Raw genomic sequence first — 57,671 nt, 5'->3', positions numbered from 1 at the left:
TATTTCTGGCGAAGCTGTGGATAAAATTAGACAAACTGTGGATAACTTAGGTGGAACTTATGAAGATTTAGGCTATAACTTCGGTTTAGTAAAAATACATGTGGATAAGATTGTGGATTTAACTCTTAGTCCTGTAATTCAATATATAGAGCTACCAAAGAGTTTATATTTAACAGATGCACAAGCAAATAGGGCTTCATGTGTTCAAACAGCTCAAGGAGATTATGGTTTGTTAGGAGAAGGCACATTAGTTGGATTCATAGATACTGGAATAGATTATACTCATCCAGCATTTAGAAATGATGATGGAACAACTAGAATTGAATATATATATGACCTGGATGGTGACGGTAAAGTATATGATAAAGAAATGATAAATCAAGCATTAAATTCTAACGATCCATTATCAGTAGTTAACTTAACAGATGTAGTAGGACATGGAACTCATGTAGCTGGAATAGCTTGTGCTGGAGGTAAAATAGATAAAAACTATTATGGTGTTGCACCAAAAAGTTCTATTGCAATGGTAAAGGTAACAAGGACTAGGTTTTCATTAAGTACATTAATAATGAGAGGTTTGAAATTTCTTGTTGATAGGTCAAAAGAATTACAAATGCCACTGGTAGTTAATATTAGCTTAAGCACTAATGATGGAGCTCATAATGGAAGTAGTCTTTTAGAACAATATATTCAAACTGTATCCTCTTTAGAGAAAATAACTATAGTAATTGCTGCAGGAAATGAGGGGGAAGCAGCTCACCATATAGGTGGAGACATAAATAATGAAAATAGAATAAATTTTAACGTTGCTAGCGATGAAACTATGGTTTCTATAAATTTATATAAATCAGTTTTACCACAATTGAGCCTAGAGCTTATATCTCCCGAAGGGAAAAGTAGTGGCATAATAAATTTAATTGAAGGCTTTAATAGTGGAGTTGTTGGTTCAAGTAGGTATGATATATATGATACAGGACCTAAGCCATTTGATATTAGCGGTGAAATAGGAATTGTATTATTTGGAGTAAATACTTTTATTTCTAGTGGACAATGGACAATAGTTCTAAGAAGAATAAATGATTATGAGGGAAATTTTGATATGTGGCTCCCTATATCTGAGGGGCTAAATGTAAGTACAAAATTCTTAAATCCTACTGTATATAATACATTAGGTATTCCTGCAACTGTTAGAAATGTAATATCTGTTGGAAGCTATAACTTTTTAACAAATACTATTTCGCCTTTTAGCGGAAGAGGAAGATTATATAACGGAGGAGAAATAAAGCCAGATGTTGTTGCACCAGGTGAAAACATAGAATCAGCTATACCTAATAGAAGCTTTGCAGCTAAATCAGGAACATCAATGGCAACTCCTAGTGTAACAGGAATATGTGCATTAATGATGGAATGGGGGACTGTAAAGTTTAATGATCCATATTTATATGGAGAGAGATTAAGATATTATATATTATTAGGAGCTAAGAGGGATAGAAGAGATGTTATTTACCCAGATCCATCTTGGGGATATGGAGAAGTTTGTGCTTATGATAGTTTAAGTTTAATAACTGAGGTTATTAATAGTTTACTTAGAGACAAAAATGAAAAAGAAAAAGGTAATAGACAAGAAAATATTGTACCAAGCACAAATGGTACAAATACAGTAACAAATAATAATCAGCCAAGTAGCAATACAAACATAAATACAGGTAATAATGCTACAAATACTGTAACACCTACTACTTCAAGTAATACCGATAAGAATGATGTATTTTTATTAGTTGAGATTCCGACGAGAGAAGCTTTTTTACAAGCTTTAAAATTGCCAGATACTAAAGGTGTTATTATATCTGAGACATTTGCTATATTAATTACTCCTGAAAATAACATTCCTGATATAGAAAAATTAGGTATAAAAATAATTGATATAGAAATATCTACAATATTAACTTTAAATCAAATTACACCATTAGAAGCTAGTGGGATAGAGAGTATAAGGCAGAATCCTTATTTAAGATTAAATGGAAGAGGAGTACTTGTAGGAATAGTAGATACTGGAATTGACTACCTAAACCAAGAATTTATGAGGGAAGATGATACATCAAGGATATTCAGAATATGGGACCAAACTATACAAGGAAATAAAGAAATTTATAATTTAAATTATGGAATAGAATATACTGAGGAACAAATAACAGAAGCTATAAAGTTACAAAAAAGTGGAGGAGATCCTTATACATTAGTAGCAACTAAAGATACTATAGGCCATGGAACGGCTATGGCTAGTATTATTGGAGGTCGGGGAATAAATCCAGATTTAAAAGGAGCAGCACCAGATTGTGAGTTTGTAATAGTTAAGCTAACTCAAGCTAGTAAAACTGAATTAGAGAGAGCATTCATAGATTCAAATGTTCCAAGCTATACTCCATGGAGTGTATTACTAGGTATTAGATATATAACAGCTGTTGCGAAGGAAGTCAATAGACCAGTAGTTGTATATATTCCTCTTGGTAGCAATATGGGCTCACATACAGGAAACGGTATTGTAGAAGGGAGTATTAATAATAATAGTGGAAGAATTGGTACAGTTTTAGTAACTCCTACTGGAAATCAAGGTAATACTGAGACGCATACACAAGGTGTAATCGAAAAAACTGGTGATTATAAGGATATACAAATAAGAATGGGCTCTAAACAAAAAGTGTTGCCTATTGAAATATGGATGAACAAACCTAATAGAGTAGTTCTTTCAATCATATCTCCTTCAGGTGAAATTATTCCTAATCTAACATCGAAAAACACCAATAAGGAAAGAATAAAGTTTACTTATGAAGGAACTGAAATGATTGTTAATTTTACAAGTCCAGAGCAAACTACAGGAGATGGATTGATATCTATACAAGCATCAAACATAAGAGAAGGTATTTGGAAGTTTAGATTGACAGGTGAATATATAGTAAATGGAAATTACTATGCATGGATACCTCAAAGAGAATTAATAGATGCAGATACAAAGTTTTTAAGTCCGGTTGAGGATACTACATTAACACTTCCGAGCACAGCATCTGGAGCTATATCAGTAGCATATTATAATCAAAATAATAACTCAGTAGTTGGAGAGTCAGGAAGAGGATATACAAGAGATGGAAGAATAAAACCAGAGATTGCAGCAGGAGGAGTAAATGCTTTAGTTGCGAGACCAGGTGGAGGAACTACTACAATTACAGGAGCATCTGTGGGAGGAGCTGTTGTTGCGGGAGGATGTGCATTAATATTACAGTGGGCAATAGTAGATGGTAATGACCCAACTTTATATTCTAATCAGATAAAATCATACATTATAAGTGGAGCAAATGGAAGGCAGGGAGATATATATCCTAATAGAGATTGGGGTTATGGAATGTTTGATTTAGAAAAAGTTTTTGATGTAATAAGGGATGTATATTCACCGAAATTTGATAATCAGAGTAGGTATGATGAATATAACGTTGGAAGTTTATTTGTACGAAAGCCTAAAGAAGATTAATGTAGTAACTAATTAAGATTAGAAATCATATTTATATTAGTGGAGAAATATATTAAGGAGAAATTATGGCTGAAAAGGGAAGATTAAAGATACAATGTTACGTAAATGATACCTATATCCCAGTAGATGGGAGTAAAGCTATATTGAAGCCATCAGCAGGTCAAGAAGGGGAAAGTAAAGAAGTAAATCTTGTCACAAATTCATCAGGAGAAACTGAAATAATAGAATTAGATGCTCCTCCATTTGCATATTCTCAGGAGCCATCAAGACCAACACCATACAGTTTATATGATTTAAGAATTGAGAGAGCTGGATTTCAAGATTTAACAGTAAATGGAATTCAAATCTTTTCTCAATCTCTTGCAATTCAACCTTGTTATTTAATTTCGGCTAGCGATATTATCAGTAGAAAGACAAGAGCTGATATTATAAATATAGCCCCAAATACCTTAAACGGTAATTATCCATCAAAGATACCAGAAGAAGTAGATAAACCATTACCACCACCAACAAGTGGGGTTGTACTTCCAAAACCAGTAGTACCTGAATATATAACAGTTCATGATGGAAGCCCAAATAATGATTCTGCACCTAATTACAAAGTTCCTTATAAAGATTACATTAAAAATGTAGCTTCTTGTGAAATTTATTCTACTTGGCCTGAAAGTACAATAAGAGCTAATGTATATGCAATAATATCTTTTACTCTTAATAGAATATATACAGAATGGTATAGGGGAAAAGGAAAAAATTATGACATAACTAATTCTACTGCATATGACCATGCATTTAATTATGGTAGAAATTTATATGACAGCATAAGTGTTATAGTCGATGATATATTTTCAAGTTATATTAGGAGATATGGAAGAAAGCAACCTTTATTAACTCAATATTGTGATGGTAAAAACGTTCAATGTCCTGGATGGATGACTCAATGGGGAAGTAAATATCTTGGTGATCAAGGAAAGACACCATATGATATACTAACTCATTTTTATGGAGATGATATAGAACTTGTAACAGCTGAAGTTGTTGAAGGTTCACCTAAATCTTATCCTGGTTATGATTTAACTGTAGGATCAAGTGGACCAGAGGTTCAAACTATACAAGAGCAGTTAAATAGAATAGCACAGAATTATCCGCTTATACCTAAGGTCGCTGTTGATGGAGTCTATGGAGATTCAACCAAAGAATCAGTAAAGGTATTTCAAAGCATATTTAATCTACCACAGACAGGGATAGTCGATTATGCAACATGGTATAAGATATCAGACGTATATGTTGGAGTAACAAGAATAGCAGAATTAAGAGGATCAGTTAAGAGAACATTTATACCACCAGTATCATTTGATATAATGAATAACAAGAATATACCTAGCTTAACTTATTTTGAAGACTAATTTAGTTACTAAGTGAAGATAAGAGTGGCTTGTACAGAGAAGTGTTTATCTTATATGAAAAGAAATATGCCCACGGCAGAGAAATTGTGCCGTAGGCATATTTTTTATAAGTGTATTCAAATAAATATTTAACTGTTAACATGATTAACAGTTAAGTTCTTTTTTATGTTTAATGTAAAAGTAAATGCATTGAGAGATAAATATTAAGCTTAATATCCCAAATAGAGGGTAAAGTATAGATATTAAATTACTAAATCCTATTTGTGATATAGGTAGTGCTACTGCAAGTACTAAGAAAATACCATGTTTAAATTTTATATTAAAAGTTTGTTCTAAACTTTTACTTATAGAGTAAACATCAGAAACTTCTGTAGAGAACATTTCTAACCAGATTATTATTAGCAATATAGCTTGAATTATATTACCAAATCTTTGAGCTACTAATAATAGAGGTATTTCGTATTGATATATATATGGTTGATTTATAAATAATAATAAGTTAATTATACAAGAAAGAACTGTTAAACCTAATGCACCGAAAATAACTCCATAAGTCATAATCTTAGGTTTTTTTACTTCATTACTTAAAGGAACTAGAACTCCAGAGCAACATAGAACATTGTATCCAGCATAAAGGATAGTAGATAAAACAATTCCGCTTTTTTGAGGTTCAAAACTATTAATAAATTCAAAACTAAGTGTATCATTAGAGAATAGGCAATAAAGTATGAAGATTACAGAAATAGTTGTTATAAGTGATGGAACAATAAAAGAATTTACTTCAATTAAACCGTTTGTATCTCTTAACAAAAATATAGATGCTACTCCAAGCATAATTAAAGTTCCGACAATTTTAGGTATACCAAAAAATTGATTAATTAAAGCCCCACTTCCAGCTAAAATTATAGATGCGCTAGAAAGCAAGTAAACAGTAGTTATTATTCCAGTTATCTTTCCTAATAAATTTGGACTAATTACTTTTAATACGTCAGTATAAGAATTAAGTTTATAAGCTATTCCTATTTTACAAATAATAGAGCCCATTATGATATAAAAAATACCACAACATATTATGCCAATAAAGCTACTTAATCCATATGATGTAAAGAACTGAGTTATTTCTTTACCAGAAGCAAGCCCAGCTCCAACAATAGTCCCTATAAATACTACAGCTATCTGAAAAATTTTAGTTAAATCTTTTTTCAATTACATCCCTCCAATATATTCCTAATATAAAATATATAAGTTTTACATTAGTTTTATTCTTTATTTATGAATAAGAGAGAATTTTATAGAAAAAATAAAATTATATAACTAGTTTTAGAAAGAATAATATTAAAGGTGGTTATCAAATTGAAAATAAATAAATCACTAATTGTAATTATAATGCTAACAATATCAATTTTAACTGGATGTTCTAAAGTAGAAGATAAAGATGATGTAGCTATTAACTTATTTGATATGCAAAAAGCAAATAATATAGTAAAAGATTATTTGAATAATGTTATTTCAGGAAATTTTGATGCTGCAAATAATTTGCTTTCAGAAGAGTTAGTAAGTTCTAATAAAAACACAGGAGAAGGCATTTCAAAAATTATTTCTTTTAAATCTGATGAATCTATAGAAGGTAGTAATTATGCGTATTTTATTTATAATATAGTAAGAAGTTCAGATGTTGAACCTAAAAGCGATTTAGAGAATATTACTTTTAAAATAAAAAAACAACATAACGAATATAAGATTGATGAAATAAAATCTAAATCAGAAAAAGAAATTTATACAAAGGGTAATGGGTTACGTGTAATAGGAGAAGAAGGTGGCAAGAGTAGTTTAATTATTAGTTTAAGCAATTTACCTAAAGATACATACTTAAAAGATAATAAGATAATGCTTTACAAAGATATAGTTCCTAAGCAGTCATTTGGAAAGGTTTGTTTAAGTTTTACAGGAAAAAGAATTGCAATAACAACAACCGATAATAAAGATTCATATATATGTATAGCGTACATAGATGAAGCATTAATGACTAGTGCTCAACCAGGAAATGAAGGTGGTAATTCAGGAGCAAGTTTAGGTACTGAAAATATTGATGTATTAGAGGACGCTTTAGAAAAACCTATTGCACAAAAGTTAGTTACTATAGATTTATTGAAGGATAGCGAAGTAACAAAATTTGTTTTTTCAGAAGAAGAGGATATCTTACAAGTAAACTATAACAATAAGTATAATAAAGAAAGAGTTAGACTATATAAAAGCGATAATGGAGAATTAATTCAAACTGAGTTAGATACTATGTTCCCAGAAGAAAAATATAATATTTCTAATGGAAAGTTTGAAGAAGATGTTTTTAAATTTAAAGTAACGACTTCTGAAGGACAACAAGAAGCTCTAAGTGGGGAATATATTTTAGATTTAGAAAACTTGGAAATTAATAAGTTGTAATTAATAGATGAGTGTTTTAAAATAGTTAATAATAAAATTAATTAAAAGGGAATCAGTATTTAGCTGATTTCCTTTTAATATCATTAAAATAGGAGTTATATATGAGAAAAGAATGGAATGGTAAGAGATATCATAGCTTAAATTATTTCCTAAGAAATAAATTTAATGAGAAAATATATAAAATATCATTAGACGGTGGATTTACTTGTCCTAATAGAGATGGGAAAGTAGCTAAGGGAGGATGTACATTCTGTAGTGCTAGAGGTTCAGGTGACTATGCTGGTAGTAGAATATTATCTATTAATGAACAGTTTGCTGATAGAAAAAAGATGATGGAGAAAAAGTGGAAAGATGGAAAGTATATTGCTTACTTTCAAGCCTATACTAATACTTATGCTCCAGTAGAAGAGTTACGTCAAAAGTATGAAGAAGCAATAAGCCAAGAAAATGTAGTAGCATTATCTATAGCAACAAGACCTGACTGTTTAGATGATGATGTAGTAGATTTACTTGAAGAGATAAGTAAGAAAACATATCTTTGGGTAGAGCTTGGGCTTCAAACTGTTAATGATGAAAGTGCAAGAAACTTTAATAGAGGATATGATTTTGAAGTTTTTAAAGAAGGAATAAAGAAACTTCAGGATAGAAATATCGAAGTTGTAGTACATACTATTTTTGGATTACCAGGTGAGACTAAAGAAGACATGCTAAAGACTGTTGATTATGTAGCTCATTCAGGAGCTCAAGGAATAAAGTTCCATTTACTTCATTTAATGAAAGGAACACAAATGGTTAAACAATATGAGAGCGGAGAATTACAATTATTAAGTCAAGAAGACTATATTGATTTAATATGTAAAGGAATAGCTATGTTACCACAAGAAATGGTCGTACATAGACTAACAGGAGATGCTCCAAGAGAAAGTTTAATTGGACCAATGTGGAGTTTAAAGAAGTGGGAAGTTTTAAATTCTATAGATAAAGCATTAGAAGATAATGATATTTATCAAGGGAAAAATTATATAGAAAAGTAAGAATGTTTTATTTTTACAAATAAAGAGTGCATAGCACTCTTTTTTAATTTAAAATAACATTTAAGGGAACAAATTAAAGATGTTAAAAGTCTAATTTTTGAAGGGAGCGGATTATGTGGAAGCTTCAATGGAGACTCAGAATAATAAAGTTGTGAGCATAGAAGTAAGAAGAGCAAAAAATGGTGATAAAGATGCTTTTTGTAATCTAATCAGAATAAATAAAATGTCAATGTATAGAGTAGCAAAATCTATATTAAGTAAAGAAGAAGATGTGGAAGATGCTGTTTCTGAAGCAATACTAAAAGCATATAAAAATATAAAATCCTTAAAAGATGAGAGTTTATTTAAGACTTGGCTTATAAGAATAGTAATAAATGAAAGCAATACTATTTATAAAAAGAGAAGTAAAGAGATAAGTGTTGAAAATGAACATTTTATTAATGTACAAGTTAATGATAAATATAAGGATTTAACATTGTATAATGCTATAAATTCATTGGATGAGGACTTGAGAACTACAACTATATTATTTTATTTTGAAGATATGAAATATAAAGATATAGCAAATGCTTTAGGGATAAAAGAAGGTACAGTAAAGTCGAGATTATCGAGAGCGAAAGAGAAGTTATATAATATTTTAAGGGAGGATCTTCATGGATAAGTTTGATGAGTTTTTAAAGAAAAAAACTGAAGATGAAAATAATGAATTCACTTTACCAGAATCTTTTAATCTCAAAATAGAAGAAACTTTAAAGTGTTTAGAAGATAATAAAAAAGAAAAGTGGTATAAGAATAGAAAAATAATATCTATGGTAGCTTGTTTTGCGTTAGTATTTTTTGTTGGATTAAGATATACAGTATTTAATGGTAGTTTAACAATAAATGAGAGTACTACTATGGATATGCAATCAGATAGTGTTCAAAGGAGTAGTATACCTGAACCAGAAATATCAAATTATAGTTTAGAAAATAGTGAAGATTTTATTATTAATCAAAATGAGGTAAAAGAATTAACTATTAAGTCACTATCTGGGGAGGCAAAATTTAAATTTGTTAATAAAGAAGAAGATATTAATAATATTATAGAGTCAATTAATAAATTATATAAATTTGAAGTAATTGACCAAGGAATATCAGAGTGGGATTTTTTAATACAAACAACTGGAGAGGTTAATCATACTATAGAAGTTAAAGGAAATTTAATAAATATAGATAATAGATGTTACGAGTCAAATGAAGATATTTCAGAAATTATAAGAAATATTTATGATAATTTAAATTACGAAGAAAAAAATATAAAATATTGAAATGTTACTTATTAACATAGATAACTTTAATTAATAAGTAAGAATTAAAAATTAATGATTAATGATGAAATTAGTTTATAAAAAAATGAAGCCAGCTTTGCTGGCTTTATTTTTTAATTATTTATGCTTAATTGATTAAACTACTTGGAAGATGAAGAATTTTAAGTAGTATGATTCATCTGAATTCCAAAGGATTGGATGATCTGAACTTTGAGTTCTTACCTCTATTTGTCTTAAAGTTCTTCTAGCATCGTGAGCAGCTTCTAGAACTGTCTTTTTAAGTTGTTCTTCACTCATATAGTGAGAGCAAGAGCATGTAGCGAAGTATCCACCTGGTTTAACCATTTTTAGTCCTCTAAGGTTAATCTCCTTATAACCTCTTATTGCAGCATTAACTGTATTTCTAGATTTAGTGAAGGCTGGGGGATCTAAGATAACAACATCAAATTGTCTTCCTTCTCTTGACCAATCACCAAGAACATCAAAAGCATTATGACATTCAAATTTAACTGTATCTTGAAGATTATTAAGTTCAGCATTTCTTCTTGCACAATCTATAGCATGTTGAGATACGTCGATTCCTAAAACTGATTTTGCTCCTGCGATACCTGCGTTTAATGCAAATGAACCAGTATGAGTGAAGCAGTCTAAAACATCTCTGCCTTTACAAATTCTATGCATAGCAGCTCTGTTCTCTTTCTGATCAAGGAAGAAACCAGTTTTTTGACCATTTTCTAAATCAACTATGTACTTAACTCCATTTTCAATTATTTCAACATTAGTATCAAAAGGTTCAGTTAAGAAGCCTTTTGTTTGCTCTAAACCTTCTATCTCTCTAGTTTTAATGTCACTTCTTTCGTATACGCCTTTAGCGCCATACTCTTCAACTAAAATCTTAACTATAATATCTCTATATTTATCCATACCTAAAGTTGAGATTTGAATTACATAATAATCTCCAAATTTATCAACTGTTAATCCTGGTAAGAAATCAGCTTCTCCGAAAATAAATCTACAAGAAGATGTATCTATTACAGTTTTTCTATAATCCCAAGCAGCTGCAAATCTTCTCTTAAAGAACTCTTCGTCGATTTCTTCATTTATATCTCTTGTCATTATTCTTATAGTTATTTTACTCTTATCATTTATGTAGCCTTTTCCAATGAAATAATTTTTGTGGTTATAAACTTCAACTATATCACCATTTTCGTAATCACCATCATATTCATTTATCTCATCTATATATATCCAAGGACGGCCTTGTTCAGCCTTTTTATTTTTACCTTGATGTAAATAGAACTTACTATTCATTTGTAAACATCTCCTTTAAGAAATAAGTCTTATAAGATTATAACATAACTGTTAATAAATAAATAATTAAAAGTAATGTAAATTAATATAAAGTTACAAAAAACATCATAATAAATCAAAATGCAATTAAAACATAGAAATTAATAATAAATTAGAAAAAAACAATCTATTTAATTATTAGAAAAATATTAAAATCACGATTGACTTAATAAAATGATTATGGTAGAATTTTACCAATACATCAATATGTAATAAATTGTAATGTTAGTAAAAATGTTATAAAATTATTATATAATACTATAAAAGATTATAATTGCTATAATATAGAAAATATGTTATGGAAAATTATATAAAATATATAAATTGTAAGAATTAAAAAGGGGGTAAAACAATATGAAAAGAAGATTACTTGCAGCATTATTATCAGCTACTATGCTTTTATCAGTAGCAGGCTGTGGTAATAAAGCAACAGACAATAATGGGGACAGCAGCAACGGTGGCAATAGCAGTAACAATACATTAGTTATTGGTACTCAATCATTTAATGGGGTATTTAATCCATTCTTCTATAATACAGCTTATGATGCTCAAGCGTTTGAAACAATTTTCACTAGTGTTTGTGAAACTAATGAAAACAACGAATTAGTAGAAAAAGGTGGAAGCATTACAAGTGAAGAAGTTAAAGCTGAAGATGGAAGCGTTCAAACACTTTACACTATCAAATTAAAAGAAGGAATGACATTCCATGATGGTGAACCGGTAACTATTGATGACTTAATATTCGCTTACTATGTATATGCAGATCCAACATATGATGGTATGGCTTCATTCGTTAACTCATTAGATATAGTTGGTATGAAAGAGTACTACTATGATGATGCTAACTATTCATCAAAAGTAGCAGAAATAGAAGCGAAGGCTGAAGAAACAGCTGGAACTGAAGATGGATTTATTCAATACTTAGTTGAATCAAACTGTGAAGGATGGTACGCAGGAGATCCAAATGGAGATGTAGGAGATGGAAGAACTTTCGTTCAATACTTAACTGATGAAGGATATGATGCTGCAAGCGTTGCATCAAACAGCGATGAGTTCTTAAAGTTATTAGCTAAATGTGAATATGAAAAATATGCAGATGGATACGATGCAGTTACTTGGTGGACAAGCAAGTTATCTGAAGATTATATAAATGAAGGACTTGCAGATGGTATTGATGTAGAAACAATAACAGGTATAGAAAAAGTTGATGATTTAACTTGTACTGTATTAGTTAACGGAATCAATATAAGTGGGGACCGTCAATTAGCTTTACAACCTTTAACTCCAGAACATTACTATGGGGAAGGATTTACTAAAGGTGATTTATCAGGAGTAAAATCTAAGAATGATGCTCCAATGGGTTCAGGTCCATTCAAATGGGTAGGATATAATAACAACGTTGTATCTGTTACAAGATTTGATGATTACTTCTTAGGTACTCCTAAGATAGAAAATATAAAGTATCAAGTAGTTGATGAGGAACAAAAAGTAAATGCTGTTATATCTGGAGATATCGATATAACTGATCCAAGTGCTTCTTTAGAAATAATGGAAGAATTAGAAGCTAACGAAATAGCATACTCTTTAATTGGTTACCCTGGATACGGATATATAGCTATATCTGCAAAGAGAGTTCCAGACTTAAAGGTTCGTGAAGGATTAATGCATTTAATGACAAGAGAACAAGCTATTGCTACTTACTACGGTGAATTAGCAGAAGTTATTGAAAGACCAATGACTCCAACACTAGCTGAATATCCAACAGATGCAAAAGAATACTGGGGATATGATAAAGAAAAAGCTTTAGAGTGCTTTAAAGAAGCTGGATATGAACAAGTAAATGGAAAACTAGTTAAGGATGGAAAACAACTTTCTGTTGAAGTTGGTATCGGTAGTGCTTCATCACATCCATCTACACCAATCTTAACTCAAATGAAAGCTGATATGGAAGAATTAGGAGCAGAACTTATTATTAGTGACCTTGACTTCTCAATATTAACTAATCGTCAACAAAATGATGATATAGATATGTGGGTTATGGCTTGGGGTAATTCAACTGACTGTGACTTAACTCAAATATTCGGAAGTGAATTCACAAAAGCTGGTGGTTCTAATAGAACTTGGGTACAAGATCCAGAAATAGATGCTTTATTAAAGCAAGTAATGCAAACACTTGACCTTGAAGAAAGAAAAGAATTAGTTGCAAAAGAGTTAGATAAGATCATGAGCTGGGCTACTTATATGCCAGTTTATCAACGTAAAAACTTATGGATCTACAACCCTGACACAGTTAATGTGGATACAATTCCAGAAAATACTTCAACTTACTATAACTATGTAAATGAAATTCACTTATTAGAATTAAATTAGTTTTATAGTATTTAGTCATGAGGATGTTTTAAGTAAGCATCCTCATATTTTACTACATATGGCTTACAATAAATAAATTAAATTTAAGTTATCTAGTGTATAAATGATGAGATATAAATTTAATTAATGTATGTAATAGGTATTAAATACTATATATAAATTAACTACATTAAATACTTTAAATGTAATTTATTTATTACCAAATAATATAATTGTAAAATTTGTTAATGTGTAGTTAATATTTTGTATTTGTAATAATTTTAGTATTAACGAAAGAGGTGTATTATGAAGCAATATATTATACGTCGTGTATTAATTAGTATTGGGGTTCTTTTTGGTGTATCCTTTTTAATTTATGGGATATTACGTTTAATGCCAGGAGACTTTGTTGAGCAGATGACTTCAGGTAACCCAACTATAACTGCTGAACAAAAAGAATTATTAAGAGAATCATATGGTTTAAATGGAACAGTTGTTGAAGGATATGTAAGCTGGATTAAAAATGCTTTAAAAGGTGATTTTGGTACATCATTCCTTTTCCAAAAACCTGTTACTGAAGTAATTTCAAGCAGAATGTGGACATCATTTTCATTAGCAGCTATTGCTTTTGTCCTGCAGCTCTGTATAGCAATTCCCCTGGGAATATTTGCATCAACAAGACAATATACAAAAACAGATTACCTTATAGTTTTCCTTGCTTTAGCAGGTATATCATTACCAAGTTTCTTCTTGGCTGCTGTACTTCAAAGAACTTTTTCAATGGGGTTAGGATGGCTTCCATTATCAGGTATGGTTACCGCTAGAGAAAACTTTACAGGATTTAGATTAACTTTAGATATAGGATATCATTTTATTCTGCCTATTACAGTATTCGTTATAACTGGTGTAGGTAGTTGGTTAAGATACGTTAGAACTAATATGTTAGAAGTTTTAAATGCAGATTATATAAGAACTGCACGTGCTAAGGGATTATCAGAAAGAAAAGTAATTGGTAAACATGGATTTAGAAATACCTTAATTCCGATAGTTACATTCATTGGAGGAACAATACCTAGTCTTTTTGCTGGTGCTATTATATCAGAAGGAATATTCTCTATTCCTGGATTAGGAAAAGCAGCCCTTGATGCAGTAAATAATAAGGATTTACCTTTCTTAATGGGATATTTAATGTTTATGGCTGTACTTACATTACTTGGAACACTTATTTCTGATATTTTATATGCAGTAGTTGATCCGAGAATTAGATATAATTAGGAGGGATTTTGATGTTAACTTCAGAAGAAATTAAGAACACGACACAAGCTAATCAAGAAGAGCAAGATAATTTCGAACAAAATCAAATAATTCTAACTCCAGGTCAATTAATAATGAAAAGATTTTTTAGAAATAAGCTAGCTATTTTAGGATTATGTATTATTTTAGCAATATCACTTTTCTCATTTATAGGACCTATATTCTCACCTTATGGAGAGTATGAAATATTTTATATAAACCAAACAACTGGTGAAGAAATAAGAATGACAGAAACAGAGAAGATTAAAGAAAAGAACGTAGGGGTTAATGTTAAGGCTCCTATGTCAGCAGCACATCCATTAGGTACTGATGCTGATGGACGTGACGTATTAACAAGACTTATGTATGGTGGAAGAATATCGTTAATATTCAGTATTGTCGTAACAATAATTGAAATGGCGTTAGGAGTAACATTAGGAGGAATAGCTGGATATTATGGTGGAAAAATAGATATGATAATCATGAGATTAGTAGATATATTCTATTGTATACCATTTTTCCCACTTATGCTTGTTACAGCATCGCTAATGTCTGCCTTCGGAGTTAAACCACAAATGAAGATTTATTTCTTAATGCTGATAATGGGTGTGTTTAACTGGTCAGGTGTTGCGAGAATGGTTCGTGGACAAATATTATCTATTCGTGAGATGGATTATATGCAGGCAGCAGAAGCTTGTGGGCTTAGTGCAACACGTAAAATATTTAAGCATTTAATACCAAATGTAACTCCAGTAATCATTGTAATGGCTACCATGGATCTTGGAGGATTCATTTTATCAGAATCTGCATTAAGTTTCTTAGGAGTAGGACTAGCCTTCCCATATGCTTCATTAGGTAACATGGTTAACGCAGTTAACAGTTCTATAATAATGAAGAATTACTTAAATATTTGGTTACCACCAGGATTATTAATTCTATTCATTGTTATGGCATTCAATTTTATCGGGGATGGTCTACGTGATGCATTCGATCCAAAGATGAAGAGGTAGGTGACAAGAAGTGGAAATGAAAAGCAAGGCTTATAAAAAAGAGCAAAAAGCAAGACTAAAAGAAATAAAGAAATTTAATTCAAAAATGTATAAGAAGTATAATAAAGAGAAGAAACTAAAAAACGTTCCTGAATCTCATTATACAACTAATATGAGTAATGAAAATAATATATTAGAGTTTCATAATTTACAAACTCACTTCTTCACTGATTCTGGAACTGTAAAAGCTGTTGATGGAGTATCTTTTAGTATTCCTAAAGGAGCAACAGTAGGGATTGTAGGAGAATCAGGCTGTGGTAAATCAGTAACAAGTCTTTCTATAATGAGATTATTACAAGGACCACAAGGACAAATCGTTGGTGGAGAAATAAGATTTAATAATAAAAATACAGGAAAAGCTGTAGATATTACTAAGCTTCCTTTGAGTGAAATGCAAAAGCTTCGTGGAAATGAAATATCAATGATTTTCCAAGAGCCTATGACAAGCTTAAACCCAGTGTTTACAATAGGAGATCAATTAGCAGAACCTCTTATATTACATGAACCAAAACTTAAAAAGGATGATGTAGAAAAGAAGGTAATAGATTTATTAAAATTAGTAGGAATAGCTAACCCAGAAGGTATAGTTAAGAGATATCCTCACGAATTAAGTGGTGGTATGAAGCAAAGAATTGTAATTGCAATGGCATTATCTTGTAACCCACAATTAATTATTGCTGATGAACCTACTACAGCACTTGATGTTACAATTCAAGCACAAATATTAGATTTACTTAGAGATTTAAAAGATAAAATAAATGCATCTATAATGCTTATTACTCATGACCTTGGTGTTGTAGCAAGTATGTGTGATTACGTTGTTGTTATGTATGCAGGTAGAGTAATAGAACAAGGAACAGTGCATGAAATATTTAAAGACCCTAAGCATCCATATACAATTGGATTAATAAAATCTTTACCAAGTATGAATACAGGAAGTGATAAATTATATTCTATTCCAGGTAATGTTCCAAATCCAATTAATATGCCAAATCACTGCTATTTTAAGAATCGTTGTGATCAATGTATGGATAAATGTTTTGGAGATTATCCTCCTATTAAAGACGTAACAAAAACACATAAAGTAAGCTGTCATCTTTATAAGTAACAAAGGAGGTAATTATGAGTAGCGAAAATATTTTAGAGGTTAAAAATTTAAAGAAGCATTTTCCTATAAAAGCTGGTGTATTCCAACATGTTGTTGGACATGTTAAATCAGTTGATGGAGTGTCTTTTGAAATAAAAAGAGGACAAACTTTTGGACTAGTTGGTGAATCAGGTTGTGGTAAGACTACAATAGGTCGTACAATTTTAAGATTAACTGAGCCTACAGAGGGAGAAGCAATATTAAATGGAAAAGATATATTTAAGATGTCTAAGAGAGATCTTCAAAAAATAAGACCAGAGCTTCAAATTATATTCCAAGACCCATACTCATCATTAGATCCTCGTATGCCTGTTGGAGAAATTATAGGTGAGGCAGTTAGAGCTCATGGGATAGTTCCAAAAGAAAAATATAGAGAATATATATTACAAATCATGGATGATTGTGGTTTAAGACCGTATCATATAGACCGTTATCCTCATGAATTCTCAGGTGGACAACGTCAACGTATTTGTATTGCTCGTGCTTTAGCTCTTAATCCAAGTTTAATTATTGCTGACGAACCAGTAAGTGCACTAGATGTATCTATCCAAGCACAAATAATAAATTTAATGAAAGAGCTTCAAGCTAAGAGAGGAATCTCTTACCTGTTTATATCACATGATTTATCAGTAATAAAATATATTTCTGATGTAATAGGTGTAATGTACTTAGGAAATTTAGTTGAAATGGCATCTAAGGATGAATTATTTGATAATCCAATGCATCCATATACTAAAGCATTACTAAGTGCTGTTCCAGTACCAGATCCAGATGTTAAAATGGATAGAACGATATTAGAAGGGGATCTTCCATCTCCAGCCAATCCACCAGTTGGATGTAAGTTTAATACACGTTGTCCAGAATGTATGGAGATATGTACTAAGGAAGCACCAGAATTAAAAATTATGAAAAACGGACATAAAATAGCTTGCCATTTGTATAATAAATAATAGTAATAAAATATACTATTAGAAAAAGCCACAGAGAAAATCTGTGGCTTTTTTCTTTATTTTAAATAGAAATGAGAAAAGCTATAATATATTTATAGAAAGAATTATGGATAGGTAAGTTAATATGAATTATGTTTATATATTAAGATGTAATGATGACAGTTTATATACGGGATGGACAAACAATCTAGAAAAAAGGTTAAAAGCACATTCAAGTGGAAAAGGGGCAAAGTATACAAAAGCAAGACTTCCTGTAGATATTGTTTATTATGAAGAGTTTGAAGATAAGATAGATGCAATGAAAAGAGAATATGAGATAAAGCAGTTAAAGAGAAAAGAGAAGTTAGAATTAATTAATAGAAAAATTGATGTGTGAATGTCAGCGATTAGAAATTAAATCTTAGAATAAAGAGAAGTGAATATTAAAAATAGTAGTATTAATAAATAAGTTATAGAAATAGTAGAATCTTTTTATATGAAAAGACTACTATTTTTTTTGAAATTTTTAATAAATATAATGGAGAAACTTAAAATTTGAGTTTTGTTAGTTGAATTTATATTTTTATTACTAGAAAAAGAAATTACACTTAATATTAATAATTACAGTTGGTGTATATTTTGTGTAAAAAGATTAAAAAATTTTAATTTTACTCTAATTTTGTCTTCATGAAAGATATTAGCTTGTATTATATAATTCAATTACAGATTAGCAAGAAGGAGAAGATAATATGAATAAATATTTAGAAACAATAAGAGATAAAATAAAAACAAATAAAAGAAAATTAATAAAAAGAGCATCAATAGTAGTAGCCATAATAGCTGGATTAGGTATTGCAGCATTTGCAACTGTTTATAGTATAGCAAAATCTAATATTAATTATACAGTTGAAGAAGCAAAAGCAATAGTACTTCAATCAGTTCAAGGAGAAATAGTAAGAGTTAATAAAAGATTAGATTTAGATACTTTTAGTTTTGAATATGAATTTAAAATAAAAGATAAAAATAATATGCTGATAAAGGCTGATGTAAATTCTAGCCTAGGTGTTATTACAGATTTAGATAGCTATTATGATTAAAATTCAAATATGAATTAAATAAGGAGCAATCACTGTGAAAAACATATTAATTGTTGAAGATGAAGCAAATATTTCTGACTTTGTAAAAGGAGAATTAGAATATGAAGGATATAATGTTTGCATTAAAGAAGATGGTAGAGAAGGTTTGGAAGAAGCTTTAAAAAACGAATATGATCTTATAATATTAGACGTTATGTTACCTTCTATGAATGGTTTTGAAATATGTAGAAGATTAAAGAGAGAAAAACAGTCCACGGTAATAATGCTCAGTGCAAAGGATAGTGTAATGGATAAGGTTAATGGTCTTCAAATAGGAGCGGATGATTACATAGCAAAACCATTTGCAATAGAAGAATTACTTGCACGTATTGAAGTAGTATTTAGAAGGCAAGATAATTCAAATAATTACATAATAAAATTTAAGGACATCACAATTAATAAAAGTTCAAGAATTGTTAAAAAAGATGGTAATGAGATAAATTTAACTAATAAAGAGTATGAATTATTAATGATATTGCTAGATAACAAGGATAAGGTGGTTACTAGAGAAGAACTATTAGAAAAAATATGGGGATATGGATATGAACCAGAAACTAATGTTATAGATGTATATATCAGATATTTAAGGTCAAAGTTAAATAATGAGAATAAGGAACAATATATACAAACAGTTAGATCAGTTGGTTATATTATGAGGAGCTAATAATGAAAACTAAAAAGGTACCTATATTTTTAGAATTTATGAAAAAATCATTTTTTATAATTGGTTTAATTTTATTTATATATACAATTGGTCAACTAATTGCATTTGGTATGTTTACAGATGAATATGAAAGAGATTTATTAAAAGATAGGTATAAAGAGATAGTTAGTTTATCTCAAGATATAAACGTACAAATATCAGAAAATAGTTTTTATCAATACTTACAACATTTAGCAAATGATGATGAATATATTAGGATTTATTCATCAAACAAAATATACTATGAATCTCTATCTGAAGTATGGGAAAATATTAAATTTGATTATTTAAATAAAGATATTTCAATTAAACCTAGATTTTTTGATTCTGATATATATATGGTACTAACAGCCCCAATAAATATAGCAGGGTCCGAATATACATTACAGATAGCTAGAGAAAATGAGATGTTGAAGGATTTTACTGAAAACTCTTTTCCAATTTTAATTTTTACATTAATTTTAGGATTGATTTTAAGTGGTATAGGAGCTATTTACGTTTCAAAGAATTTTATAAATAGACTTAGAAGGCTTACAACAACTATGAATGAAATAAAGGAAAATGGTATCAATAAAAGAGCTGAGATTTCAGGACTAAATGATGAGATTGATAAAGTAAATATTGTTTTTAACTCAATGATGGATGAATTAGAAGAAGCATTTCATGAGCAAAGTAGATTTGTGTCAGATGCATCACATGAATTAAAAACACCGCTGACAGCACTTCATGGACACTTAAGTATGCTTAAAAGATGGGGAAAGAATGATAAAGATCGTTTAGAGAAATCATTGGATATATGTTTAAAAGAAGTTGAAAGATTAAAAAAATTAGTAAATGATATGTTATTACTATCTAAAGCAGAAAAATCAGAAATAAACTTAGATAAATTAGAAGAAATTAATCCGATAATAGTAGTTGATGAGGTTATAGAAGAATATAGAGTTTTAAAGCCAAATGTAAAATATATCGTTAATACTGATGAAGATATAAATATGAAAATTGACCCAAATGATTTAAAACAATTATTAATTATATTTATTGATAATTCTATAAAATATAACAATAAGGATAATATAGAAATTGAAATAACATTAAAAAAAGAAGCTAGTAAATTAAAATTAGAAGTTAAGGATAATGGGATTGGAATTCCAGAGAATGAAATTAATAATGTAATGAAGAGATTCTACAAGATTGATAAATCTAGAGTAAATAATAATTCTTTTGGAATTGGATTATCCATTGCAAATAGAATAGCAAATAATTATAATGCTAAAATTCAAATAGATAGTGAATTAGATAAATATACAAGAATAAGTGTATATTTCAAGTGATATAAATTATATTTAACAAAAGGAGAAAAAATGAAAAAATTAAGTTTAGCAGCGATTATAGTAACAGTTAGTATTAGCTTAATAGGATGTACAAATTCAGGTGTAGCAAATAACGGTAATGGGAATAACACTGAATCTAGTATACAAGATAGCAGTGAAAGTAGTAAACAAAATAATAATGTAAATAATACAGGTGATATTTCATTAGATAAAGCAAAAGAAATAGCGTTATCACATGCAGGATTAAGTAGTGATCAAGTAACATTTGTTCAAGCAAACAAGGATTTTGATGATGGAATTCAAAAATACGACATAGAGTTTTATTGTAATGGTAAAGAATATGATTATGAAATTAACGCATATAATGGACAAATTATACAATATGATTATGATATGGAGTATGATTATATTCAAAACAATAATAATCAAAGCAATGTAAATAACATAGCTAAGATTTCAGTAGAAGAAGCAAAACAAATTGTATTATCACATGCAGGTTTAACAAGTAATCAAGTTACTTTCAAAAGGACAGAATTAGATTTTGATTATGGGATTCAAAAATATGAAGTAGAATTTTATTATAATAATAGAGAATATAGTTATGAAGTAGATGCTAATACTGGAGATATATTGGCTTATGAGCAGGATTAGCGTATACTAAGAAAGAAGTGCTACTCTTAAATAGGGGAGCACTTTTTTGCCACAACATATTTTTATAAAGATATTATTATTAAATATATTTAAGTTTATTTTTTATAAAAATTTGATATAATATAAATAAGAAGTTCAGAAAATAAAAAAGTAGAGTGCGTCAACACTCTACTAAATATACAATTCTAGTTGCTTAGGCAACTGGTATCACTATGTTTTTATTAGATAAAAAATAGTAGCTTTCCAATTGCGAGATGGGGCTACTATTTTTTTGAGATTTTTTCTATAAGTAACACTATAAATGTTAATAATGCTATTAAGAATATACCTGCTGTAAATAGTAACATTAAATCATCGTTACTCATTAGTATCACCTCCTTTCACAAGAAAGGTGAGTGATACCAGTAGCCCACATTCAACTTTTAAATTGTACTTTAGAATTATACCATAATTATGTAGAAAACAAACAGAAGAATAAAATGGTAAAACTATTAGTACTTGCAATAGTTACTGAGAACCGTATCCAAAGAATATGAAAATTTAAAAGTAATAAATTGTTATTGACTGATACCTAGGGCATTAGATTAACATCTAAATTAGAGGTGGTTATATGTTAATAAATGAAGTATGTAAATTAACAGGCTTAACAAAGAAAGCAATTGAATATTATGAAAAACAAGGATTAATAAAGCCTATAAAGAGCGATAATGGATATAGAAATTATTCACAAGAGGATATAGCTTTATTAAATGAAATATCCTTGTATAGAAAATTAGATATAAGCATTAAAGATATTAAGGTAATAATAAAGAGTAGAGATAAGAAAGATATAATTAATAACATTATTAAAGATAAACAAAATAAAGAAATTCAAATAAAAATGCAAAAGAGATATTTAGAAGAAATAATAGAAAATAACTTCGATAGAATTTCAATAAAACAATTAAATGATGAGATTATTGAAAGTGAAAAAAATAATGGAGAATTTATTAAGAGAGAGTTGATTAGAGCTTTTCCTGATGGAATGGGAAAATATTTAGCATATCATTTTGCACCATACTTAAATGAACCTATAGATACTCCTGATAAATATGAAGCATGGATTAATATTGTTGAATTTTTAGATAATGTTCCTGAAATAAAAATACCTAGATTTATTCAAATTGGATATGAGAATATAAGTGATGAAATAGCAAAGAAAATAAATGATGATACAAGAAATGAAATAAACAATATGCTAAATGCAGAAGGCGAAGAATTAGAAAAGTATAAGCAAAAATTATTGGATAATATAGAAAAACAAAATGATAAATCATTATTAAAAGTTATGAATCCTTTTTATAAGTTTAAAAAGCAACTTAATGAATTTTTTAATAGCAGTGGATACTATGATATATTTTTACCTAACATGAAAATATTAAGTAGTGAGTATAAAGAGTATCATGATAAACTTACAAAGTTAAATGATAAGCTATCTAAGGAATTAGGGATTAAATATGATGAAAATATGAGAGTAATAATATCTAAAGATAATGATTAATAGTGTAAGAATAATATATAATTAAAATAGATGTGAAAAGTAGCTTTAGTTATTTATAGCGATTAACTAAGGCTACTTTTAATGTTTTTTATATAAGTTTTAATAGTAATTTGCTATTATGAATATTATTAACTATAATAACTGCACCAATTATTGCCTAATATTATTTCCCAGGAAAATTCCACTCAGAATAAAACTCATCTAAAAAGCTTTCCATAAATTCATGTCTTTTTTTAGCTATTTCTTTAGCTGTTTTTGTATTCATTAGGTCTTTTAGCTTTAATAGTTTTTCGTAAAAATGATTTACAGTATGATTTTCTAGGTTTTTAACTTGTTCTAAACTTTCAAAGTTGATTGGAGCTACAGATGGGTCATAAATAGGTCTTCTTTTACTACCACCATAAGCAAAAGTTCTAGCTATTCCAATAGCACCAATGGCATCTAGTCTATCAGCATCTTGAACGACCTTACCTTCAATAGAAATTTGAGTAGAATCTACTACACCACCTTTAAAGGACATAGTTTTAATAATAGATATAATTTTATTTATATCATCTTTAGATACATCTATAGAATTTAAAAAGTTTTCTGTAACAGTAGTATTAGTTTCAGTACCATCTGAAAATTTCCAATCATCAATATCATGTAATAATGCAGTCATTTCGACTATAAAAAGGTCAGCATTTTCCTTTTCACCAATAAATTTAGCTAAATTATAAACTCTTTCTATATGAAACCAATCATGGCCACTACATTTACCGTATAGCTTTTCTTTTACGAAGTCTTTAGTATTCTTTATCATTTTATTTTTATCCATAAATGACTCCTTTGATTTTTATTTAGTATTATTTTATTATACATAACATTTAATAAAGCTAGTAGTTATATTATAATAAGAACATAAGATTCGAAAATGAAGAGGATGATTTTATGAATTTAATTACATTAGAAAATATAAGTAAAAGTTATTCGGAAAAAATATTAGTAGATAATATATCATTAGGAATAAATGAAGGCGAAAAAATAGGTATCATAGGAGTGAATGGTACTGGGAAATCAACATTTTTAAAAATAATTGCAGGTGTTGAAGAGCCAGATTCAGGAACTGTAACTAAAGGAAATAGAGTAAGAATAGAATATCTTTCACAAAGTCCTAACTATGATGAAAATGCAACAGTTATAGAGCAAGTATTTAGAGGAAACTCTGAAGAAATGAGTTTATTAAGAGATTATGAAGAAGTATTAGAAGAAATAAGTAAAAATCCTTCTAATGAAGATTTAAATAATAAGTTAATAAAGCTTCAAGGAAAAATAGATGCTTTAAATCTTTGGGGACTAGAAAGTGAAGCAAAGGTAGTATTAACTAAGCTTGGAATAAATGATTTTGAAGCAAAGGTAAGTACTCTTTCTGGGGGACAAAAGAAGAGAGTAATGCTTGCTTCTGCATTAATAACTCCATGTGAATTATTAATACTAGATGAGCCTACTAACCATCTAGATAATGAAACTATAAACTGGTTAGAAGAATATTTAAATAGCAGAAAAGGTGCTTTATTAATGATAACTCACGATAGATATTTCTTAGATAGAGTTACAAACAGAATTTTAGAATTGGACCAAGGAAGACTGTTTAGCTATGAAGGTAATTACTCTGTTTTCTTGGAAAAGAAGATGGAGAGAATGGAAATTGAGCAAGCATCAGAAGAAAAGAGACAAAACCTTATAAGAAAAGAGCTTGCGTGGGTTAGAAGAGGTGCAAAGGCTAGAACAACTAAACAAAAAGCAAGATTAGATAGATTTGATGAACTTGTTAATCGAAAGGTATATGAACAATCTGAAAATGTTGAAATATCAGTTATGGGAAGTAGACTTGGTAAGAAGATAATTGAAATTGAAAATATATCTAAGAGCTTTGGCGATAAGCAGTTAATAAAAGATTTTAGCTATATTGTGACTAGACAAGATAGAATAGGTATAGTTGGTGAAAATGGTGTAGGTAAATCTACATTAATTAAAATGTTAGAAGAGAAATTAAAACCTGATAGTGGAGAAATCGTAAAAGGGGAAACAGTTAGAATAGCTTGCTTCTCTCAAGATGATGAGCACATGAATCCAGATATGAGAGCTATTGAGTATATAAAAGAAGTAGCAGAGTATTTACAAACAGCTACAGGAGAAAGAATAACTGCATCTCAAATGTGTGAAAAGTTCTTATTTGATGGAACTTTACAATGGACTCCAATTGGAAAGTTATCAGGTGGAGAAAGAAGAAGACTTCATCTTTTAAGAGTTCTTATGGATTCCCCTAATGTACTTTTATTAGATGAGCCTACTAACGATTTAGATATAGAAACTCTTAAGAGATTAGAAGATTATCTTGATGACTTCGGTGGAGTAGTTATAACTGTATCCCATGATAGATATTTCTTAGATAGAATATGTAATAAAATTTTTGCTTATGAAGGTAATGGTAATATAAGAATATACACAGGAAACTATAGCGATTACCTATTAACTAAAGAATATGAGGAAGCTATAAATAAACAAGAAAAAGCTTCAGAGAAGCCTAAAGATTTATCTGAGAAAAAAGAAAGAGTAAAAGAGAAAAAGTTAAAATTTACTTATAAAGAAGAAAGAGAATTTGAAACTATTGATGAAGATATAGAAAACTTAGAAAATAAAATATCTGAAATAGATATATTAATGGAAAAAAACTCTAGAGATTTTGGAAAACTTCAAGAATTGATGAAGGAAAAAGAAGAGGTTGAAGCTGAATTAGAACATAAATATGAAAGATGGGAATATTTAAATGATTTAGCTCAAAAAATAGAAGAACAGAAAAATAATAAGTAGTGAAAAATACTACCAATATATATTTAGTAGATGTACACTTACAGTGTAACTTCAAGTAACCAAATTAAAATTTGGACTTTTAGTCAAGTTTGTATGAGTGAATCGAAAACTTAGACTTCACTTATGTATAATTAAAAGAAAAAATCACATACTATTAATGTAGCAAGGATGGGTAAAGATAACTCAATACCTATGCTACTGTAGATGAACTAGTAATATTTTATATTGCTAGTTCATTTTAGTTGCAAAAAAATATCCTACAATATAAATTATAGGATATTCTACATATTTGGGGATATGTATATTAAAGTTAATGTTAATTACTATTTAAATGATCGTTTATTAAAGTTTGAATTTTATCTTTGCATCTAAAGCCTTTGCAGCCACCAGTACAAGCACCAGTTACTTTTACAACATCATCAACAGTATGAGCTCCTTTAGCTATTACGTCTTTAATTGTTGCTCTAGAAATAGCTTTACATACACAAACCTTAGTTATCTTATCAAGAATCTCTTGATTTAAATTATTGTTTTCCATAGTGTATCCACTCCTAAATATTAAGAACCATCTTATTAGAGAACTAATATAATAATCTATGATTTAATTATAATAATAGAAAAAACAAAAGTCAATATTAATTAATAATGATTATTAATGCAAACTTTATACTAAGTATGCTATTATTATTCGTCTTTTGATAGTAAAGTATTTTATTAAAACTAATATTATAAAATAAAACAGTTTTTGGATGTAATTGACAATGAACTTTTCATAATATATAATAGAACCGTTAAAAACTATGATTAGGAAAAGTATTTAAGTTTTTTCTTTAAGAGAGTGATTGGTTGGTGTGAAATCATAGAAATGCTTTAAGAAAATCACCTATGAGTTGGAGGCTGAAAGTTTGACAATTAAGCTATCCCGTAATCCTGCGTTAAAGGATAGGATATGATAGTATCTGAAGATATGGCTCGTTTTATATATAATGTGAGCTTAATAACCATAGGTGGTATAGCGAATAACACTTCGTCCTTTTGGATGGAGTTTTTTTATTATATAAAAATTATATATATTTAATTTAAGTAATTTTTCTTATTTAAAGGTTGATACTAAAGATGTTGATACTAAGGATAATGTAAAAATATTTATTATTTCAATTTAAAGCAAAATAAGTAATTACATTAAGAGAAGGGAGAAGCAATATGTACAAAAAAGTAGAACTTCCAAATGGTTTTGTTGGCTTAGAAAAAGAAGTTGCAAATCTTTGGACTGCAAGAAATGTCATAAAAAAGAATTTTGATATGAACCAAGATGGTGAATATTTCACTTTCTATGATGGACCTCCAACAGCAAACGGTAGACCTCACGTAGGACACGTTTTAACAAGAGTTATGAAGGATATAATCCCAAGATACAAGGTTATGAAGGGATATAAGGTTATAAGAAAAGCTGGTTGGGATACTCACGGACTTCCAGTTGAACTTGAAATCGAAAAGAAGCTTGGAATTTCAGGTAAAGAACAAATAGAAGAGTACGGAGTTGAAAAATTCGTTAAAGAATGTAAAGAAAGCGTATTTACTTACGTAAGTATGTGGGAAAAGATGACTAACCAAATCGGTTATTGGGTTGATATGGAAAATCCATATGTAACTTATCATAACCCATACATCGAATCAGTTTGGTGGGCATTAAAACAAATGTGGGATAAAGGTCTTTTATATGAAGGACACAAAGTAATGCCATACTGCCCAAGATGTGGAACTGCATTATCATCTCACGAAGTTGCTCAAGGATATAAAGACGTTAAGGACTTAACTTGTATAGCTAAATTTAAAGTTGAAGGAGAAGAGAATAAGTATATCTTAGCTTGGACAACAACTCCTTGGACATTACCTTCAAACTTAGCTTTATGTATAAACAAAGCATACACTTATGTAGAAGCAAAAGTTGGAGAAGAAACATTAATATTAGCTAAAGATTTAGCAGCGAAAGTTTTAGGCGAAGATTATGAAATAGTTAGAGAATTCCCTGGAACTGAACTTTTAGGAACTAAGTATGAACAATTAATGCCTTTCGGTAAAGTTGAAGGTAAAGCATTTGAAGTAATTCACGGTGATTACGTTACTTTATCAGATGGTACTGGTATAGTTCATATAGCTCCAGCTTACGGTGAAGATGACAGCTTAGTAGCTAAAGCTAATGGAATCACTTTCATTAACTTAGTTGACAGAGAAGGTAGATTCGTAGAAGAAGTTACTCCATGGGCAGGAAAATTCGTTAAGAAATGTGATGAAAGCATCTGTAAATGGCTTGAAGAAAACAACAAGTTATTTAAATCAGAAAGACACCTTCACTCATATCCACATTGTTGGAGATGTGACACACCACTTCTTTACTATCCAAAGGAAAGCTGGTTTGTTGCAATGACAACTCTAAGAGATAAGCTTTTAGAAAACAATAATAAGATTAACTGGTACCCAGATAACATAAGAACAGGTAGATTTGGTAAGTTCTTAGAAAATGTTATCGACTGGGGTATTTCAAGAGATAGATATTGGGGAACTCCACTTCCAATTTGGGGATGTGAATGCGGACATAAAGAATGTATCGGAAGCATCGAAGAATTAAGAGAAAAGGGAATAAATGTTCCAGAAGATATCGAATTACACAAACCTTATATAGACAATGTTCACTTAAAGTGTGAAAAGTGTGGAAAAGAAATGACAAGAACTAACGAAGTTATTGACTGTTGGTTTGACTCAGGTTCAATGCCATTTGCACAATTACACTACCCATTTGAAAATAAGGAATTATTCGAGGAAAACTTCCCAGCTCAATTTATATCAGAAGCTGTTGACCAAACAAGAGGATGGTTCTACACATTATTAGCAATTTCAACTGCTATATTTGATAGAAATCCATTTGAAAACTGTATAGTCTTAGGTCACGTTCTAGATAAGAAGGGCTTAAAGATGTCAAAATCTAAGGGTAATGTTGTAGATCCATTCACAGTATTAGATTCTCAAGGTGCTGATGCTACAAGATGGCATTTCTACACTGCAAGTGCTCCATGGTTACCAACAAGATTCTCAGTTGATGATGTTGGTGAAGCAGGAAGAAAGTTCATGGGAACATTATGGAATGTTTACTCATTCTACGTTCTATATGCTGAATTAGACCAATTCAATCCGCTTAACTATGCTGATTTCGTATCAGAAAATGTTATGGATAAATGGATTATGTCTAAGCTTAACACATTAGTTAAGGACGTTGACTCTATGTTAGATTCATACCAAATAACTCAAGCTGCTTTAGCTATTGAAGATTTCACAGATGAGTTATCAAACTGGTATGTAAGAAGAAATAGAGGAAGATACTGGTCTCAAGAATTAACTGATGATAAGATTGGTGCTTATGTAACTTTATACAGAGTATTAACTACTTTAATAAAGGTTGCAGCTCCATTCGTACCATTTATAACAGAAGAAATTTATCAAAACTTAGTAACTGGATTAGACAATAATGCTCCAGAAAGCATTCACTTATGTTCATGGCCACAAGTTGATGAAAGTGCTATAAATAAAGATTTAGAAAAGGAAATGGATTTAGCTTACACAATCGTTAAGCTTGGAAGAAGTGCAAGAAATGGTGCTAACATTAAGAATAGACAGCCACTTTCTAAGATGCTTATTTCAACAGATTCACTTCCAGAATACTACGGAGATATCATAACTGATGAGTTAAATATCAAAGAAGTAGAATTTGGTGCTGACCTTTCTAAATATGTTAACTTTGAAATCAAGCCAAACCTACCTGTATTAGGAAGAGCTTATGGTAAGATGATACCTGGAATCAGAAAAGAAATAGCTGCTAGAAACCAAATGGAATTAGCTCAAGCTATCCAAAATGGGGAAACAGTAACTATAAATGTTGATGGAACTGAAATTGAACTTAATAAGGAAAACTTATTAGTTACAATGCAAGGTTTAGAAGGATATGCATTTGCTGGTGAAGGTTCAATAGGTGTTGTTCTTGATACTCATATTTCAGAAGAACTTAGAGAAGAAGGTCACGTAAGAGAAATGATTTCTAAGATTCAAAATATGAGAAAAGATAAAGGATTTGAAGTTGCAGATAAGATTAATTTATATGTAGCAGGAAATGAAATGCTAGAAGGCGTTATCAAAAAGTTTGCTGATACTATAAAGAAAGAAACTTTAACTCAAGAAATAGTATTTAATGGAGATTATGATTATACTGAAACTGTTATTAATGGTGAAAAATTAAATATGACAGTAGAAGTAGTTAAATAATTTAAAAATATTATGGTAAAGAAGGGAATTAACTCATAATTCCCTTCTTTTTTTGAAAGAATATATAAAGATAGATAAATTAGTTCAAAATTATATTATATTAATAAAATACTTATATGTTCTTGTACAACTAATGAAAAAACGGTATAATTAATAATTAAAATGAAAAAAATGGAGTGATGTTGACATGGCTACTTCTATTAAAGATGTTGCAAGAGAAGCGGGCGTTTCAATAGCTACGGTTTCTAGAGTACTTAATGATATAGATGTTGTAAATGAAGATACAAAGAAAAAGGTATTGGATGCAATAAAAAAATTAGGATACAGACCAAATATCGTAGCTAGAAGCTTAAAGACTCAAAGAACGAAGACAATAGGAATATTAGTTCCAGATATATCAAGTGGATTTTATCCTGAAATAGTTAGAGGAGCAGAAGATGTTGCTAATATATATGATTATAACGTTATATTATGTAACTCAGACTTTGACTACGATAAAGAAAAAGATTACTTAAGAGTATTGAAAGAGAAAATGGTAGATGGAGTTATCTACATGAGCTCTTCATTACAAGAAGAATCTCTAGATATTATTAATGATTTAGATTTAAAAACTGTTTTAGTTGAAACAAAAGACAGAGAAGGAAGATTACCAAGCGTAACTATAGATAACATAGAGGCTTCATATGAAGCAACTAAGCATTTACTTGAAAAAGGAATAAAAAATATTGCCTTTGTAGGAGTAAAGAAAGAGGTAGCTAATGCTTGGGGAGATAGATTCTTAGGATACGAAAAAGCTTTAAAAGAAGCTGGATTAGAAGTTGATGAAGATTTAGTATACCTTCAAAATCTTAAATACAAGACAGGTAGTGATGCTGCGGAAAAATTCTTAAGCCTTTCTAAAAAATTTGAAGGGGTTGTATGTGCATCAGATGAAATAGCTATGGGAGTTATAAATGGATTAAGAGAAAAGGGAATTAATACTCCAGATGACGTTAGTGTTATAGGATTTAATAATAACGCTGTAGCATCATATTTCTATCCAAGATTAACTACAGTAAATCAACCAAGTTATGATATGGGATCTGTAGCTATGAGAATGTTAATTAAAATCTTAAATAATAAACCTTTAGAAGAAGGTCAATATGTATTAGATTATAAGTTAATACAAAGAGAAAGTTGTAAATAAGTCGTTTTATACGACTTATTTTTTTTATTTATAAAGATTGTAATAATAAAGAAAATATGGTAAACTATATACATAATGTTGAGAACGTTTACTAAATAAAATAAAATGGGTTAAAAAATTCAACTATGTATGTGTTATTTTATGAGAGTATAAGTTAAATGGGTGTAATAATAATTTAGTAAACAAGATAATAAAAAGATAGCTATGGGTAAGCTATCTTTTTTTATTTTGAATAAAATATGTTATTTTATAATATTCCTTCATTTTTTAATATATCTTCTAATTGTTGTACCTTTTGAGTTAAAGTATAGAATTTTTCCTTTAAAACTTCTTTTGGGGCATCTATTGTATCAACGAATTCTTCCATTTCTTCAACCGTTTTTAATGCTTCCTCTATGTCTCTTTGAGCTAATTTTAAGTTTGATTCTTTCATCGGTACATCTCCTTATATTTAAAGTAAAACTAATATAGTATTTATCTTTATCCTATCACTAATAAATAGACGTTGCAAGGCATATATTTTAAATAGTTAACAGTTAAAAGAGAAAAGTTAAGAAGTGAAAAATAAACAGTTCCACGCGTTTATAAAATTAATAATTAAAAGTAAAAAGTTAAGGTTTAAATTCAGCTGAACTGAATTTAAAACATAATATAAAAATTACGGAATAGTTTTATTCATAACTTTTAATTTGTTATTTTACACTATTAATAAAAATAAGGAACGGTTTTATAAAAGCTAATAACTACTAAATCTTAACTATTAACTATTAATTAAATTGGGGGGATAGTAAATGATAAATTACATATGGTTTATAATGATTTTTCTAGGAATACTAGTTAGTATATTTACTGGCAATGGGGAAGCTATGTCTAATACAATAATTAGTTCTATAGATAGTACCGTTACTTTTATTATAAGTTTAGTTGGATTAATGTGCTTTTGGTGTGGAGTAATGAAGGTTGCTGAAAAAAGTGGATTAACAGAGAAGTTAGCAAAGCTTATGAAACCGATACTTAAAGTGATTTTTAAGGAAGCAGCAAAGGATGAAAAAGCATTAGGGGCAATTGTAATGAATATAACTGCTAATATGATGGGGTTAGGAAATGCTGCTACACCTTTTGGGATAAAAGCGATGGAAGAAATGGATAGATTAAATAGAGATAAAGGAAGAGCTAGTAATGATATGGCGTTATTTCTTGTACTTAACGCGGCTTGTGTTCAGTTAGTACCATCCACGGTAATTTCTATAAGAGCGGCAGCAGGGTCTACAAATCCTGGGGTAATAATTTTACCTGCGATTATATCAACCACGGTGGCGGCTATTGTAGGTGTTATATGTGCTAAAATTCTTCAGAGATATTTTTAAGGAGGGATAGAGTATGTTTCAATATATAACTAAAAGTATAATTCCTATAATAGTATTTATAATAATAACTTATGGGATGTTTAAGGGAAGAAAGGTTTATGATTGGTTTGTTGAAGGTGCAAAAGATGGATTAAAGGTATGTATGAATATTTTTCCTTATCTTTTAGCTATGATTTTGGCGGTTCATATATTTAGGGAAGCTAAGCTTTTAGATATGTTAAATAATCTTATCTCTCCTATATCAGGATTAATAGGTTTACCTAAAGAAGTAGTTCCTCTTGTTTTAGTAAAACCTCTGTCAGGAAGTGGAGCTATGGGAATATTTACTGATATACTTAAAAATTATGGACCAGATACGTTTATAGGGTTAGTATCATCAGTAATAATGGGAACTACAGAAACTATATTTTATACTGTAACGGTATACTTTGGTGCAGTTAAAATTAAAAAAGTAAGACATACAGTTTGGGCTGCAGTGATGGCTGATATGACAGCAATTATTATGGCAATATTAATGGTAAAAATTCTTATATTTTAAAAGTTTATGGAAAAATTTTGTTTTTATAGATATAATATTTATTAATTGTAGCTGTTAATTTAATACGCAAAGGAGAAAAAGTATATGAAGGCAGATTTTTTTAAAAATAATAGAAAAAGATTATTTGAAAAAATAAAAGATAATTCAATTGTGATTTTATTTGCAGGTAATGCGCCTAAAAAGACTGCAGATGAAGCATACCCATTTACGCCTAATAGAAACTTTTACTATTCAACAGGAATAAGTGAAGAAAATCATATTCTTGTAATGAGTAAAGTAGGTGGAAGTGAGAAGAGTACATTATTTATAAAAGATATAGACCCTGATTTAGAAAGATGGATAGGAAAGAGTATTCGTAAAGATGAAGCTACTGAAATTAGTGGTATTGAAGACGTAAAATTTAAAAGTCAATTTGATTCAGAGATTCATAGATTGCTTTGCTTAAAAGAAGAAGTGAATCTATACTTAGATTTAGAAAGAGATAGTATTTCTTCAACATCTAGTATAGCAAATGAATTTGCTAAGGATATAATTTCTAAATATCCACAAGTAATGATTAAAAATATATTTAGTATATTTGGAGAATTACGACTAGTAAAAAGTGAAGAAGAAGTTGATAACATAAAAAAAGCTATATCAATAACTATCGAAGGTATTGAAGCTTTAATGAAAAATTCTAAAGCAGGAATAAAAGAATATCAATTAGAATCATATTTTGATTTTGTATGTAAAAATAATGGGGTAAAGGATTTTGCATTTAAAACTATTGCAGCTGCAGGAAAAAATGCAGCTACATTACACTATGTAGCAAATGATTCAGAATTAAAAGACGGAGATTTAATTCAGTTTGATTTAGGAGCACAATATAACTTTTACAATGCAGATATTTCGAGAGCCTTCCCTGTAAACGGAAAATTTACAGAGAGACAAAAAGCTGTTTATAATGCTGTTTTAAAGGTTAACGAAGAAATAATAAATGATATAAAACCAGGAAAAACATTTAGAGATATCAATAAAAAAGCTACTGATCTAATAGCTGAAGAATGTATTAAACTTGGACTTATAAAAGAAAAATCAGAGGTTAGTAAGTATTATTTTCATAGCATTGGACATAGTTTAGGACTAGATACTCATGATTTAGAAACACCTCATAGAGATATAACATTTAAAGAAGGTGTAGTATATACAGTAGAACCAGGAATTTATATTGAAGAAGAAAATATGGGCATAAGAATAGAAGACGATATTCTAGTAACGAAAGATGGAGTAGTAAATTTAACAAGTGGAATGATAAAGACTGTGGAAGAAATAGAAACTTTTATGGCAAAGTATAATAATAACATTTAATAAATATACTTGAAAAAAGTTATAAAATGGTATTGTCAAGAACGAATATAATGTGTATAATTATAATAAATTAATCGTGAATAAATAAAGGTAGAGGCGCGATACTTAAGAGTACTATTGATGAGGTAAGCACTGTGAGTTAATAGGAAAGGAATTATCGCCGAAGCATACAACTAATGCTTTAAGGTTGTATAGCTGGGGATGTATATAATATATATATCACTGTCACAAACTTGTTTTTGTGGTGAGCTATCATTTGAGGAAGACCTAATTTTTTAATGCAATTTTAGGGCCTTGAGTGTTAACTCAAGGCTCTTTTTATTGCACAAAAGCAAAACCCTTTAATTATTCACAAAAAATATATTAATTAGGGGGAAACAAAAATGAAAAAGACGGGATTTAGAGTAATCCTACTAACAATGATTATTTTTACTTTATCAACAACAATGGCATTTGCCAGTGAGTTAGAACCAGCAGCAGTAAATGCAGAAAGATTTGGGTTATTAACTTTAATACCACCAATAGTAGCGATAGTATTAGCATTTATTACTAAGAACGTTGTTATTTCTTTATTTATAGGGATTTTATCAGGTAGCTTTTTAATTAGCCTTACAGGATATAATGTGTTTTATGCACTTATACAAGCATTCTTAGATTTTGTTACAAGAGCATTAAATTCTTTAGCAGATCCATGGAATGCAGGTATAATACTTCAGGTATTGGCAATTGGAGGAGTTATTAATTTAGTAGGTAAAATGGGTGGAGCTAAGGCTATAGCAGAAGCTTTAGCAAAAAAAGCAAAGACTGCAAGAAGCACTCAATTAATAACTTGGTTATTAGGATTATTCGTATTCTTTGATGATTACGCAAATTCACTTATAGTTGGACCTATAATGCGTCCAGTAGCTGATAAGATGAAGATTTCAAGAGAGAGATTAGCGTTTATAATTGATGCAACTGCAGCGCCAGTAGCTGGGCTTGCAATAATATCAACTTGGATTGGATTAGAAGTTAGCTTAATAGGTGAAGGGTTTAATCAAATAGGTGTAGAAGCAAGTGGATTTGGAGTATTCCTTCAAACTATACCATATAGATTTTACAACATATTAATTCTTGCATTTATAATTATTACAGCAGTTACTTTAAAAGAATTTGGACCAATGAGAAAAGCTGAAATAGCTGCAAGAAAGAGAAATAAAGATATTGTTGAAGAGATAGCAGCATCATCTTCACAAATGGATGAATTAGAACCAAAAGAAGGTGTAGAGCTTAGCATATGGAATGCAATTATTCCAATAGGGACACTAATTATTTCAGCGCTAGTAGCATTCTACTATAGTGGATATAGCTCAATAATGGGTGGAGATAACGTAGCACTTCAACAAATAATGACTAACTCACCAATGTCATTTGCAGGAATAATGGAAGCTTTCTCAGCAGCAGATGCTTCAGTAGCATTATTCCAATCAGCATTATTTGCATCAGTTGTAACTATAATTATGGCTGTTAGTAAAAAGATATTTACTTTAAGTGAAGCTATAGAAACTTGGGTAGATGGAATGAAAGGGCTAATTATTACAGGAGTTATTCTTATATTAGCTTGGTCTTTAGGTTCAGTAATTAAAGAACTTGGAACTGCATATTATTTAGTTGAAGCTTTACAAGGTGCTATACCAGCATTTTTATTACCAAGTTTAATATTCGTTCTAGGAGCAGTAATATCATTCTCAACTGGAACTGCATATGGAACAATGAGTATATTAATGCCATTAGCAATACCTCTTGCACATTCAATTAATCCTGAAATGTCATTTATAGTAGTTTCTACAAGTGCAGTATTAACAGGAGCAATATTTGGAGATCATTGTTCACCAATTTCAGATACAACAATACTTTCATCAATGGGTGCAGGATGTAACCACATAAATCACGTTAATACACAAATATGGTATTCATTATTTGTTGCAACAATAACAATATTATTTGGTTATATTCCAGCAGGTTTAGGATTACCTATATATCTAGTATTACCATTAGCACTAGTTGCTGTATATGTTGGGGTACAAATATTTGGTAAGAAGGTAGATGAAGCTAACATAGAAGCTGAAACAGGCGCTTTAGCAAAATAAGAAAATAATAGGGGCTATATAAAGGCTGTGCATGGGGGCACAGCTTTTATTTTTGCTTATTGACAGTTTTTACATTTTAGCATATTATAAAATTAATAAATGCATAGAAAAGAAGAGTAGTTTAGGAATATGTCTAAAGAGAGCTAGGATTTGGTGAAAGCTAGCGTCATTGAACTTTATGAAGATGGTCTTGGAGCAGATTATCTGAGTCTTATGATTAGGATAATACGGTAGCAACCGTTATATTGCACGGTGATGATAGTAACCTAGTGAGATATTTATTGTGAGATAAATGTAAAAATAGAGTGGTAACGCGTATATAACGCCTCTATATGGGTAATTAACCTATATAGAGGATTTTTTTATAATTAAAAATTAATAATTAGAAGTGAATATTTAACGAAAATATCAAAATTTAAATTCCTATATCTTAATTATTAATTAGAAAAAAGGAGGAAGAAATATGACTAAAAAACCATATTATATAACTACTGCAATTGCATATACTTCAGGTAAGCCACATATAGGTAATACTTATGAGGTAGTTTTAGCTGATAGTATAGCAAGATATAAGAGATTACAAGGCTATGATGTTCAATTCCAAACAGGAACAGACGAACATGGTCAAAAAATTGAGTTAAAAGCTCAAGAAGCTGGTATTACACCAAAGGAATTTGTTGATAATATAGCAGGTGAAATTAAAGGAATTTGGGATTTAATGAATACTTCTTATGATAAATTTATCAGAACAACTGATGAGTATCATGAAAAACAAGTTCAAAAAATATTCAAGAAGCTTTACGAACAAGGGGATATATATAAAGGTCACTATGAAGGATTATATTGTACACCATGTGAATCTTTCTTTACTTCATCACAATTAGTTGATGGTAAGTGTCCTGACTGTGGAAGAGAAGTTCAACCAGCTCAAGAAGAAGCATATTTCTTAAAGCTTAGCAAATATACAGATAGATTAATTGAGCATATAAACACTCATCCAGAGTTTATTCAACCAGAATCACGCAAAAATGAAATGATGAACAACTTCTTATTACCAGGATTACAAGATTTATGTGTATCAAGGACATCATTTAAGTGGGGTATTCCAGTTGATTTTGATGATAAACACGTTGTATATGTATGGCTTGATGCTCTTTCAAACTATATAACTGGTTTAGGATATGATTTAGATGGAAATCATGCAGAAGCGTATACAAAATTCTGGCCAGCAGATTTACACTTAATAGGTAAGGATATTTTAAGATTCCATACTATTTACTGGCCAATTATGTTAATGGCTCTTGATATTCCATTACCAAAGCAAATTTTCGGTCATCCATGGTTATTACAAGGTGACGGAAAAATGAGTAAGTCTAAAGGTAATGTTATATACGCTGATGATTTAGTAGAATTATTTGGTGTTGATGCAGTTCGTTACTTCGTTCTTCATGAAATGCCATTCGATAATGACGGAACAATCACTTGGGAATTAGTTACTGAAAGAGTTAACTCAGATTTAGCTAATACTTTAGGAAACCTTGTTTCTAGAACAGTTACAATGGTTGAAAAGTATTTTGATGGAGTAATTCCAGTACCAATGGTTAAAGAAGCTGTGGATGATGAGCTTATCTCATTAGCGCTTGAAACTCCTAAAAAAGTTGCAGATAAGATGGAGCATTTAAGAATTGCAGATGCTTTAGATCAAATATGGAACTTAATTAGAAGAACAAATAAATATATAGATGAAACTACTCCTTGGGTTCTTGGAAAAGATGAATCTCAAAAGGATAGACTTGCTACAGTGCTTTATAACTTATGTGAAAGTATAAGATTTATATCAAGCTTAATTGCACCATTCTTACCAGAAACAAGTGCAAAAATCAATGAACAAGTTAATATTTCAAAAACAGATTTAGAAAGCTTACATTCATTTGATGGAACAGCTGCTGGAACAAAGGTTAATAGAGGTGAAGCAATTTTCCCAAGACTAGATGTAAAAGCAATATTAGAGGTAGTTGAAAAGAAAAAAGCAGAACAATTAGCAGCACAACAAAAAGTTGAAGAAAAGAGAGAGATAACTCCAATTAAAGAGGAAATCACAATAGATGATTTTGCTAAGCTTGACTTAAGAGTAGTTAAAGTAACTGCTTGTGAACCAATCAAGGGAGCAAAAAAATTATTAAAATTAAAAGTAGATTTAAATGGTGAAGAAAGACAGGTAGTATCAGGAATAGCTAAATTCTATAAACCAGAAGAATTAGTAGGAAAATATGTTGTTTTAGTAGCTAACTTAAAGCCAGTAACATTAAGAGGAGAATTATCTCAAGGTATGATACTTGCTGCAGCTACAGACGATGATAGTGTATTAAACCTAGTAAGTCCAGGTGAACTACCAACAGGAAGCCAAGTAAGATAAGTGAGACTCTAAATCTCTGATTTAGCTAGTCGAACTTACACCTACGAACGGATGTGAGTCGGTGTTTCCTCTAAGACTCTAAATCTCTGATTTAGTTAGTCGAACTTACACAGACGAACGTATGTGAGTAGGTGTTTCCTCTAGACTTTAAATCTCTGATTTAGTTAGTCGAATTTGACTAAAAGCTCAAGTCTGTGATTGGGTATCTTGAAGTTACACTATAAGTGTATTGATTTGACGATAGAGGAAGTTTCACTTAAAACAAAGGAGCCATTAGGCTCCTTATTTTATAGTGAAAAGTTTTGCTAAAGCAATATTTTCACTTTCACTGTAGGTGAACTTTTCATCTTTGTAGCAATAAAAGGGGGTTATTTAATGAATATAATTATAGGAAATGCATGGCCTTATGCTAATGGACCACTTCATTTAGGAAGAATTGCTGTATGGTTACCTGGGGACATTTTAGCTAGGTATCATAGAATGATGGGAGATAATGTTGTATTTATATCAGGAACTGACTGTCATGGTACTCCTGTTACTAATAGAGCAGAAGAAGAGGGGATATCTCCGTTAGAAGCTGTAGAAAAATATCATAAGGAATTTCAAAAATGTTTTAAATCTTTAGGATTTTCTTTTGATATTTTTGAAAAAACTCATTCTGAATATCACCAAGAAAAGGTAAAAAAATTTATTTTAGATTTATATGAAAAAGGATATATATATGAAGAAATAGTAGATGGGTCAAAACATTTATTCTTTGCTTTATCTAAGTTTGAGGATGATGTAAAGTACATATTTGATAATGAAGATGGATGGAGAGAAAATGCCAAAAAAATATTAAAAAGATATCTTGATGAAGGATTAAGGGATAGAGCTGTAACAAGAGATTTTAATTGGGGCGTTGATGTACCGTTAGACGGATATGAAGATAAAAAAATATATGTATGGATTGAAGCGGTAATGGGATATCTTACTGCCAGTATGAAATGTCTAAGTGAAAGAGGAGAGGATTGGAAAGAATATTGGAGCGGAGATGATTCAAGGGTTTATTTTGTTCACGGAAAAGATAATATACCTTTCCATACTGTTATTTTCCCAGCTATTTTATGTGGAGTAGGAATTAAAAATCCTAATTTAAGAATGATATCAAGTGAGCATTTAAAACTAGAAGGAAAACCATTCTCATCAGTTAAGAATTGGGCATTATGGGCTGATTATATTACAAAGAATTATAACGTAGATAGTTTTAGATATTATCTTATGCTAAACTCTCCAGAAGATAAGGATACTGATTTTTCATGGAGGGATTATATAAATGTAAATAATTTTGATTTGGTAAGTACTTTTTCGCACTATGTACAAAGGGTCATAACTTTCTCAAGAAAAAATTATGGGCCGAGAATACCAAGTGGAATTATAGAGGAAAGTTTAAAAAATGAAATTTTAGATTTATATTTTAGCGTTGGAGACGATATTGAAGAGGGGCATTTTAATAGTGCGTTAAATAATATAATGGCTTTTTGCAGAAAGGCTAATAAAGATTTTAAAGAAAATTTATTATGGGACATGGCAGAGAAGAATCCTGATTACTGCAAGAATAAGGTCTATAATAATATTCAAATAGTAGCTAATATAGCTAATTTATTGGAACCATTTATGCCTAATATTTGTGAAAATATAAGAACTTCCTTAAGTATTAATGAACCTATATGGAGTTTTATAGAAAAAAGAGATGGAATATTAAAAGAGGTTGATTTAGAACTAAAGAGAATTGATAAAAGAAGAGCTATTGATGAAGTTTTAAGATTAAAAGAGAAAAGAAATTAAAAAAAACTAGAGCCTAAGTTGGGGGACGTCGGCTCTAGTTACCATTCTTTATAAGGAAACTCTTTCTACTGAAATGTAACTTCAACTAATAAAATCAGAGATTTTGAGTTTCATTTAAGGTGGTTTTTTAGGGGTAAATAATAATGCTTTAACTACTTTACAAGTATTATATTACCCTTTCTTTGTGTCAATTAAGTGTCAAAAAAGGAAAGAAAATATTAACAAAATTTTTTGAAATTAAAATGAACTATTTTGAAGATATTACGTCTTAATAATGAAAGTTAATTTAAGGGGGTATTAAGAGTGGAGGAGATAGAGCTAATCAAAAAAGCTCAAGATGGCAATAAACATGCCATGAACATATTGCTTCAGAATAATTATAAAGCTCTATATGGATTTACCCTGAAAATGACTGCTAATGAAGATCTAACTCAAGATATAGTTCAAGAAGTTTGCTTAAAAGCTGTTGTTAATATAAATAAGTTCAAAGGGAAATCGAAATTTCAATCATGGTTAATATCAATATCTATTAATTATTATAGAGATATTATAAGAAAAAATAAAAAAATAGATTATAGTTGTGAAATAGAGTTAAGCCACATTGAAAATAATGAAACCGACACTATATTAGATAGGCTACAAGTGGAAGAGATGCTTAAAGAGTTGAAAAAAATGCCTTATGAAAAACGAATATCATTTATATTGAAACATTATTATGGATATTCTTATGAAGAAATCTCTAAGGTATTTAAATGTTCTGAGGGAACTGTAAAATCTAGAGTGTTCTATACTGCATCAAGGTTAAAAAAGAAATTAGTAGGAAGTGAGGTGTGATATAAATGGATGATAGTAATATGTTAAATGATGAAAGCTTAGATAAGTTAGGATATATAAAAGAGTTAGACATATTTTCTATAGTAGATAAACAGTTTGATAAAAAGCGTGAAAGAAAGAGAGTAAAAAGAGCGATTTTTATTTCTATATTAATAGTTGTATTTGTATCACTAATAACATGCTTAGCTATAATTATGCCTAGGATAGCAGTTATTGATAAAAGGATTATGAATATACCTAAATTAATTATAGGATATTATTTTGTTTCTGTATCAATGATGATGTTACTTATTATACCTATAATAAAAAGAAAGAAGTCTTATTAGAAAAGGGGGAGAAATTTTATGTTAATTATGTTTATGCCAATGATTTTTATGGCTATAATTTTTGGATTATTTATATGGCAAGCTATTTGGGTTGCTCTTGATTCAAGAAAAAGAGGAGAAGAGTATTGGTGGCTATGGACTATAGCTGCATTTATAGCATTTCCAGTTGGAATTATAGTTTATGCAATAGTTAGTAGAAGCGATAGAAGAAGATGCAATAACTGTGGAAAAGAAGTACCAAAAGACTTAAAGTTATGCCCATACTGTGGGGAAAGGTGTGGAAACTTTTGTCCTAACTGTGGACAAAATGTTCAACCGGGGTGGAGATTCTGTCCTAATTGTACAACAGAACTACCTGATGAAATAACTAATAGTAAAAGAAAAATAAATAATAAACCTATTATAATAGTAGTTTCTATAATAGTAGTATTAGCAATTTTATTTGTGGGTATGTTCGTAGTAAGCTACGTTAGTTTCTCTGGAATTACTGGAAGCTACACCGAAGAGATTAACACTTTTGATACAAGCGGATATCAAGGTAGGGTATTTAATGAAAGAACAACAGACGTTTTAGAATATACAATTACATCTAATCAGCATAGCTTTTGGTGTAAGGGAGAAAGAGAAAAAGGCGATATAGTGGTGAAGGTATACGATAAAGATGGAAATTTAAAATCAGAAACAGATAAAATTTCAGCTGAAGAATTTACTGAAGGAATGTTTGTAGAACCAGGACAAAAGGTAGAAGTTTATCTAAATGATTATAAAGGTTCATTTTATGTAAGATTCAATTAATGAGAGGTGTTACATCATAAAGGAAATTGGAACAAGAAGTGGAACGAGCTTGGAACAAGTTTTAAAAGTAGAGCAATTCTTTTTAAAAATAGAATAATATGTGGAACAAGAGGAACAAGAATCGGTCTTGTTCCTTTTGTTGTTCCATATGGGAAGTGGTTAAAATACTAGGATTGATTAATGTTTGGAACAAGGGAACAAGAATTATATATTAAGAACGAATAATAAATAATAAGTAATTATAGGTGCGCGTACACGCATATACACGCGTATAGGAAAAAATGGAGCTTGTTCCTATTCTTGTTCCACATAAGAATATAGAAGATTGAAATTTAATGTTTATATACTTATCAAAATTTTGAGCTTTGGTATAATAAGAATAATGATTTAAATTGAAAAATAAGGAGATATATTATGGAACCTAAATATAAGATTTTTGATACACATGCTCACTATGATGATGAGGCTTTTGATGAAGATAGAGAAGAGGTATTAAAACAGATTCAAGAAGCTGGAGTTATAGGAGTATTAAATTGTGCTTGCTCTAGAAAAAGCTTAACTACAACTAATGAATTAACATTAAAGTATGATTTTATATATGGGGCATTAGGGATACATCCAAGTGATGCTTATGATTATAATGAAGACGTTAGAGCTGAGATTATAGAAAAGGCTAATTCTAATAAAAAGATATTAGCTATTGGAGAAATAGGATTAGATTATTATTGGGAAGAGAATCCAGATAGAGAAACTCAAAAAAGAGTCTTTAGAGAACAGATGGAATTAGCTAGAGAGTTAAAACTTCCAGTTGTTATTCATGATAGGGATGCACATAAAGATACACTAGATATAATGAAGGAATATCCAGAGGTTAAGGGGATAGTTCATTGTTTTTCAGGTAGTGTAGAATTTGCTAAAGAATGTGTAAAATTAGGTTACTATATAGGAGTAACAGGAGTAGTTACATTTAAAAATGCTAAAAAAATAGTAGAAGTAGTGGATGAAATTCCTATTGATAGATTATTAGTTGAAACTGATTGCCCTTATATGGCACCAGTACCTAATAGAGGAAAAAGGAATAAATCGGATTATATTGAATATATAATAGAACAAATAGCTGAAATAAAGAAAATTGACCCGATTAATGCAAATATCAAATTAAATGAGAATTTTGAGAGGTTGATTTCAAGAGAAAAGTAAAGTAAAATAATACTACAGATTTTCCTTTTATTTCCATCACAATTAACATAATATCATCAAAAACTTAACATTTTAATAACTATAAAAACAGCTATCATTTTATTTATTTTATTTTTTATGTACAGTGGTATATTTTTAGTAGTTAAATATAGTAAGAGTGGTAAATTTGACAAAAAGTATTGAATTATAATATAATTCAAATACACTCTTGCCAAAGGAGGTTTAGGTAGATGATAGAAAAATGTAAGGAATACCTTAAAAGAAATTTTTCTAATAGTCCTAAGGCAAAGATTTTGTTATGTGCTATTGTGACGGTAGTTATAGCATTATCTGTAGCGAGTCTGAGAAAAACTGTAACGTTAGTTGTAGATGGAAATGAAGTAAAAGTTACAACATTTAAAGGGACTGTTAAAGATCTAGTATTAGATCAAGGAATAGAACTTACTGAAAAGGACAAAGTGCAGCCAGCTTTAGATGACAGATTATCAGAAGGTGAAAAGATAACAATTACGAAAGCTGTAGAGGTTCAGTTAATAACAATGGATAAGGAATTATCAATTTTAACAGCTGAAAAAACTGTAGAAGATATGTTAGATGCTGAATACGAAGCGCTTAAGTCACAAGGAATTGAATTTATAAAGAATATAGATGAGGTTGAGCCTAATCTTGATACAAAAATACAAAAGAATTTACAAATTAAATTAGTTAAGGTTGAAGAGGTAAAAGAAGTCGCAACTGAGACAATTCAATTTGATACAGTTACAGAAGAAGATGGAAGTTTAGACATAAGTGTTGAAGAAATTAGACAAGAAGGAGTTCCTGGGCAAAAAGAAATTACTTATAGAATACTGAAAAAAGATGGCAAAGAGGTTTCTAGAGAAGTAGTAGGTTCTAAGGTAGTAGCCGAACCAGTAAATAAAATAATTGTTCAAGGGACAAGAAGGACCTTCGCAAGTAGAAGTGGAGAGGTTCTTGATTATAAAGAACTTCTGTATTGTGAGTCTACAGCTTATACAGGTGATGGAATCACCGCTACTGGAACTGTTCCAGTGTACAACCCTAATGGTATAAGTACTATAGCTGTCGATCCAAGAGTAATTCCGCTAGGATCATTAGTATATGTTGATGGCTATGGAAAAGCTGTTGCCGCAGATACAGGAGGAGCTATTCAAGGAAGTATAATTGATATATATGTAAATAGTCACGATCACGCTACCAGTTGGGGTAGAAAATATGGTGTGCCTGTATATATATTAGCTTATCCAGGAGAATGGTAAAGGAAAGAGGTTAGTTTGGACTAGCCTCTTTTTATATGTGTACAAATAAAAATATATATTATAAAAAATGTAAATTCTAATTTTTTATAAGAGTGGATTTGCTATTATAAAGTTTGACATAATAGAGATATAGGGATACAGTAATATAAGATATACTATGAAAGGAAGATAGTACTTTGATTAAAGAAGTTATAGTAGTAGAGGGAAGAGACGATATTACTGCAGTAAAGCAAGCAGTAGATGCAGAAATGATAGCAGTTGGTGGATTTGGAATTAATGCAAAGGTAATAGCAAGAATTAAAGAAGCCCAAAAGAGAAAAGGTGTAATAGTTCTTACTGATCCAGATTTCGCTGGAGAAAAAATAAGAAAAATAATAGCTAAAAGAGTGCCAGGGATAAAGCATGCTTATATTGCTCAAGAAGACGGAATTAAGGGCGATGATATAGGTGTAGAAAATGCAACTCCTGAAGTTATAATAGAAGCATTAAATAGAGCTAAGGTAACATTAGAAGTAAAAGAAAAAGTATTTGATTATGAGGATATGATTTATTTCAAGCTTACTGGAGATAGTAATTCTAAGGCAAGAAGAATTGAACTAGGAAAAGAGCTAGGAATAGGATATGGTAATGCAAATCAAATGTTATCTAGATTAAATAATTACGGAATTACTAAAGAAGAATTTATAAATGCTATAAATAAAATAGATAAAAAATTAGAAGAGGGTAAATAGATGGATATACAAGATGTAAAAACAGCCGAATTGGTTAAAAAATATAATTTTAAATTTACTAAAAGCTTAGGACAAAACTTTTTAGTAGATCAATCTGTTCCAAGAGACATAGTAGATGGAGCTGATGTTGGTCCAGAGGATTTAGTTATAGAAATAGGACCAGGGGTAGGTACATTAACAGCTCAATTATTAAAAATAGCTAAAAGAGTTGTAGCTATAGAATTAGATGATACCCTAATACCAATACTTACAGAAGAATTAGGAGGATATTCTAATTTTAGTCTTATACATAATGATGCATTAAAAGTAAACTTTGATGAGATAATAGGTGACGAGAAAAGCGTAAAACTAGTTGCTAATCTTCCATATTATGTTACAACTCCAATAATAGTAAAGCTATTGAAGGAAAAGCATAAGTTTAAATCATTAACTATAATGATTCAAAAGGAAGTAGCAGAGAGAATGAATGCAGAACCTGGTAATAAGGATTATGGTGCATTAACTTTATTGGTTCAATACTATTGTAATACTAAGATTGTTAGAAAAGTACCACCTGCTTGTTTTATACCAAGACCAAAGGTAGATTCTATAGTTATAAGATTAGATAAACTTGATGAACCAAAAGTAAAGGTAGATAATGAAAAATTATTCTTTGATATAATAAGAAATTCATTTAATATGAGAAGAAAAACTTTATGGAATGGCGTAAAGAGCATTGGACCAGCAAAAGAAAAATTAGAAGAGGCATTTGAAAAGGCTGGAGTTGATCCTAAGAGAAGAGGAGAAACACTAACTATACAAGAATTTGCAACATTATCTAATTGTATAAATGAAATAATTTAAATAATTAATAATTAAAGTCAGCGAAAGCTGGCTTTTTTCATTAATTAATAATTATAAATTCTTCAGTTTTAATTATTAACATATTTGGCTATGCAATGCATATAATATATGGAATTTATATAAATTGGAGGTTCTATAGAGTGGCAAGTAACAATAAATTGTATAGAAACTTTATAATATTGCAAGAAGACGAGAGAGGATATTCTAATGCAACAGGTAAAACGCTATCAGGATATTCTAAGATTGAAGCAAGAGCAGAAAAATGCAAAGTTTCTTTCTATGCTCAAAACTTGAAAAAAGATACTGATGATTATCATATGGTACTTATCTGCTGTAAGAAAGATTGCAAACAAATAATCGATCTTGGAAAAATAGTAATAAGTGATACTGGTAAGGGAGAAATAACAAAAGAGTATGATGCGTCTAATATAGGTGGATTAGGAGTTAGCTTTGATAAGATATGTGGAGCTGCTGTGACTAAAATGAAAGATGGACTACCTATATATGTTATGTGTGGATTTTTAAATAGTGAACAACCTTCAGACAATTGGAAGAATTATAAGGTTGTAAAATGCAATGAACATAAACCAATAACTATGGAGAAAAAGCCTAAGAAAGATGACTGTAAGGATGATAAAAAGTCAGATAAAAAATCAGAAAAGAAATCAGATAAGTGTGAACATAAAAAGAGAGATGATGATGATAAACCTGTAGAAATTTCTTCAATTAGTAAAGATGATAATAATGATAAGGTTCAAGAAGAACCTAGGGCAGAAGAAGTAAATACAGAAGAGACTAAAGTAGAAGAAGAAAAAGTAGAAGAGCCGAAGGTAGAGGAAGTTCCATATGTTCCTAGGGAAAACTTAAGAGGTAAGTTTGAAGAGTATGAAGAACAAATAGAAGCCGTTAAGGAATTTGACCCAGATGCTTCTGATATAAGAGGTAGTATAGGAGAATATTTTGAAGCAGTAGCTAACGGATTCGAAAGATGTAAGGGTAAATATAAGGAAGTTAAATATACAAAATGGTATAAGGTTCCTGTAAATGATTTATATGAAATGTGTAATATGTCTAATTATAATAAATATACTTTAGCGTATTATCCTATGCTTAACTACTATCCTTATATTAAAAAACATGGATATTTTATGTTAGGATATAAATGTGATTCTGAAGGAAACTTAAAATATATAGTTTATGGAATTCCAGGAAAGAAAGATAAAGATGAACAACCTTATGATGGAAAGACTGGATTTGTTACATGGGTAAATGATAATGACAGTGATGAAGTAGGATGTTGGTTAATGTTCTATGATTATAAGAACTCAACTGTGGTTGTTCCTATGCAATAATTGGGAAATGTATAGGAAATATGTAACATTAATGTTTGCGATTAATTAATTAAAGTATTATAATTATTTATAATTAGGAGAAGTATTTATACTTCTCCTAATTACTTTAATTAAAAGGTATATAAAGGAGAAAAAAATGACAAGAAAAGCAAAAGTAACTTTGTTATCAATTTTTCTAGTAACTATGACTATCTTAGGAGGATGTAATCCTATAGAAAGTATAGAGAAAAAATTTGGAATTAGGAATGAGTATTTTGAGTTTTTAAATAATAATAATGTAAGTAAAATTAGTATTCAAAGTACTAGAGATCCAGGTTTTAAGTTTATTGTAACAGAGGATAGTGCTATAAAAAATATGTATCAACTCTTAGCAAAATCAAAAGTAAGCGAAAGTAAGTCAACATTAGAGCCTGATTATATATTTGAATTTCAAATAGGTGAAGAAGTAAGAAACTTTTATTATGTAGTTGGTTCTGATGAAGGTAATTTTTACAATGATAATGATATTTTCACAACATCTAAGAGGTTAGATGAAGGAATAATACAGAATCTTTCATTTATAAGAAAACCAAGAGATTTTGATTATATATACTATCAATCAATTTTAGATGTATTAAATGTTATTAAAGATAAAATAAAGCTAAGTGATTATAATATAGGAATAAATATTCAAGGAGATATTGAATGTTTAAAATACGTATTTTCAATTGATTTAAAGAGCTTTTTAGAAAAAGCTAGAAAAATAGCTCCTAATATAGACTTAGTAAAAAACAATGATGAAAATTTTGATTTAGTAATAACAGTTAAAAATAGAGGATATGATAGTACAAATTATAAAACGAAGATAACTGTTAATGATAGAATACAAAAATACACTGATGAATATTTCATAACTGCAGTGAATGAATTTAAGGAATGGAATATTAAAGTAAGTGAAGCAAACAATAAACCTAAAGATTGGTAAGGAGGAGAGAGAAATGGGAAATTGTTCAACATGTTCAAGTAAAGCAAGCTGCAATGCTAGTAAATCAGCAGAAAATAATTGTGGAAAAATATCAATAAAACATGGAAAAATAAAAAATGTAATTGGAGTTATAAGTGGAAAAGGTGGAGTTGGAAAGTCTACAGTATCAGGGATTTTAGCAGTTAATTTAGCTAAAAAAGGATATAAGGTTGGAGTATTAGATGCCGATATAACAGGACCATCAATGCCAAGATTCTTTGGTATAAATGAACAAAGAGCTAGAATGATAGCTGTGGATGAAAATAATGCGATTTTTGAACCAGTTATAACTAAGAGTGGAATAAAAGTAATGTCTATGAATCTTTTAATACCAAAGGAAGATGAGCCAGTTATATGGAGAGGACCAGTAGTAACTGGAGTTCTTACTCAAATGTTTACTGATACAAATTGGGGAGAATTAGATTACTTAATAATTGATATGCCACCAGGAACTTCAGATATAACGCTAACTATAATGCAAAGTTTTCCTATATATGAGCTTGTAGTAGTATCAACGCCACAAGATATGGTTTCTATGATAGTTAAGAAAGTAGTATCTATGGCTGAGAAAATGAATATAAAAATTAAAGGTTTAATTGAGAATATGGCATATATAGTATGTACAGATTGTGATAAGAAATTAAAAGTATTTAGCAATAAGTCATCAGAGGAGCATGCAGAATATTTAGGATTGCCTTTATTAGGAGAATTACCTATAAACTTAGAATTAACTGAGGCTGTCAACGAAGGAAGAGCAGAGGAATATATAAAAGATAATAGCTTATATAGTTTAATTTTTGAAGGATTATATTAAAAAGTAAAAAGCGATACATAAAAATCACCATCTGGGGAAAATTAGTATTGTGATTTTTTATAAGAGGTGATAATTATGAAAGCAAACGTAGATCAAGAAACTTGTATTGGATGTGGAATGTGTCCATCAATCTGTCCAGAAGTATTTGATATGAATGATGACGGAAAAGCACATACAATAGTGGATGAAGTTCCAGCAGGAAAAGAAGATGAAGCACAAGATGCAGCTAATAGCTGTCCAGTAAGTGCAATATCAGTAGATTAAAAAAAGATGCCTAATGGGCATCTTTTTTTATATATTAATATTTGAACTTGGATTAAGTGTTTTTAATATTTGATTTAAAGGTAGTAATCCTAATATTACTAAACAAATTAAAAGTTCTACACCTACAGCTGGACCATTTACTGCTAATGAATATATTGCAGGAGACATACCAGCAGGTGCATATTCACCAAAGAAAACAACTCCAGAAATAAAGTGGCATATAAATCTTAAAAACATTCCTACAGTAGCTCCAATTAGTTTTTTATCCCTAAAGAAGCCAGCTATCCCTACAGCCATAAATGGAAGAGGATAATCAAATAGTACTTGAATAGGACTTAATATATACGGATTAATCATTAGCTTTAATAAGCCAAAAAGGAATCCTGTAAATATCCCAACAGATGGTCCATAAACATATGAGATTATAAATATAGGAATCATGCTACCAAGAGATACGCTTCCACCACCATTAGGGAATGTGTAAAGCTTTATCATATCTAATATGATAGCTAATGCTAAAGCTAGTCCAATTCTAGCCATAAGTTGAGCATTAAATTTTATAGATTTAAATTTGATAAATGCAATTAGTAAAATACCGCATGCAAGTAATGTTAGTAGTGTTAATGGACTACTAAATAGTGTTTTAAAATTTTCTGATAAGGTTGCTAGAAAATTTGTCATAAAAAAATACCTCCTTGTTTTGCGCAAGAGGTACCAGTTAAACGAAAATAATAAAAATCCGTATATAGCTTCCCTACGCTGGTATTACCCAGATCAGGTAAAGAAGGGTTAATGATAAAATCATCTCTCAGCCAATTGGCACCCCTAGCACCTTATATAAGATATATTATATAAATTGCTAAAAAAAGTCAATAGATTTATCATGTATGTTAGAAGGTTTATAATTAATACTATAAGTGCCGTTGTACAATCTATCTAAACTTATATTACTACCTATTGGAGATGTATGGCTGAATGATGATAATGGTAGAGTAACAACTGAGTCATCTTCTAATAAGACAAATACTTCCGTTGGTGTATAATCTAAAATAGTTCCTTTCATATTTATTCCTCCTTAGATAACTTTGTGTTAGTTTATGTAATTTTAAAAAAAAATACACCTAAGGTTTTCCCTTAAGTGTAAAATTTATAAATACAAATCACCATAAACTAATCTAAATACTTTTAAAGATTCTTCAATCTTTGGCTTTAATAAAGATTTTCTGTAAGAAAACTCCTTTTCACCCAGAGGAGTTAAAGAATACAATTTTTGAGTTTTCTTTTTTAAATCATTCCATTCACCAACAACTAGGCCTTCTTTTTCTAGCTTTTTTAATAATGGATATATACCACCAGTACTAGGAGACCAAAGTCCTTTTGTTCTTTCAGATATTTTTGTTGATATATCGTTGCCGTTAGTAGGTCCCATACTTAATATATATAAAACATATATAGGTAAAAGTCCTTTAGCGAATACTTGCCCAACAGCTTCTTTTTCTTTCTGAACCTTTTTTAGTTCAGAAAGTTTTTGCTTATACTCTTCATGGAGCCTCTTTTCTTCTGCCTTTAGATCTTCTATGTTGCTAAAATCATAATTAGCCATAATTATTAATCAACAACCTTTACACAGAAGCCCATTAATCCTGGACCGCCATGTACACCAAGAGCAGGACTGATTTCAGAAAGTTTTAAGCTATTAATGTTGTCTAATCCTTTTAATGACTCCATGTATTTGATGGCTTCAGCTTCACAACCACCTTGAAGTACAGTTACATCACATTTGTTTTTTGCAAGGTGTGTTTTTAATATATCAGTAAGTTTTGATAAAGCTTGTTTTCTGCCTCTAGCTTTAACAATATTGTAGTATACACCATTTTCATCTGTTGTAATTATAGGTTTTAAATTTAACATTTCTCCAAGAGTTCCGGCAACTCTTCCGATTCTTCCACCCTTTTTTAAATATTCTAAGGTATCTATAGTAAAGTAACCAGTTATTTTTTCACGAATTTTAGGTAGAGCTTCGATTATTTCTTCGAAAGTTTTTCCAGATTTTATAAGCTTTGATACTTCTATAACTATTTCACCTTCAGGATAAGCTAAGATTTTAGTATCGTAAACATAAGAAGTAAGGTTAGGATGATCTTCTAAGCTTAATCTTAATGAATTAGCTGTTCCAGAAAGACCACCAGATATACATATTGCTATTACATGAGTATATCCTTCTTCTTCTAATTTAGTTAGTATTTTTTCAGTTGTTTCTGGGCTTGGTAAAGATGTTTTTGGTACCTCTTTATCTAAGTTCGCATAAACATCACTAGCTTTTATATCTATTTTATCTTGATATTCACCAGTAGAATAAGAAATTCTAAGTGGTAATAAGTTTACATTATATTCTCTAAGTTCTTCTAAGCTTAGGTCACTACCGCTATCGGTTATTAAAGCAATTTTTTGCATAATTAATCCTCCGAAATTATTTTATTAATTTTATTATATCATAAAAGATATCATTATCAATATTGATAATGTATATATAGTTATCAGTATTGATAATATCTGTTATATATTTTGTACAATTTAAAATAAAATAGACATATTTAATAAGTGTTAAAAAAGGAAGATAAAATAAAAAAACATTCAAAAATAAGGCTAGATTACCAGATATATAGGTAAATCGAAATTGCTTTAAAATTTTAAAAAAATTATAATTATAATACAAGATATTGTGTGTAGGGAGTGAAGAAAATGCTATATGTGGTAAAGAGGGATGGTAGAGAAGTAAGATTTAATTCAGATAAAATTGCTAATGCTATAAAAAAAGCTGCTAAGGAGATTGAATATAACCTTAGAGAAAGCCAAGTATTAGATATCGTACAAAAAGCTATAAATTATATAGAGATGACTGGAAAAGAAAAAGTATCTGTAGAAGAAGTACAAAATTTAGTTGAAAAAGCTTTAAATGATAGCGGATATGAAAAAATTCAAAAGGTATATTCAACTTACAGAATTGAAAGAACACGAGTTAGAGAGATAAAATCAGATTTGATGAAAGCGATTAATAAGATAGGAATCGAAACTGATAGAGATAACGCGAATGTTGGGAATAATTTTAGTTCAAAGTTATTGAGAATAGCTTCTGAATCTAATAAATGGCACAATTTAGCTACTATGCCTAAGCACTTAGCAAAGGCACATGAAAATGGAGAGTTATATTTTCATGATTTAGACTCTTATAATCTTACAATAAATTGTCTTCATATACCAACAAAAGAGATTTTGGAAAAAGGCTTTAATACAGGTTATGGAACAATATGTCCTCCAAAAAGAATAGAAACTGCAGCGGAACTTTCTTGCATATTACTTCAATCAAGTCAAAATGATATGTTTGGAGGTCAATCTCATCCAGATTTCGATAACGATATAAGTGTATTCATAGAACCTACAAGACAAGAAATAAGAAAGGAATTAGAGGAGCTTGGAATTGACGAGGAAAGATTAGATGAATTAGTAGAAAAAAAATTAAATAAGAGAATTCATCAAGCTATGCAAGGAATAGTATTTAATCTAAATACTATGCATTCTCGTGCAGGATCACAGGTTCCATTTAGTTCTATAAATTTAGGTATTCCATATACAAGAGATGCTGCACTTGTATGCGAAGCATTTTTAGAAGAATATGAAAAAGGATTAGGAAAGGGAGAACAACCTATATTCCCTAATATCATTTTTAGAGTAAAAGAAGGTGTAAATAGGGAGCCTAAAGATCCATATCATTATCTATATCAATTAGCATGTAGAGTAGCATCTAAAAGAATGAATCCTACATTTATGAATATAGATGCAGATTTCAATAAAGAATTTTATGATAAGGGATATATGCCAGCAACTATGGGATGTAGGACTTATTTAATGAAAAATGTTAATGGAGAGCCAGGTTGTAAAGGAAGAGGAAATATAGCACCAGTTACAATAAACCTTCCAAGAGTAGCTATAGAATCAGGAAAAAATATTGATAAGTTTTTTGAAATATTACAACAAAGATTATCATTAGCAAAAGAAGCACTCCTAAATAGATATGGAGTTCTTAAAAATCTTAAAGTTAAGGACTTACCTTTTGTAGCAGGTCAAGGACTACTAAGGGGCTCAGAAGGGTTAAAAGAGGATGATTCTATTGAACCAATATTAAAGCAAGGAACTTGGGGAATTGGTTTTATAGGCCTTGCTGAAGCACTAGTTGCTTTAACTGGAAAGCATCATGGTGAGAGTAAAGAGTCAAGAGAATTAGGACTAAAGATAGTAGGTTTTATTAGGCAATATACAGATAGATTAGTTGAGGAGACTAATTTAAATTGGAGCTGTTATGCTACTCCAGCAGAAGGCTTATCAGGAAAATTTATAAAAAATGATAAAAAGGTTTATGGAATTATAGAAGGTGTAACGGATAAGGAATATTACACTAATAGTTATCACATACCAGTAAAATACCCAATATCAATAAAGGATAAAATTGATATTGAAGCACCTTATCATAAGCTTTGTAACGCAGGACATATATCTTATATAGAAGTTGATGATAGGCCATCACCGGAGACTATCATGGATATATTAAACTATGCTTATAAAGAAACTAATATAAGCTATGTAGGAATAAATTTTCATATAAGATATTGCAAGGATTGTGGTAATTATTTATTTAGTCATGAAGTAACTTGTCCAAACTGCAAAGGAAGTAATATTCAAGGAGTATCCAGAGTAACAGGATATTTAAGTTTAGATGAAAGGTTTGGCCCAGGAAAATATGAAGAAAGACAAGATAGGTATTGTCATTTTAGCGGAAAGAAAAATTCTTATAAATAGATGATTTCAAAGAAATAAAGTTACTAGCATTAATGTAGGTAACTTTATTTTTTTAATAATTATTATAGTTAGTTTAGTGTTTTTAAAAATATGGATAAAGTCAAAATAATACAATAATATATTTTAAAATTAAGATAGGGAGGTTATGAGTGTCGTAGATAAAGTTAATAATAGATTTAGGTGAAACTGTATCTACGATAAAAGTTGTTGAAGAGTTTTGCAGATATATTAATTAGCTAAGAATAAATAGGTTTAATGATATATGAGGTGGTTATATTGGTAAAGGAAGTAAGATTATCAGGTATTGCTTATGAAAGTTTAGTAAATGGACCGGGAATGAGAAGAGTATTTTTTTCACAAGGTTGTAAACATAATTGTGAAGGTTGTTTTAATCCAGAAACACATGACTTTTCAGGTGGAGAAGTAAGAAATATGGATGAGCTTATAGAAGATGTATTAAAAAATAAAATGATAAAAGGTGTAACTTTTAGTGGAGGAGACCCTTTAGAACAAGCAGATAAATTTGCATATATGGCTAAGGCTTTTAAAGATGCTGGATTAAATATATGGTGTTATACAGGATATACATTTGAGAGTCTATTAGAAAAGATGGAAAATGATAATGAAGTTAGAGAATTGCTTGAAAATATTGATGTATTAGTAGATGGAAAATTTCAATTGGATAAAAAGGAGGATGGACTTAGATTTAGAGGGTCTAGTAATCAAAGAATAATAGATGTAAAAGAGAGCTTATTTAGAGACAAAATATCTATTTTAGAATATTAGAATTTGCTTAATAACTAAGTTTTTAGATGGATTATTATAAAAGAACACAAAAAAAGCGCTTGCGCGCTTTTTCATTAATAATGGGGGGATGGGACCTGCATTAAATGCAAGTTGTTATTACATTATAAGTATGGACTTAAATTAGAATTTATATACAACATATTTGTAAAAAAATAAAAAAAGTTAAAAAAATAGAACCCTTTTAGGGCTCTATTTTTTTAGAAGTCTGATTGACCAGTTGTTCTTGGGAATGGAATTACGTCTCTTATGTTAGACATACCAGTGATGTACATTATTAATCTTTCAAATCCAAGACCAAATCCAGCATGCTTAGTTTCTCCGTATTTTCTAAGCTCTAAATACCACCAGTAATCTTCCTCTTTAAGATTTAATTCAGCCATTCTAGCCTTTAATACATCAAGTCTTTCTTCTCTTTGGCTTCCACCGATGATTTCTCCTATTCCAGGAACTAAACAGTCAGTTGCTGCAACAGTTTTTCCATCATCGTTAAGTCTCATATAGAATGCCTTAATGTCTTTTGGATAGTCAGTAACGAATACTGGTCTTTTGAATATTTCTTCAGTTAAATATCTTTCATGTTCAGTTTGAAGGTCAATTCCCCATTCAACTGGATATTCGAAAGTCTTACCACAATTCTTTAACATTTCAACTGCTTCAGTATAAGTAACTTTTCCGAAATCAGAAGATACTATGTGATTTAATTTATCTAATAGTCCTTTTTCTATAAACTGATTAAAGAATGCCATTTCTTCAGGACATTCATCCATAACGTATTTGATTACGTATTTTAACATTGCTTCAGCTAACTCCATATCATCTTGTAAGTCAGCAAAAGCTATTTCAGGTTCAACCATCCAGAATTCAGCAGCGTGTCTAGCTGTATTTGAATTTTCAGCTCTGAAAGTTGGTCCAAAAGTATAAACATTTCTAAATGCTAAAGCGTAACATTCAGCGTTTAATTGACCAGAAACTGTAAGGTTAGTTTCTTTTCCAAAGAAATCTTCCTTATAGTTTATTTTTCCATCTTCAGTTCTTGGAATGTTATCTAAGTCTAAAGTACTTACTCTAAACATTTCTCCAGCACCTTCACAGTCACTACCTGTTAAGATTGGAGTGTTTGTATAAACAAATCCTTGGTCTTGGAAGAACTTATGGATAGCATAAGCAGCTACTGAACGTACTCTGAATACTGCAGAGAAAGCATTACTTCTTGGTCTTAAGTGAGCTATTGTTCTTAAATATTCAAATGTATGTCTTTTCTTTTGTAGTGGATAATCTGAATCAGACATACCTTCAATAACTACTTCTTTTGCTTGTATTTCAAAAGGTTGTTTAGCCTCAGGTGTAGCAACTAAAGTACCCATTACTTTTATAGATGAACTTATTGGAAGCTTTGATACTTCTTTA

General features: G+C 29.7%; 51 protein-coding genes, 2 riboswitches and 2 other annotated features (2 of these 55 cut by a window edge). Of the genes, 40 read left to right on the top strand and 11 right to left on the bottom strand.

The features are described 5' to 3' along the window. Both ARA56_RS07105 and ARA56_RS07100 read left to right on the top strand, forming a co-directional pair. Positions 1-3,523, top strand: partial view of a S8 family serine peptidase gene (locus tag ARA56_RS07105; protein WP_055265174.1) — the 3' portion only. 140 nt of this gene lie to the left of the window's left edge; 3,523 of the gene's 3,663 nt are visible here — the last part of the coding sequence; its start codon lies off the left edge, out of view; it ends in the stop codon at positions 3,521-3,523. Between the two features lie 65 nt (positions 3,524-3,588). Next, positions 3,589-4,926 (top strand): peptidoglycan-binding protein, encoded by a 1,338-nt coding sequence (locus ARA56_RS07100; protein ID WP_055265172.1) that lies wholly within the window; start codon positions 3,589-3,591, stop codon positions 4,924-4,926. A 144-nt stretch (positions 4,927-5,070) separates the two neighbouring features. Here ARA56_RS07100 and ARA56_RS07095 read toward each other — a convergent pair whose 3' ends face one another. Continuing rightward, positions 5,071-6,132: a YkvI family membrane protein gene (locus ARA56_RS07095; RefSeq protein ID WP_055265170.1), complete on the bottom strand. Its 1,062-nt coding sequence runs from the start codon at positions 6,130-6,132 to the stop codon at positions 5,071-5,073. Between the two features lie 147 nt (positions 6,133-6,279). On the opposite strand from ARA56_RS07095, the gene ARA56_RS07090 reads away from it, so the two are divergent. The 4 genes from ARA56_RS07090 to ARA56_RS07075 all read left to right on the top strand — a co-directional run bounded on the left by ARA56_RS07090 (position 6,280) and on the right by ARA56_RS07075 (position 9,709). Then, positions 6,280-7,368: a hypothetical protein gene (locus ARA56_RS07090; protein ID WP_055265169.1), complete on the top strand. Its 1,089-nt coding sequence runs from the start codon at positions 6,280-6,282 to the stop codon at positions 7,366-7,368. Between the two features lie 101 nt (positions 7,369-7,469). Next, the gene (gene mnmL, locus ARA56_RS07085; RefSeq protein WP_055265167.1) at positions 7,470-8,402 is read left to right on the top strand and encodes a tRNA modification radical SAM protein MnmL/YtqA; all 933 of its coding nucleotides are present in this window, start codon (positions 7,470-7,472) and stop codon (positions 8,400-8,402) included. Positions 8,403-8,529: 127 nt separating this feature from the next. After that, positions 8,530-9,063: an RNA polymerase sigma factor gene (locus ARA56_RS07080; protein WP_055265238.1), complete on the top strand. Its 534-nt coding sequence runs from the start codon at positions 8,530-8,532 to the stop codon at positions 9,061-9,063. Further along, positions 9,056-9,709 carry a hypothetical protein gene (locus ARA56_RS07075; RefSeq protein ID WP_055265165.1) on the top strand — a complete coding sequence of 218 codons (654 nt, stop codon included), beginning with the start codon at positions 9,056-9,058 and terminating at the stop codon, positions 9,707-9,709. The genes ARA56_RS07080 and ARA56_RS07075 overlap by 8 nt, the downstream gene beginning before the upstream one ends. A 135-nt stretch (positions 9,710-9,844) precedes the next feature. Here ARA56_RS07075 and ARA56_RS07070 read toward each other — a convergent pair whose 3' ends face one another. Beyond that, the gene (locus ARA56_RS07070) at positions 9,845-11,020 is read right to left on the bottom strand and encodes a class I SAM-dependent rRNA methyltransferase (protein ID WP_055265163.1); all 1,176 of its coding nucleotides are present in this window, start codon (positions 11,018-11,020) and stop codon (positions 9,845-9,847) included. 393 nt (positions 11,021-11,413) lie between these two features. On the opposite strand from ARA56_RS07070, the gene ARA56_RS07065 reads away from it, so the two are divergent. The 10 genes from ARA56_RS07065 (at position 11,414) to ARA56_RS07020 (ending at position 21,647) form a co-directional block, all read left to right on the top strand. Continuing rightward, a complete protein-coding gene (locus tag ARA56_RS07065) occupies positions 11,414-13,429 on the top strand; it encodes an ABC transporter substrate-binding protein (RefSeq protein WP_055265161.1) in 2,016 nt (671 codons plus the stop codon). A gap of 285 nt (positions 13,430-13,714) precedes the next feature. Continuing rightward, positions 13,715-14,683 (top strand): ABC transporter permease, encoded by a 969-nt coding sequence (locus ARA56_RS07060; RefSeq protein ID WP_055265158.1) that lies wholly within the window; start codon positions 13,715-13,717, stop codon positions 14,681-14,683. A gap of 11 nt (positions 14,684-14,694) precedes the next feature. Beyond that, a complete protein-coding gene (locus ARA56_RS07055; protein ID WP_055265156.1) occupies positions 14,695-15,711 on the top strand; it encodes an ABC transporter permease in 1,017 nt (338 codons plus the stop codon). Positions 15,712-15,862: 151 nt separating this feature from the next. Next, complete coding sequence (locus ARA56_RS07050; protein ID WP_341380325.1) at positions 15,863-16,858, top strand: ABC transporter ATP-binding protein; 996 nt, start codon at positions 15,863-15,865, stop codon at positions 16,856-16,858. 14 nt (positions 16,859-16,872) lie between these two features. Beyond that, positions 16,873-17,847 (top strand): ABC transporter ATP-binding protein, encoded by a 975-nt coding sequence (locus tag ARA56_RS07045; protein WP_055265154.1) that lies wholly within the window; start codon positions 16,873-16,875, stop codon positions 17,845-17,847. Positions 17,848-17,971: 124 nt separating this feature from the next. Next, positions 17,972-18,223 (top strand): GIY-YIG nuclease family protein, encoded by a 252-nt coding sequence (locus ARA56_RS07040; protein WP_055265152.1) that lies wholly within the window; start codon positions 17,972-17,974, stop codon positions 18,221-18,223. A 352-nt stretch (positions 18,224-18,575) separates the two neighbouring features. Then, on the top strand, positions 18,576-18,923 hold the full coding sequence (locus ARA56_RS07035) for a PepSY domain-containing protein (RefSeq protein WP_055265150.1): 348 nt from the start codon (positions 18,576-18,578) through the stop codon (positions 18,921-18,923). A 34-nt stretch (positions 18,924-18,957) separates the two neighbouring features. After that, positions 18,958-19,626: a response regulator transcription factor gene (locus ARA56_RS07030; RefSeq protein ID WP_055265148.1), complete on the top strand. Its 669-nt coding sequence runs from the start codon at positions 18,958-18,960 to the stop codon at positions 19,624-19,626. A 2-nt stretch (positions 19,627-19,628) separates the two neighbouring features. Further along, positions 19,629-20,996, top strand: coding sequence for a sensor histidine kinase (locus tag ARA56_RS07025; protein WP_055265146.1), 1,368 nt, complete (start codon positions 19,629-19,631; stop codon positions 20,994-20,996). A 30-nt stretch (positions 20,997-21,026) separates the two neighbouring features. Continuing rightward, entirely contained in the window at positions 21,027-21,647 is a 621-nt protein-coding gene (locus ARA56_RS07020; RefSeq protein ID WP_055265144.1) for a PepSY domain-containing protein, read from the top strand. A 263-nt stretch (positions 21,648-21,910) separates the two neighbouring features. Here the strand turns inward: ARA56_RS07020 and ARA56_RS07015 are convergent, their stop codons facing one another. Then, on the bottom strand, positions 21,911-22,012 hold the full coding sequence (locus ARA56_RS07015) for a putative holin-like toxin (RefSeq protein WP_041081648.1): 102 nt from the start codon (positions 22,010-22,012) through the stop codon (positions 21,911-21,913). 245 nt (positions 22,013-22,257) lie between these two features. Between ARA56_RS07015 and ARA56_RS07010 the strand changes: the two genes are divergently transcribed. After that, positions 22,258-23,187, top strand: coding sequence for a MerR family transcriptional regulator (locus tag ARA56_RS07010; RefSeq protein WP_055265142.1), 930 nt, complete (start codon positions 22,258-22,260; stop codon positions 23,185-23,187). Between the two features lie 163 nt (positions 23,188-23,350). Here ARA56_RS07010 and ARA56_RS07005 read toward each other — a convergent pair whose 3' ends face one another. After that, positions 23,351-24,004, bottom strand: coding sequence for an HD domain-containing protein (locus tag ARA56_RS07005; RefSeq protein ID WP_055265140.1), 654 nt, complete (start codon positions 24,002-24,004; stop codon positions 23,351-23,353). Between the two features lie 113 nt (positions 24,005-24,117). Here ARA56_RS07005 and ARA56_RS07000 point away from each other — a divergent pair, with 113 nt between their 5' ends. Then, complete coding sequence (locus tag ARA56_RS07000; RefSeq protein WP_055265138.1) at positions 24,118-26,040, top strand: ABC-F family ATP-binding cassette domain-containing protein; 1,923 nt, start codon at positions 24,118-24,120, stop codon at positions 26,038-26,040. 316 nt (positions 26,041-26,356) lie between these two features. Here the strand turns inward: ARA56_RS07000 and ARA56_RS06995 are convergent, their stop codons facing one another. Continuing rightward, positions 26,357-26,578: a (2Fe-2S)-binding protein gene (locus tag ARA56_RS06995; RefSeq protein WP_055265136.1), complete on the bottom strand. Its 222-nt coding sequence runs from the start codon at positions 26,576-26,578 to the stop codon at positions 26,357-26,359. A 253-nt stretch (positions 26,579-26,831) separates the two neighbouring features. Then, positions 26,832-27,078: a binding site (T-box leader), on the top strand. Between the two features lie 165 nt (positions 27,079-27,243). Here ARA56_RS06995 and ileS point away from each other — a divergent pair. Together ileS and ARA56_RS06985 are read left to right on the top strand one after the other, a co-directional pair. After that, positions 27,244-30,354, top strand: coding sequence for an isoleucine--tRNA ligase (gene ileS / locus ARA56_RS06990; RefSeq protein ID WP_055265134.1), 3,111 nt, complete (start codon positions 27,244-27,246; stop codon positions 30,352-30,354). Between the two features lie 187 nt (positions 30,355-30,541). After that, on the top strand, positions 30,542-31,540 hold the full coding sequence (locus tag ARA56_RS06985; protein WP_055265132.1) for a LacI family DNA-binding transcriptional regulator: 999 nt from the start codon (positions 30,542-30,544) through the stop codon (positions 31,538-31,540). A gap of 247 nt (positions 31,541-31,787) precedes the next feature. Here the strand turns inward: ARA56_RS06985 and ARA56_RS06980 are convergent, their stop codons facing one another. Next, the gene (locus ARA56_RS06980; RefSeq protein ID WP_055265131.1) at positions 31,788-31,973 is read right to left on the bottom strand and encodes a hypothetical protein; all 186 of its coding nucleotides are present in this window, start codon (positions 31,971-31,973) and stop codon (positions 31,788-31,790) included. 358 nt (positions 31,974-32,331) lie between these two features. On the opposite strand from ARA56_RS06980, the gene ARA56_RS06975 reads away from it, so the two are divergent. The 18 genes from ARA56_RS06975 to ARA56_RS06895 all read left to right on the top strand — a co-directional run bounded on the left by ARA56_RS06975 (position 32,332) and on the right by ARA56_RS06895 (position 50,603). Then, entirely contained in the window at positions 32,332-32,907 is a 576-nt protein-coding gene (locus ARA56_RS06975) for a nucleoside recognition domain-containing protein (RefSeq protein ID WP_055265129.1), read from the top strand. A gap of 13 nt (positions 32,908-32,920) precedes the next feature. Continuing rightward, positions 32,921-33,445 carry a spore maturation protein gene (locus ARA56_RS06970; protein ID WP_055265127.1) on the top strand — a complete coding sequence of 175 codons (525 nt, stop codon included), beginning with the start codon at positions 32,921-32,923 and terminating at the stop codon, positions 33,443-33,445. 84 nt (positions 33,446-33,529) lie between these two features. Then, positions 33,530-34,792 (top strand): aminopeptidase P family protein, encoded by a 1,263-nt coding sequence (locus ARA56_RS06965; protein WP_055265125.1) that lies wholly within the window; start codon positions 33,530-33,532, stop codon positions 34,790-34,792. Positions 34,793-34,875: 83 nt separating this feature from the next. Beyond that, positions 34,876-35,052, top strand: a riboswitch (Lysine riboswitch). Positions 35,053-35,175: 123 nt separating this feature from the next. After that, positions 35,176-36,921 carry a Na+/H+ antiporter NhaC family protein gene (locus ARA56_RS06960; protein WP_055265123.1) on the top strand — a complete coding sequence of 582 codons (1,746 nt, stop codon included), beginning with the start codon at positions 35,176-35,178 and terminating at the stop codon, positions 36,919-36,921. Positions 36,922-37,016: 95 nt separating this feature from the next. Continuing rightward, positions 37,017-37,254 (top strand) — a binding site (T-box leader). A 130-nt stretch (positions 37,255-37,384) separates the two neighbouring features. Then, positions 37,385-39,337, top strand: coding sequence for a methionine--tRNA ligase (metG, locus tag ARA56_RS06955; protein WP_055265121.1), 1,953 nt, complete (start codon positions 37,385-37,387; stop codon positions 39,335-39,337). Positions 39,338-39,712: 375 nt separating this feature from the next. Further along, complete coding sequence (locus tag ARA56_RS06950; protein ID WP_055265119.1) at positions 39,713-41,164, top strand: methionine--tRNA ligase; 1,452 nt, start codon at positions 39,713-39,715, stop codon at positions 41,162-41,164. 303 nt (positions 41,165-41,467) lie between these two features. Then, positions 41,468-41,998 carry a sigma-70 family RNA polymerase sigma factor gene (locus ARA56_RS06945; RefSeq protein ID WP_055265117.1) on the top strand — a complete coding sequence of 177 codons (531 nt, stop codon included), beginning with the start codon at positions 41,468-41,470 and terminating at the stop codon, positions 41,996-41,998. A 5-nt stretch (positions 41,999-42,003) separates the two neighbouring features. Then, positions 42,004-42,324, top strand: a complete 321-nt coding sequence (locus tag ARA56_RS06940; RefSeq protein ID WP_055265115.1) for a hypothetical protein — start codon at positions 42,004-42,006, stop codon at positions 42,322-42,324. A gap of 18 nt (positions 42,325-42,342) precedes the next feature. Next, positions 42,343-43,119: a zinc ribbon domain-containing protein gene (locus tag ARA56_RS06935; protein WP_055265113.1), complete on the top strand. Its 777-nt coding sequence runs from the start codon at positions 42,343-42,345 to the stop codon at positions 43,117-43,119. A 6-nt stretch (positions 43,120-43,125) separates the two neighbouring features. Further along, complete coding sequence (locus tag ARA56_RS16635; RefSeq protein ID WP_156334259.1) at positions 43,126-43,290, top strand: hypothetical protein; 165 nt, start codon at positions 43,126-43,128, stop codon at positions 43,288-43,290. Positions 43,291-43,533: 243 nt separating this feature from the next. After that, positions 43,534-44,319 (top strand): TatD family hydrolase, encoded by a 786-nt coding sequence (locus ARA56_RS06930; protein WP_055265111.1) that lies wholly within the window; start codon positions 43,534-43,536, stop codon positions 44,317-44,319. Between the two features lie 230 nt (positions 44,320-44,549). After that, positions 44,550-45,596: a 3D domain-containing protein gene (locus tag ARA56_RS06925; protein WP_055265109.1), complete on the top strand. Its 1,047-nt coding sequence runs from the start codon at positions 44,550-44,552 to the stop codon at positions 45,594-45,596. A gap of 176 nt (positions 45,597-45,772) precedes the next feature. Next, positions 45,773-46,327: a ribonuclease M5 gene (rnmV, locus tag ARA56_RS06920; RefSeq protein ID WP_055265107.1), complete on the top strand. Its 555-nt coding sequence runs from the start codon at positions 45,773-45,775 to the stop codon at positions 46,325-46,327. Then, positions 46,328-47,170: a 16S rRNA (adenine(1518)-N(6)/adenine(1519)-N(6))-dimethyltransferase RsmA gene (gene rsmA / locus ARA56_RS06915; RefSeq protein ID WP_055265105.1), complete on the top strand. Its 843-nt coding sequence runs from the start codon at positions 46,328-46,330 to the stop codon at positions 47,168-47,170. Positions 47,171-47,310: 140 nt separating this feature from the next. Further along, complete coding sequence (locus ARA56_RS06910; RefSeq protein WP_055265103.1) at positions 47,311-48,522, top strand: DUF7922 domain-containing protein; 1,212 nt, start codon at positions 47,311-47,313, stop codon at positions 48,520-48,522. A 136-nt stretch (positions 48,523-48,658) separates the two neighbouring features. Then, positions 48,659-49,486: a YhfM domain-containing protein gene (locus ARA56_RS06905; RefSeq protein ID WP_055265101.1), complete on the top strand. Its 828-nt coding sequence runs from the start codon at positions 48,659-48,661 to the stop codon at positions 49,484-49,486. A 13-nt stretch (positions 49,487-49,499) separates the two neighbouring features. Further along, the gene (locus ARA56_RS06900; RefSeq protein ID WP_055265099.1) at positions 49,500-50,339 is read left to right on the top strand and encodes an Mrp/NBP35 family ATP-binding protein; all 840 of its coding nucleotides are present in this window, start codon (positions 49,500-49,502) and stop codon (positions 50,337-50,339) included. Positions 50,340-50,414: 75 nt separating this feature from the next. Beyond that, positions 50,415-50,603: a ferredoxin gene (locus ARA56_RS06895; RefSeq protein WP_055265097.1), complete on the top strand. Its 189-nt coding sequence runs from the start codon at positions 50,415-50,417 to the stop codon at positions 50,601-50,603. Between the two features lie 27 nt (positions 50,604-50,630). Here the strand turns inward: ARA56_RS06895 and thiT are convergent, their stop codons facing one another. From thiT to ARA56_RS06875, 4 genes are all read right to left on the bottom strand, one after another. Next, a complete protein-coding gene (thiT, locus tag ARA56_RS06890) occupies positions 50,631-51,284 on the bottom strand; it encodes an energy-coupled thiamine transporter ThiT (protein WP_055265095.1) in 654 nt (217 codons plus the stop codon). A gap of 53 nt (positions 51,285-51,337) precedes the next feature. Further along, a riboswitch (TPP riboswitch) is annotated at positions 51,338-51,440 on the bottom strand. A gap of 22 nt (positions 51,441-51,462) precedes the next feature. Continuing rightward, on the bottom strand, positions 51,463-51,666 hold the full coding sequence (locus ARA56_RS06885) for a hypothetical protein (protein ID WP_055265093.1): 204 nt from the start codon (positions 51,664-51,666) through the stop codon (positions 51,463-51,465). 84 nt (positions 51,667-51,750) lie between these two features. Then, a complete protein-coding gene (locus ARA56_RS06880) occupies positions 51,751-52,206 on the bottom strand; it encodes a PadR family transcriptional regulator (RefSeq protein WP_055265091.1) in 456 nt (151 codons plus the stop codon). Between the two features lie 5 nt (positions 52,207-52,211). After that, on the bottom strand, positions 52,212-53,057 hold the full coding sequence (locus ARA56_RS06875) for a DegV family protein (RefSeq protein ID WP_055265089.1): 846 nt from the start codon (positions 53,055-53,057) through the stop codon (positions 52,212-52,214). Positions 53,058-53,345: 288 nt separating this feature from the next. Here ARA56_RS06875 and nrdD point away from each other — a divergent pair, with 288 nt between their 5' ends. Continuing rightward, a complete protein-coding gene (nrdD, locus tag ARA56_RS06870) occupies positions 53,346-55,457 on the top strand; it encodes an anaerobic ribonucleoside-triphosphate reductase (protein WP_055265087.1) in 2,112 nt (703 codons plus the stop codon). A 276-nt stretch (positions 55,458-55,733) separates the two neighbouring features. Then, the gene (gene nrdG, locus ARA56_RS06865) at positions 55,734-56,243 is read left to right on the top strand and encodes an anaerobic ribonucleoside-triphosphate reductase activating protein (RefSeq protein ID WP_055265085.1); all 510 of its coding nucleotides are present in this window, start codon (positions 55,734-55,736) and stop codon (positions 56,241-56,243) included. A 218-nt stretch (positions 56,244-56,461) separates the two neighbouring features. On the opposite strand, the gene asnS is transcribed toward nrdG, so the two are convergent. Next, on the bottom strand, positions 56,462-57,671 hold the 3' portion of the coding sequence (asnS, locus tag ARA56_RS06860; RefSeq protein WP_055265083.1) for an asparagine--tRNA ligase. Its footprint extends 185 nt past the window's final position; the window shows 1,210 of its 1,395 coding nt (coding positions 186-1,395); its start codon lies off the right edge, out of view; its stop codon occupies positions 56,462-56,464.

It is taken from the genome of Clostridium disporicum (genome assembly GCF_001405015.1).
GTDB lineage: Bacteria > Bacillota > Clostridia > Clostridiales > Clostridiaceae > Clostridium > Clostridium disporicum_B.
This window is presented reverse-complemented; position numbering and strand designations above follow the sequence as displayed.

Bases quoted from the DNA above. Each gene is read 5' to 3' on its own strand.
- ARA56_RS07100 (WP_055265172.1), top strand. From the start codon at position 3,589: ATGGCTGAAAAGGGAAGATTAAAGATACAATGTTACGTAAATGATACC.
- mnmL (WP_055265167.1), top strand. From the start codon at position 7,470: ATGAGAAAAGAATGGAATGGTAAGAGATATCATAGCTTAAATTATTTC.
- ARA56_RS07080 (WP_055265238.1), top strand. From the start codon at position 8,530: ATGGAGACTCAGAATAATAAAGTTGTGAGCATAGAAGTAAGAAGAGCA.
- ARA56_RS07075 (WP_055265165.1), top strand. From the start codon at position 9,056: ATGGATAAGTTTGATGAGTTTTTAAAGAAAAAAACTGAAGATGAAAAT.
- ARA56_RS07070 (WP_055265163.1), bottom strand. From the start codon at position 11,020: ATGAATAGTAAGTTCTATTTACATCAAGGTAAAAATAAAAAGGCTGAA.
- ARA56_RS07065 (WP_055265161.1), top strand. From the start codon at position 11,414: ATGAAAAGAAGATTACTTGCAGCATTATTATCAGCTACTATGCTTTTA.
- ARA56_RS07060 (WP_055265158.1), top strand. From the start codon at position 13,715: ATGAAGCAATATATTATACGTCGTGTATTAATTAGTATTGGGGTTCTT.
- ARA56_RS07055 (WP_055265156.1), top strand. From the start codon at position 14,695: ATGTTAACTTCAGAAGAAATTAAGAACACGACACAAGCTAATCAAGAA.
- ARA56_RS07050 (WP_341380325.1), top strand. From the start codon at position 15,863: ATGAGTAATGAAAATAATATATTAGAGTTTCATAATTTACAAACTCAC.
- ARA56_RS07045 (WP_055265154.1), top strand. From the start codon at position 16,873: ATGAGTAGCGAAAATATTTTAGAGGTTAAAAATTTAAAGAAGCATTTT.
- ARA56_RS07040 (WP_055265152.1), top strand. From the start codon at position 17,972: ATGAATTATGTTTATATATTAAGATGTAATGATGACAGTTTATATACG.
- ARA56_RS07035 (WP_055265150.1), top strand. From the start codon at position 18,576: ATGAATAAATATTTAGAAACAATAAGAGATAAAATAAAAACAAATAAA.
- ARA56_RS07025 (WP_055265146.1), top strand. From the start codon at position 19,629: ATGAAAACTAAAAAGGTACCTATATTTTTAGAATTTATGAAAAAATCA.
- ARA56_RS07020 (WP_055265144.1), top strand. From the start codon at position 21,027: ATGAAAAAATTAAGTTTAGCAGCGATTATAGTAACAGTTAGTATTAGC.
- ARA56_RS07015 (WP_041081648.1), bottom strand. From the start codon at position 22,012: ATGAGTAACGATGATTTAATGTTACTATTTACAGCAGGTATATTCTTA.
- ARA56_RS07010 (WP_055265142.1), top strand. From the start codon at position 22,258: ATGTTAATAAATGAAGTATGTAAATTAACAGGCTTAACAAAGAAAGCA.
- ARA56_RS07005 (WP_055265140.1), bottom strand. From the start codon at position 24,004: ATGGATAAAAATAAAATGATAAAGAATACTAAAGACTTCGTAAAAGAA.
- ARA56_RS07000 (WP_055265138.1), top strand. From the start codon at position 24,118: ATGAATTTAATTACATTAGAAAATATAAGTAAAAGTTATTCGGAAAAA.
- ARA56_RS06995 (WP_055265136.1), bottom strand. From the start codon at position 26,578: ATGGAAAACAATAATTTAAATCAAGAGATTCTTGATAAGATAACTAAG.
- ileS (WP_055265134.1), top strand. From the start codon at position 27,244: ATGTACAAAAAAGTAGAACTTCCAAATGGTTTTGTTGGCTTAGAAAAA.
- ARA56_RS06985 (WP_055265132.1), top strand. From the start codon at position 30,542: ATGGCTACTTCTATTAAAGATGTTGCAAGAGAAGCGGGCGTTTCAATA.
- ARA56_RS06980 (WP_055265131.1), bottom strand. From the start codon at position 31,973: ATGAAAGAATCAAACTTAAAATTAGCTCAAAGAGACATAGAGGAAGCA.
- ARA56_RS06975 (WP_055265129.1), top strand. From the start codon at position 32,332: ATGATAAATTACATATGGTTTATAATGATTTTTCTAGGAATACTAGTT.
- ARA56_RS06970 (WP_055265127.1), top strand. From the start codon at position 32,921: ATGTTTCAATATATAACTAAAAGTATAATTCCTATAATAGTATTTATA.
- ARA56_RS06965 (WP_055265125.1), top strand. From the start codon at position 33,530: ATGAAGGCAGATTTTTTTAAAAATAATAGAAAAAGATTATTTGAAAAA.
- ARA56_RS06960 (WP_055265123.1), top strand. From the start codon at position 35,176: ATGAAAAAGACGGGATTTAGAGTAATCCTACTAACAATGATTATTTTT.
- metG (WP_055265121.1), top strand. From the start codon at position 37,385: ATGACTAAAAAACCATATTATATAACTACTGCAATTGCATATACTTCA.
- ARA56_RS06950 (WP_055265119.1), top strand. From the start codon at position 39,713: ATGAATATAATTATAGGAAATGCATGGCCTTATGCTAATGGACCACTT.
- ARA56_RS06940 (WP_055265115.1), top strand. From the start codon at position 42,004: ATGGATGATAGTAATATGTTAAATGATGAAAGCTTAGATAAGTTAGGA.
- ARA56_RS06935 (WP_055265113.1), top strand. From the start codon at position 42,343: ATGTTAATTATGTTTATGCCAATGATTTTTATGGCTATAATTTTTGGA.
- ARA56_RS06930 (WP_055265111.1), top strand. From the start codon at position 43,534: ATGGAACCTAAATATAAGATTTTTGATACACATGCTCACTATGATGAT.
- ARA56_RS06925 (WP_055265109.1), top strand. From the start codon at position 44,550: ATGATAGAAAAATGTAAGGAATACCTTAAAAGAAATTTTTCTAATAGT.
- rsmA (WP_055265105.1), top strand. From the start codon at position 46,328: ATGGATATACAAGATGTAAAAACAGCCGAATTGGTTAAAAAATATAAT.
- ARA56_RS06905 (WP_055265101.1), top strand. From the start codon at position 48,659: ATGACAAGAAAAGCAAAAGTAACTTTGTTATCAATTTTTCTAGTAACT.
- ARA56_RS06900 (WP_055265099.1), top strand. From the start codon at position 49,500: ATGGGAAATTGTTCAACATGTTCAAGTAAAGCAAGCTGCAATGCTAGT.
- ARA56_RS06895 (WP_055265097.1), top strand. From the start codon at position 50,415: ATGAAAGCAAACGTAGATCAAGAAACTTGTATTGGATGTGGAATGTGT.
- thiT (WP_055265095.1), bottom strand. From the start codon at position 51,284: ATGACAAATTTTCTAGCAACCTTATCAGAAAATTTTAAAACACTATTT.
- ARA56_RS06885 (WP_055265093.1), bottom strand. From the start codon at position 51,666: ATGAAAGGAACTATTTTAGATTATACACCAACGGAAGTATTTGTCTTA.
- ARA56_RS06880 (WP_055265091.1), bottom strand. From the start codon at position 52,206: ATGGCTAATTATGATTTTAGCAACATAGAAGATCTAAAGGCAGAAGAA.
- ARA56_RS06875 (WP_055265089.1), bottom strand. From the start codon at position 53,057: ATGCAAAAAATTGCTTTAATAACCGATAGCGGTAGTGACCTAAGCTTA.
- nrdD (WP_055265087.1), top strand. From the start codon at position 53,346: ATGCTATATGTGGTAAAGAGGGATGGTAGAGAAGTAAGATTTAATTCA.